This window comes from Ramlibacter sp. bp-362, from assembly GCF_054956735.1.
Map to the genome: position 1 here is coordinate 1 of NZ_JBUDXE010000018.1, position 53,926 is coordinate 53,926.

Sequence of the window (53,926 nt, forward strand, 5' to 3'; positions counted from 1 at the left end):
TGCCCTCATCTTTCTCATCTCGGTCTCCGCAACAGTTCGATTCTGTTGCGTTGACCGGTTGAGACCACCCCCCGCCTCCGCGGGGATGACGTTTCCGGCTTGCCATCGCGTGCTTTGCGCCCGACACTGCGTCCAGCAAGAAAGGGACCAGCATGGCAAACCAGGTGGGATGGATCGGGCTGGGCCGCATGGGCCAGGCGATGGTCACGCGGCTGCTCAAGGCGGGCTTCTCCGCCAGCGTGTGGAACCGCACGCGCGCCAAGGCGGAGCCGCTCGCGGCCTACGGCGCCGAGGTGGTGCGCGAGCGAAGCGAGCTCGCGCGCTGCGACGTGGTCTTCACCATGGTCTCCACGACGGACGACCTGAAGGACGTCCTCTTCGGCGAGGGCGGCCTCGTCGCCGGCACGCACAAGCCGCAGGTCGTGGTGGACAGCTCCTCGATCTCGCAGGAAGGCTCCGCCGAGATCCGCGCACGGCTCGAGGCGATGGGCGTCGCCTACCTGTGCGCGCCCGTGTCGGGCAACGCCAAGGTCGCCAAGGCCGGCAAGCTGCTGATCGTCGCCTCGGGGCCGCGCGCCCTCTACGACAAGGCGCAACCCTACCTGGCCGCGATGGGCCGCAAGGCCATGTGGGTGGGCGAGGGCGAGCTGGCCCGCATCTGGAAGATCGCCCACAACACCATGTTCGGCGTGGTGATCCAGAACCTCTGCGAGATCACGGTGCTGGCCGAGAAGGCCGGCATCCCGCGCCACGTGTTCCTGGAGAGCATCAACGAATCGGTGCTGGGTTCCATGTACACGCGCTACAAGACGCCGATGCTGGCCAACCTGTCCTTCGACCAGGTGACCTTCACGCCGCAGCTGCTGCTGAAGGACATGGACCTCGGCATGGGCGCCGCGAAGGCGCACGGCGTCGCCATGCCGGCCGCGGCGGCCACGCGCGAATCGGTCGCGCGGCTCGTCGGCCGCGGCCACGGCGACATCGACTTCGCCGTGCTGCTGCAGGAGACGGCGCGCGATGCCGGCCTGGAGCTGAAGCCCGAGAACGTCGCGCTGAGCGACGGGCTGGAGGGCTGATGCGCAGCTTCACCTACAACGGCCAGCCCGGGCGCGTCGTGTTCGGCGCCGGCGCGCTCGCCCGCCTGGGCGCCGAGATCGAGGCCCTGGGCGCGCGCCGCGCGCTGGTGCTGTCGACGCCGGAACAGCGCGCATCCGCCGAGCGCGTCGCGGACATGCTGGGCGAGCGCGCGGCCGGCATCTTCGACGGGGCCGCGATGCACGTGCCGATCGAGGTGGCGCGCGAAGCCCGCGAACGCGCCCGCGCGCTGGGCGCCGATTGCGCCGTCGCCGTCGGCGGCGGCTCCACCACCGGGCTGGGCAAGGCGATCGCGCTCGATTCCGGCCTGCCCATCCTGGCCATCCCCACCACCTATGCCGGCAGCGAGATGACGCCGATCTACGGCATCACCGAAGGCGGCCTCAAGAAGACCGGCCGCGACGCGCGGGTGCTGCCGCGCACCGTGATCTACGACCCCGAGCTCACGCTCACGCTGCCGGTCGCGCTCAGCGTCACCAGCGGCATCAACGCGATCGCCCATGCGGCCGAAGGCCTGTACGCCGCCGACGCCAACCCCGTGATGGACCTGATGGCGGAGGAGGGCATCCGGGCGCTGGGCCGCGCCCTGCCGGGCATCCGCGCGAACCCGCAGGACCTGGATGCGCGCGGCGAGGCGCTCTACGGCGCCTGGTTGTGCGGGATCGTCCTCGCCAACGTGGGCATGGCCCTGCACCACAAGCTGTGCCACACGCTGGGCGGCAGCTTCGACCTGCCGCATGCGCAGACGCACACCATCGTGCTGCCGCACGCGCTCGCCTACAACGCCGCCGCCGCGCCGCAGGCGATGGCCCGCATCGCCCGCGCGCTGGAGGGCCGCAGCGCCGCCCAGGCGGTGTACGACCTGGCCCGCCACAACGGTGCGCCCGTGGCCTTGCGCGACGTCGGCATGCCGGCCGACCAGCTCGACCGTGCCTGCGACATCGCCCTGCGGACCCCCTATCCCAACCCGCGCCCGCTGGAGCGCCCGGCGCTGCGGCAGCTGCTGCAGGACGCCTTCGAGGGCCGCCGCCCTCACGCATAAGCCGCGTTTTCCTGTACGCTCGCCTGCCATTCAGGAAAGGGCTGGCGATGGAAGAACGCACCCTGGAATTCGACGGCGTCCGTTACCCCGACGGACTCGCTTCCGACCCGCGCCGCCTCGGGTGGATGGAAGGCGCGCCGCCGCCGGCGGACAAGCTCGTGCGCTTCGCGGACGACCGCTTCCTGGACTTCCCGCAGATCCGCTGGAGCCTCTCGCACATGCGCGAGCTGGTGCCCACCGTGAACGTCTGGCGCGGCGCCGGCCCGCCCAGCCGCTTCGCCGAGGCGCGCAGCATCACCGAGGACGCGATCGACGCGCTGCGCTTCACCGACATGCAGGGGCGCGCGCGCCGCTGGGACGCCTCGCTGCCGGACACCTACACCGACGGCATCCTGGTGCTGTACCGCGGCCGGCGCATCTACGAGCGCTACTTCGGCGCGCTGGAGCAGCACGTCCCGCACAGCTGCTTCTCCATCACCAAGTCCTACGCGGCGACGCTGTGCGCGACGCTGGTGCACGACGGCGTGCTGGACGAGACGCAGCGCATCCCGCACTGGCTGCCGGAGATGAAGGGCACGGCCTACGAGGACGCCACGCTGCGCCAGCTGATGGACATGCAGATCGGCGTGGCCTATTCCGAGGTCTACGCGGACCCGAAGGCGCAGATCTGGGACTACTCGCGCGCCGGCGGCCTGCGGCCGCGGCCGGCCGGCTACGCGGGCCCCGCCAGCTTCTACGACTACCTGCGCACGCTGCGTCCCGAGGGCCGGCACGGCGAGGCCTTCGCGTACAAGACGGTCAACACCGAGCTCATGTGCTGGGTGATGAAGCGCGTGACCGGCGAGCCGCTCGCGCAGATGCTCTCCGAGCGCCTGTGGACGCCGCTCGGCTGCGAGCAGGATGGCTACCTCTCGGTGGATCCGATCGGCGTGCCCATGGGCGGCGGCGGCCTCTGCGCCACCCTGCGCGACCTCGCGCGCTTCGGCGAGCTGATGCGCCGCGATGGCGACTGGAACGGCCGGCAGGTGCTGCCGCCGGCAGTGATCGCGGACATCCGCCGCGGCAGCGACCCGGAGAAGTTCGCCAAGGCGGGCTACACGCTGCTGCCCGGCTATTCCTACCGCAGCATGTGGTGGGTGACGCACAACGAGCTGGGCGCCTTCGAGGCGCGCGGCATCCACGGCCAGCGCCTGTACGTCGCGCCGGACGCGGACCTCGTCATCGCCCGCTTCGCCTCGCACCCCGTCGCGGCGAGCGCGGCCAACGACCCCATCACGCTGCCCGCGTTCCTCGCGCTCGGGCGCATGCTGCGGGACCGCTGACCGATTCCTTTTCCCTTTCCTGAGCTGGAGACGACATGCAAACACGAAGAAGACTCCACCTGCTGGCTGCCGCGTTCGCCGCGGCGGCACTGCTGGCGGCTTGCGGCGGCGGCGGCGGGGCGGACGGCCCGCGCTCGGACATCCGGAAGGTCACCGTCGCGGGCGACAGCCTCGCCGACGTCGGCACCTTCGGCCTGAAGTTCACGGTGCAGAACGCGGCGGATCCCGCCGCGGGCTTCCCGATCTTCCCGCAGATCGTGGCGCGGAACTTCGGCATCGATACGCAGTGCAACTTCTACGTGTTCAACGGCACCACCTTCGTGGCCAACACCACGGCGGGCTGCACCAATTTCGCCGTGGGCGGCGGGCGCATCGTCAACCCGGCATCGAATGGCGGCGCTTCGGCGCCGTTTTCCGTGCCGCTGCAGCTCGCCACGGCGCTGCAGGCCAACGGCGGCGCCTGGAGCGCCACCGACCTGGTGCTGGTCGACGGCGGCGGCAACGACGCGGCGGACCTGGTCGGCGCCTACCTCGGCGCGGCGGCGGGCGGCGCGGGCGTCACCAACTACCAGGCCTTCCTCGCGCAGCAGCTCGACGCGACCACCATCGCCGACACGCTGCCGCAAGCCAACGGCGCGGCCATCCTCGCCGGCATGTACATGCAGGCGCTGGCCGACACCTATTACGAGGCGATCAAGACCAACACGCTGGACGCGGGCGCGACGCACGTGGTCGTGCTCGACATGCCCGACATCACGCTCACGCCGCGCTTCCAGGCCGTGCTCGCCGGCGTGGGACAGGCGCAGGGCGCCGCCGCGGCGGCCGCCCTGCAAGGCGCCATCCAGCAGTGGATCAGCGCCTTCAACGCGCGCCTGGAAGCGCGCATCGGCGGCGACGAGCGGGTCGCGCTGGTCCCCTTCCACGACGACTTCACCGACGAGGTCGCGCATCCGGCGGCCTACGGCCTGAGCAACGCGACGCAGGCGGCCTGCCCGGTCACCGGCACGGACACTTCCGGCCTGCCGACCTACGACTTCCAGACCTGCACCTCCGCGGCGCTGGATGCGGCGCCACCGACCGGCCTCGCCGCCGGCTGGTGGCAGACCTGGGCCTTCTCCGACGGCTTCCACCCGACGCCCTTCGGCCACCGGCTGCTCGCCGCCTCCGTCAGCCGCGCGATCGCGCGGGCCGGCTGGCTCTGACCGCACCACGAACAAAGGAAACGCCATGCACAAGAAGAACGTCGCGACGGCCGCTGCGGCCGCCCTGCTGCTCGCCGCGGGCGGCGCCGCGCAGGCCCAGGTGGCCGGCACCTGGTACGGTGGCGTGGGCGTCACGCGCATCGCGCCCAACACCGACAGCGGCAACCTCTCGCCGCCGTCGGCGCCCGGGACGCGCGTGGAGGTCGATGCCGACACGCAGCCGACGCTGTTCATCGGCCGCATGCTCACCGACCACTGGTCCGTGGAAGTGCCCATCGGCTTCGGCTTCGAGCACGACATCGAGGGCGCCGGGGCGATCCGCGGCGTCGGCCGCATCGGCTCCACGCGCGTGCTGCCGGTCAGCGTGTTCGGGCAGTACCGCTTCCTGGAGCCGACGGCGCGCATCCGGCCGTACGCGCTCGCGGGCATCACCTACGCCTACTTCTACGGCGAGCGCGGCAGCGCGACGCTGAACGCGGTGAACCCGATCAGCCCGGCGGGCGGCACGCAGCTGGACGTGGACTCGCGCTTCGGCTGGTCGATCGGGCTGGGCGTGACGGCGATGCTGACCGACCGCTTCTTCGTGGACCTGCACTACGCGCGCACCTTCCTGAAGACGACGGCCACGCTCAACTCGGGCCAGAAGATCGATACGCGGCTGGATCCGGACGTGTATACGCTCAGCGTGGGGATGCGGTTCTAGCCCTTCGTCAGCACCGCGTGCAGCGCGGCCTCCGTGCCCACGTGCTCGCTGCAGCGGAAGCCCAGGGCCGGCAGGTCGATGCCGGCCAGCAGCGATTCGCCCCCGCCCAGGACGGTCGGCGAGATCGCCAGGTGCATCTCGTCCACCAGGCCGGCCTGCAGGTACTGCCGCACGGTGGACACGCCGCCGCCGATGCGCACGTCCTTGCCTTGCGCCGCGGCGCGGGCTTGCTCCAGCGCCTCGTGGATGCCGCCGGTCACGAAGTGGAAGACCGTGCCGCCCTGCATGGCCAGCGAAGCGCGCGGGTGGTGCGTCAGCACGAACACCGGCACGTGGTAGGGCGGGGTGTCGCCCCACCAGCCCTTCCATTCCTCGTCCGGCCACGGGCCGCGCACCGGCCCGAACATGTTGCGGCCCAGGATCCAGGCGCCGACGTTGTCGAAGCTGCGGCGCGCGAAGTCGTCGTCCACGCCGGTGCTGCCGCCCTCGGCGCCCATCATGGTGCGGAAGGTGCGGGTCGGGAGCATCCACCGGTGCAGCGTCTCGCCGCGGACGCCCATGGGCTCCTGCGGGGTCTGGCGCGGGCCGGCGCCGTAGCCGTCGAGGGACAGGGTGAAGGCCAGGACGCGGACGCGGGACATCGGGGGCTCCTCCTCGGGAAGATGCTGGGGTTCGCTGCGCTCACCGCCAGCCTACGCGATTCCGTTCGCAATGCGAAGGATGCCTTGGGCATCGCGCGCATGCTGGCCGCGCCACGCCACCACCTGGTCGGGCCGGACCAGCGCCAGCGGCGCCTCGTACAGCGCGCGCAGCGCCGGGTCGCCATGGTGCACCACGCGCAGGTCCAGCGCCAGTTCCCGCGCGGCCTGCTCGAAACCGGCGGTGTCGGGCGGCTGCGGCCCCAGCGCGAGCAGCGTCCACTCCGGATGGAAGCTGTCGTACAGCGAGCGTCCGTCGGCCAGCCAGGCATGCGGCGGGCGCCCGCCCGGGCAGGCGGTCGGCACGTAGTTGTTGGCCGTGTCGGGCGGCGGTGACGTGCCGTCGTGCACGATCACGGGCGAGCCGTCGTAGCGACCGCCGAAGGTGACGCCGGGGATGTTGAACTCCATGCGCACGTGCGCGTCCAGGTGCGCGCTCGCCTCGCGCCGCGCGGCCTCGCCCTCGGGGCCTTCCATCTCCAGCTCGGGGCGCGCCGGGAACAGGCCCACCGAGTCGGCGAAGCGCTGCGCATACGCGGTGTTGCGCAGCGCGAGCGGCCGGCGTTCGCGCTCGTAGCTGTCCAGCAGCCCCGACGGGCTGGCGCCGCGCACCACCTGCGCCAGCTTCCAGCCGAGGTTCACCGCGTCTTCCACCGCCGTGTTGTAGCCCAGCCCGCCCGTGGGCGTGAACAGGTGCGCGGCGTCGCCGGCGATGAACACGCGGCCGCGGCCGAAGGACTGCGCGACCAGCGAGTGCCCGGCCGTCCAGGTGCCGCAGGACAGCACCTCGATGGGGATCTCGCGCCCCAGCGCCTGCGCGAACACGCGGCGCGCATCGTCCTCGCCCCAGGCCTCCGCGTCCTCGCCTTGGTGCACGGCGGCGTGGAAGGCGAATTCGGACTGCCCGTCCACCGAGGCCATGAAGGCGCGCCGCTGCGCATTCACCGAGACGTACATCCAGGCGCGCGCGTGCGGGAAGACGTCGTAGAAGCCCGGGGCGCGCAGGTACACGGCGAACATCTGCCCGCCCATGAAGTCGCGCCGCACGCCGCTGGCGCCGCCCCAGGCGATGCCCAGCGCATTGCGCACCGGGCTGCGCGGCCCGTCGGCGCCCACGAGGAAGCGCGCGCACACGCGCTGCGCCGCGCCGCCCGCCGCGGGCTGCACCAGCGCCTCGACGTGTTCGCCCGTGTCGCGGAACTCCAGCAGCTTCCAGCCGTAGCGGATCGAGTTCGCCGCGTGCGCCTCGGCGTGCCGGCGCAGCACCTGCTCCACGAATTTCTGCGACACGCGATGCGGCAGTTCCGCCGCGCTCCAGGAGCCGCCCATCGTGCGCACGTTGCGCACGGCCTGCGCCGCGGTGGGCAGCGACAGGCGCGCCAGCTCGTGCCCCGTGTAGCGGGTGAAGTAGGCGATGTCGGTCGGATGGTCCGCGGGCAGGCCCAGCGCGCGCACCTCCTGCGCGAAGCCGAGCCGGCGGAAGTGCTCCATGGTGCGCGCCTGCGTGGCGTTCGCCTGCGGGTTGAAGGCCGTCGAGGGCTTCGCATCCACCAGCAGCGTCGCGATGCCGCGCCGCCCCAGCTCGTTGGCGAGCATCAGCCCGCAAGGGCCGCCGCCCGCGACCAGGACCTCGGTGTCCAGGGTGTCCGCCATCCGCCACGCTCCTCCGGTGCTTGGCCAAATCATAGGCTGGCCCTACAGTGGGGGCCGGGCCGGGCTCGCACCCGCGCCGACGGAGGAGCCATGTCCAACACCCTGATCCGCGGCGCCGCCATCGTCACGATGGACAGGCAGGGCGACCTGCCGCAAGGCGACCTGCTGGTGCGCGGCGACCGCATCGCCGCGATCGCGCCGGCCATCGAGGCCGAAGACGCGGAACCGGTGGACGCCAGCGGCTTCATCCTGATCCCCGGCCTCGTCAACGCGCACATGCACACCTGGCAGACGGCGCTGCGCGGCGTGGCGGCGAACTGGACCCTGCTGGAGTACTTCCGCAAGATGCACGCCGGCCTGGCCGCGGCCTTCGCGCCCGAGGACCTGTTCATCGCCACGCGCATGGGCGCGCTCAACCAGCTGAATTGCGGCACCACCACGCTGGTCGACTGGTGCCACAACAACCCCACGCCGGACCACGACGACGCGGCCATCGAGGGCCTGCTGTCCACCGGCATCCGCGCCGCCTTCTTCCACGGCACGCCCAAGCCGGACCCGAAGCCGGGCGAGGCGCCGTTCTGGGAAGTGCCGCACCCGCGGCGCGCGCTGGAACGCCTGCTGAAGGCGCACCAGGGCCACGCGCTCCTGTCGGTGCATGCCGCCGTGCTCGGGCCGCACTATTCGACGCTGGACGTCGCGCTGCACGATTTCCGCATGGCCCGGGAGCTCGGCGTCATCGCCTCGCTGCACCAGGGCGGCGGACCGGCCCGCTCGCCCGACGGCTGGCAGCGGCTGGAGGCCGAGGGGCTGCTCGGGCCGCACGTGAACATCGTGCACGGCCATGCGCTCGACGACGCGCAGCTGCGGCGCTTCTGCGAGCTGGGCATGAGCTTTTCCGCCGCCGCGGAAAGCGAGATGTCGCAAGGCCACGGCCATCCGCTCACCGGCCGCCTGCGCGGCTTCGGGCGCGCGCCCTCGCTGGGCGTGGACCTGGAGAGCGTGCTGTCGGGCGACATGCTGACGCAGGCGCGCATCGCGCTGGGCATCCAGCGCAGCCTGGACAACGTGGCGCACCGCGAGCAGCACGGCAGCATCCCGCCCACGTCGACGATCACCACGCGCGAAGCGCTGGCCTGGGTGACGGTGGAGGGCGCGCGCATGCTGCAGCAGCTGGACCGCATCGGCACGCTGGCGCCGGGCAAGCAGGCGGACCTCGTGCTCGTCCGCGCGAGCGACCTCAACATGCAGCCCGTGCACGACCCGGTCAGCAGCGTGGTGTTCCAGGCTTCGCTTGCCAACATCGACAGCGTGATGGTGGCCGGCCGCTGGCGCAAGCGCCACGGCCAGCTGCTGGCGGGCGACCTGGGGTCCGACCTGCGGCGGCTGCGCGCCTCGGGGGAGAAGATCACTCGGGCGATGGGGTTGGGAAACTGAACACCGGCGGTGGGGTTCGCTGCGCTCACCGCCACCCTGCGAATGCAGCGCGACTGTGGCGGCGTATGCTTTCGCTTGCATCGCGCCGGCGGCGCACCATACTGGCAGGAGCGAGGACCCAGGACCTCGCGCGAAGGAGCCTGCCATGTGCCACCTCGTACGTGATGCCTCCGCCGCCGGCGAGCCCGGCGGCGCCACGCAGCATGCGCCACCGCTGCGCGTGCCGCCGCGCTGGGCCGGCGCCCTCGGCGCGGCCCTGGTCGGCGGGCTGGCGCTCGCCGCGCTGGTGACGCCGGCGCCGGTGCCGCAGGAAGCGGCCGCGCAGCCGCCGAAGGCAGCCGTCGTCCCCGTGGTCCTGAAGACCGAGGCGATCTCGACGGCCACCAGCGGCGCGGGTCCCGCGCTGGGCGTCGACGACGGCGTGCCCACCAGCCCGGACGTGCGCAAGGCCGCCGGCCTCGGCGGCTGCCACCACGACCTGTAGGGGTCCTGCAGCGGGGCGCAGAATCCTTCCTTCATCGCGAAGGAAGGAGGCCCCATGCTTTCACCCGAGGAAGTGTCCGCGCGCCGGCAGGCGTTCCGGCGCATGCATGCGTCCGGCTGCTTCGTGATCCCGAATCCGTGGGATGCCGGCAGCGCCTGCTACCTGCAGAAGCTGGGCTTCCGCGCGCTCGCCACCACCAGCTCCGGCGCAGCATGGCGCCATGCGAAGGCCGACGGGCAGATGTCGGTCGACGAGGTCCTGGTGCACCTGCGCGAGATCGTCGACGCCACGCCGCTGCCCGTGAATGCGGACTTCGAGGCCGGCTTCGCGCCCGATGCCGCCGGCGTCGCACGCAACGTGCGGCGCGCGCTCGACACCGGCATCGCCGCCATCTCGATCGAGGACTCCACCGGCGACCCCGGCGCGCCGCTGCGCGACATCGCCGAGGCCGTCGAGCGCATGCGCGCGGCCCGCGCCGCCGTCGACGAATGGGGCGGCGAGGCCTTGCTGGTCGGCCGCGCCGAGAACTTCTTCGTCGGCCGTCCCGACCTCGACGATGCGATCCGCCGCCTGCAGGCCTACGCCGAAGCCGGCGCCGACTGCCTCTACGCGCCGGGCATCCGCACGCGCGAGCAGATCGCCGCCGTCGTCGCCGCGGTCGCGCCCAAGCCCGTCAACCTGCTGGTCGGCTTCGCCACCGACCTCACCCTGCGCGACATCGAGGCGCTGGGCGTGCGGCGCGTGAGCGTCGGTGGCGCGATGGCGCGCTCGGCCTGGGGCGGGTTCATGCGGGCGGCGCAGGCGATCGCGAGCGAAGGCCGCTTCGACGGCTTCGCCGCCGCCGCGTCCGGCGCGGAACTGAACGCGCTGTTCGCTCCCGGCCGCTGAACCGCGCGCTTCGCCCACTTCGGTTTTTCCTGAACGAGCTGCAGCTTTTCTCTGCTTTTTCCTCGGGCCTGCCGCCGCTATTTTGGTGGCTCGCATCACGAACTCAGGAGAATCGAATGAAGAAGGCAGCGGCACTGTTCGCCGTGGTACTCGCCGTGGGCATGGGCGTGGCGCTGGACGCCGAGGCCCGGCGCCTGGGCGGCGTGCGCTCCAGCGGCATCCAGCGCCAGGCCGTCACCCCGCCGTCCACCCCGCCCGCGGGCGTGCAGCGTGCGCCGACGCAGGCGGCACCGGCCACGGCCCCCGCAGCGGCAGGCACCGCGGCCGCCGCGCCCCGCCGCAGCTGGATGGGCCCGATCGCCGGCCTCGCCGCCGGCCTGGGCATCGCCGCGCTCGCGTCGCACCTCGGCTTCGGCGAGGGGCTGGCCAACGTGCTGACGATCGTGCTGATCGGGATGGCCGTGCTCGCGGTGATCGGGATGGTGATGCGCAAGCGCGCCGCGGCGCAGGGCACGCCCTTCGGCGGCGCCGCCGCCGGCGCGCCCCCGGGCCTGTTCCGCGCGAGCGAGACGCAGCCGCAGTCGCAGGCCGGATCGCTGATCGGCTCGCGCATCGGCTCCGGCCTCGCGGCGCCGGCCGTGGGCGGCCCCGTGCCGGCCGGCTTCGACGTGGAAGGCTTCGTGCGCAAGGCGAAGACGCAGTTCCTGATGCTGCAGGCGGCCAACGACGCCGGGGACCTGCAGCGCCTGCGCGACTACCTGACGCCGGAGATGTACGACGTGGTGCGCGACGAGGTCGAATCGCGTCCCGCGGGCAGCACGCAGCGCACCGAGGTGTTCGGCCTCGAGGCGCAGGTGCTGGAAGCCGTGGAGGAACCGGCGCAGTACGTCGTCAGCGTGCGCTTCACCGGCAGCGTGCGCGAGCAGCCGGGCGCCGAGCCCGAGGACCTCGACGAGGTGTGGCACCTCACCAAGCCGCGCACCGGCGCCGGCGGCTGGGTGATCGCGGGCATCCAGCAGGCGCAGTAGGCGCTCAGCGCCTGGCGGCCTGGACGAGCAGGCGCTGCACCAGCGGATGCTGGATGCGGCGCTCCGCCGTGATCAGGTAGAAGTGCTCCACCAGCTCGGGGCAGTTCCCGAGCAGGCGGATGCCCGGATCCTTCAGCAGCTCCGCGTGCGACCAGCGCGAGGCGGGGAACGCGCCCATGCCGCTGCGGCCGAAGGCCGCGAGCAGGGCGCTGTCCTCGAATTCGCCGGCGATGCGCGGACGCCATCCCTGCCGCTCGAACCACTGGTCCAGCCGCGGGCGCACCGCGGAATGGCCGGTGGGCAGCAGCAGCGGCAGCTCGGACAGCAGGTCGGGAAAGCGCCGCGCGCGCCTGGGCAGCAGCGACACCGGCGCGAACCATGCGAGCGGCGCCTCGCCCAGCGCGTGGCTGTACAGCCGCAGGTTCGGGTTCGGCGGCGCCGCGCGGTCGGACAGCACGATGTCCAGACGGTGCAGGGCGAGGTCGCCGAGCAGGCGGTCGAATTCGTCCTCGTGGCACAGCAGGCGCACGCGCGGGTCTTCCACCGCGGGCTCCAGCAGGTGGCGCACCACCAGCTTCGGCAGGGCGTCGGGAATGCCCACCGCGAGCCGCAGTCCCTGGCCCGTCGCCGCATCGCGCACGGCAGCCGGCAGCTGTTCGCCCAGCTGGAAGATCTGGTCGGCATGCGCCATGGCCGCCACGCCGGCCTCGGTGAGGGCGACGCCGCGTCCCGCCGGCTTGAACAATGCGTAGCCGAGGTCCTGCTCCAGCGCGCGCACCTGCGCGCTGACGGTCTGCACCGCGACACCGAGCCGCGCCGCGCCGCGCGCCATGCCGCCTTCCTTGGCGACGACCCAGAAGTAGTGGAGATGCCGGTAGTTGAACGGGGCTGCCATGTGCGCGAAGTGTGCCTTGCTTCACGGTCCGCGGCCGCCGTGCCGTCATCCTCGGGGCGCGATCTTGGGCTGCGGCCTACGCCGGCCCCGCGCGGCCGGTCCTAACTTGGGCCCATGGCACGACGGCACAACGACGGGCCCGGCGACAAGAGGCCCCCGCAGCAGCAACCCTATCCGGCCACGTGGCTCGACTCCCTGCCCGTCCCGGAGGTGCGGGAAGGCGGCGACTCGACGTGGGAACTCTGGCACGAGGCGAAGCGCGAGCTCGATGCGGCGTTCGCGCCGACCGAACCGTCGGCGCCCGCGCCGCTCTCCACCGGCGCGCGCAGCGTCGAGCCGCCGCCGGCCCGCACGCCCCTGGGGCCGCTGGGCGCCGATACCCTGATGGTCGTCGCGCGCCGCAACAACCGTGTCTGCCCGCAACCGGCGCTGTGGACGCAGCTCTATCACGAGCTCGGCGGACCGGGTGCGGACGACCTGCCGCCGCCGCCGGTCGAACGGTGGCTCTGGAGCAAGCTGTCCTCGCTGCAGAAGCGCCTGTTCTTCCGCGAGTACCTCGAGTGGGCCGAGCGGCACGGCAAGCTGGGCCGGGTCGCCGCCTTCATGGAGCGGCTCGGCGAGGCGGACTGGCTGCACATGGGCGAGCGGTGACGCCGCTGTGTCGACGCCGCCCGACAGGCGCGCGTCGCCCGCATCCGGCAGACCGGCCGCGCGATGCGCGCTGCAATGGGTCTTCACGAACAGCATGAAACAGGAGCGAACGATGCAGACCGAACAACTCCAGCAGCGGATCAACCGGATCGAGGAATGCGCCGACGAGGCGATGAAGTGCGTGCAGCAGGGCTCGGTGCCCGGCGAGCTGCGCCAGCAGGTCGATTCCCTGCACCAGCAGGCCAGGCAGGTGAAGCAGGAAGCCGGCAGCCAGCAGCAGATGGGCCAGGACGGCATCAAGCAGAAGGTGATGCAGATGGAGCAGACCGGCGACCGCGCCATGCAGGCCTGCCGCAGCGCCGGCAGCAGCGTCGACCAGCGCACGCAGCAGGCGGTGCAGCGCGCGCACGACGAGATCTCCAGCCTGAAGAAGGAAATGCAGATGGGTTGATCCCGTCGCCGCGGGCCTGGGCGCGGTGGGGGCTCAGCGCCGCAGCGCGGCCAGCCAGGAGTCGTACTCCAGCGCGCCGGCATCCGGCGCGTCGCGGGGCGGGGCCGCGGCCTCGCGCAGGCAGTGCAAGGCCTGCGCGAGCATGTCCTCGACCATGGCGAGCGTCTCCGGCGGCAGCGGCCGTGCGGGAAGCGCCCCGGCAGGGCGCGACATCGTTGGCTGGTGGGCGGTCATGGCTTCTCCTTGCTGCGAGGTGCGAATGCACCTGCCGCACCCAGCATGGCGCCGGGGCGTTCCCGGAACGTTCCCGGTCAGCGCAGCTCGCGCGCCGCCGCCGCGTTGCAGCGCTGCGCGTCCAGCGGCTGGCCGGCCGCGCGGAAGCCCTGCGCGGCCCGCGCGAATCCCTCGCCCGCCGAGGCGGTGTCGCCCCGCGCGAGCGCCACGTGCGCGCGCGCCTCGTGCAGCGCCGCGTGCCAGGCCGGCAGCTTCATCACCACGTTGGCCAGGTATTCCGACGCGCGCAGGTGGCCGTCGGCGAGTTCGGTCTCGCGCGCCCGCGCCGAGGCGATCGTCGCCGGGATCGCGAACGTGATGCGGCAGCCCGGACAGGTTTCCAGCGGGCCGCGCACGGCCGCATCGGCTTCCTCCACCACGCCCAGCGCCGCCTCGGTGTCGCGGGCGATCGCGATGCGCGTGCCGTAGATCCGGTCCAGCAGGTGGAAGCCGACGTCGGAGGCGCGCGCCACGTCCAGCGCCTCGTCCAGCAGCGCGCGCGCCTGCTCCCGCTGCCCCCGGTAGAACGCGAGCTCGGAGCGGCGCTGCAGCGCCAGGGCCTCGCCGGTGGCGCCGCCGATCGCGTGGTGGAGGCGGCCGCCGGCGAGCAGGTCCTCCTCCGCCGCCTCGAGCTGGCCGTGCAGCAGCCGGGCCTCGCCGCGCAGCGTCACCGCGAACGCGTGGCCGCGGTCCGCGCCCAGGCGCCGCGCCTCGGCCGCGAGCGCGTCGGCGAAGGCGATCACCTCCGGATAGGGACGCGAGCCGTAGAGGAAGCGCTGCGTCATGCACAGGTGGCCGTCGAACACGCGCACGGCGAGCTGCGGCAGCTGGCTGGTCTCGCGCAGGTCGGCCCAGACGCTGCCGTGCAGGTCGCCGCGCGCGTGCGCCGCCGCGGCCTGCGCCCAGGAGGCGATCACCAGCGTGCCCTCGTCGCCCGTTTCCAGCGCGAGGCGGCGCACCTCGCGCGCGAGTCGCGTGCCTTCGAGCGCGTCGCCGAAGCCCAGGGCGGCGGCGCCGCTGTACGCGAGCGCCGCGGCCAGCCGCCCGCCGACGGTCGTGGGATGCACGTCGCGCAGGTAGGCCAGGGCGCCCGCGGGATCGCTGGCCTTCACCTGCGCGAGCGCCCGCTTGGCACGCAGTTCCTGCGCCTGTTCGCCCGATGCGGCGGCGGCCGCGGCGTCGTAGGCGGCCAGCGTGCCGGGGCGGCCGAGCGCGTCCATCGCTTCGGCGCGCAGCGCCAGCGCCTCGGCCTCGTGCGGGCGCCGTGCGAGCAGCGGCTCGAGGTGGCGCAGCACGTCCTGCCAGGCGCCCAGGCGGAAGGCCGTGCGCGCCGCGGCCAGGACGAAGGGCTGCGCGGGATCGACTTCGCCGGCGGCGAGCCAGTGCTGCCCCACCAGTCCCGGCGCCGCGCCCGCTGCCGCGAGCCGCGCCGCGACCTCGCGGTGCAGCGGCTTGCGGCGATGCGGCGGCACGGCGTCCACCAGCGCCTGCCGCAGCAGCGCGTGGCCGAAGCGGTAGCGGCCCTCGCGCACCGCCAGCACGCCGGCCGCGAGCCCGCGGTCCAGCCGCGCGCCCGCGTCGGCGCCGGGATCGGCGGCCAGCGCCAGCGCCGTGTCCACGTCGAACTCCTCCGCCGCGAGCGCGAGGCGGCGCAGCGCTTCCTGCGCGCCTTGTTCCACGTCGGCCAGGCGCTGCGCGATGGCGGACGCGAGGTCGCGCGGCAGCGGCGCGCCGGCGCCCGGCCTTTCGCCGGCGGCACGCGCCAGTTCCACCACCGCGAAGGGCAGGCCTTCGGCGGACCGGGCGATCGCCGCCGCGCCTTCCGGCGCCAGCGCGTCGCCGGCGGCGCGCGCGGCGAGCAGCGCCGCCTCCTGCGGCGCCAGCGGCGGCAGCGCGAGCGCCGCCATCGTGCCGGCGCGCAGCATGCGATCGACCTGCCGCTGCAGCAGTTCCGGCAGCGCGGGCCGGGCGGCGAGCAGCACGAAGAGCGGCGGCCCGCTGGCCGCGAGCTGCACCAGCAGTTCCATGCTGCCCGCGTCCGCCGCATGCGCGTCGTCCACCAGCAGCAGCACGGGGCGGCCGCCCGACGTGGCGAGCAGCAGGCGCCGCACGGCGCCCGCGACCTGGTGTCGCCCGAGCGGCAGCGCGAGCGGCGGCGCCGGCTGCGCCGCGGCGGTGAGCGCCGCCAGCACGGCCTGCCCATGCGCGCCGACGGCCTGCCGCGCGGCCTCGCCGCCTTCCTGCAGCAAGGGCTCGACGAGGTCCGTGGCGAGGCCATAGGGGCGCGTCCAGTCGTCCGCCTGCAGGGCGCGGACCTGCCAGCCCAGCCCGCGCGCTTCGTGCGCGAGGCGCCGGCAGAACGCCGTCTTGCCCATGCCCGCAGGCGCGCGCAGCACCGCTGAGGCGGGACCGCCGGCCGCCGCGCCCTGCAGCAGCGCGAGCGCGGCCGTGAGCTCCAGCGCCCGGCCCACGAAGGCGGGCGCATGCCCGGGCAGGCCTTCGCTGCATTCGCGCTGCAGCGCCTGCGCTTCCGGCCCGGGCTGCAGCCCCAGCTGCTGCAGCTGGTCGCGCAGGTGCCCGTACCAGCGCAGCGCGGCCGAACGGCGCCCCGCGCGCAGCTCCGCGCGCATCAGCGCCAGGTGCGCGGGTTCGTCGGCGGGCTCCGCCTGCAGCACGCGCTCGAAGTCGCCGGCTTCGCGCAGCAGCCGCAGGTACTTGGCGCGCAGGCGCTGGCGCGGCGCCTCGCTCCAGGGCTCGTAGCGCGCCAGCGGCAGCAGGTCGCCGGCATAGAGGGCCGCGGCCGCGCGGCAGGCCTGCGCATCGCCGGCGGCGAGCGCCGCGTCGGCCGCCTGCTCGAAGCGCAGCGCGTCGCAGTCGACGCTGCGCCCGGGCAGCAGGAAGACGCGCCCGCCGCGCAGCACCAGCGCATCCGGCTGGCCGACGAACTGGCGCGCGTGGTGCGCCGCCTTGCGCAGGTTGGCGCCGCCGGCGTGCGGATCCAGGTGCGGCCAGAGCGTGTCCACCACCTGTTCGCTGGGCAGGCTCCGCTGGGGCTGCAGGCACAGCAGCTGCAGCAACTCGCGGGCGCGGCGCGCCAGCGCGGCCGCGTCGGCGGGCGGCGCGCCTTCCACCTGCACGCCGAAACCGCCGAGCAGCCGGACGCTGACGCGGCCGGGCGGCGGGGTGGCGGACTGCGGAGCGGCCATGGCACTTCCTCCTGCCTGCGCGCGCCGGGAACGTTCCGGGAACGCGCGCCCTGGAGCATGCCTCCTCCCATCCCCCATCGACAAGGAGGTTCACCATGAGCACCGCGGACACCGTTTCCCTGTACGACCGCCTCGGCCGCGCCGAAGGCATCACCCGCATCGTGCACGACGTGATCGACGCGCACCTGGCCAACCCGGTGGTCGGCCCGCGCTTCCGGACCGCCAAGGACCTGGACCACACGCGCAAGCTGGCCGTGCAGTTCTTCTGCGCCGGCTGCGGCGGCCCCGAGGCCTACACCGGCCGTGACCTGCTGAGCGCGCACAAGGGCATGAACATCAGCGAGCAGGAATACGTCGCCGTGATGGACGACATCCTCGGCGCGCTCGACAAGAACGGCATCGACCCCGGCACGCGCGGGGAGGTGACGGCCATCCTGTACTCCATGAAGGACCAGGTGATCCGCGTCTGATGGTTTCCAGCGAAAGGAGAAAGCCATGAACCCGAACCAGGCCCTCTGGGAAAAAGGCGACTTCACGCGCATCGCCGCGACCATGCGCGCCAGCGGCGAGGCGCTGGTGCGCAAGGCCGGCGTCGCGCCCGGCATGAAGGTGCTGGACCTCGGCTGCGGCGACGGCACGACGGCCCTGCCGGCCGCGCAGCTCGGCGCCGAGGTGCTGGGCATCGACATCTCGACGCCGCTCGTGGCGGCGGCCAACCGGCGCGCGCGGGAGGCGGGCCTCGCCGACCGCCTGCACGTGCTGCACGGCGACGCCTGCGACCTGTCCGGCGTCGAGAACGGGAGCTTCGACCGCGTGCTGAGCATCTTCGGCGCGATGTTCGCGCCGCGGCCTCTCGACGTCGCCCGCGAAATGGTGCGCGTGGCGCGGCCCGGCGGCCGCATCGTCATGGGCAACTGGATCCCCGACGACCCGACGATGGTGGCGCAGCTGCTGAAGATCAGCAGCGCGTACGCGCCGCCGCCGCCGGCGGGCTTCGTGAGCCCGATGCGCTGGGGCGTGCCCGCGGACGTGGAGGAGCGCTTCGGCGCGGCGGGCGTGCCGAAGGAGGCGATCGCCTGCGAGAAGGACAGCTTCGTCTTCGACTTCGCCGGTTCGCCGGCCGAGTTCGTCGACGCCTTCCGCCTGTACTACGGCCCGACGATGAACGCCTTCGAGGCGGCGCAGAAGCAGGGCAAGGACGGCCGGCTGCGCGACGAACTGGTCGCGCTGTTCGAGCGCGAGAACCAGAGCCAGTACCCGAACACCACCGTCATCGCGGCGAACTACCTGCGCGTGACGGTCGTGAAGCCGGGCGGCTGAGGTTCAGGAGAAGCGGTCGGCGCGGTAGGGCGCGAGGTCGATCGCCGCGCGGCCGGTGCAGACCAGGTCCGCCAGCGCGGCCCCGCCCGGCGCGGCCGCCGTCAGGCCCACGTGCCCGTGGCCGAACGCGAAGTACGCGTTCGGCACGCGCGGCGCGCGGCCCAGCACGGGCAGCGAGTCGGGCATGGAGGGGCGGCGCCCCATCCACGTCGACTGCACCGTCGCGTCGATCCGCGGCAGCATGCGCTTCGCCTGGCCGGCGAGCAGGTGCGCGCGCGCCATGTCGGGCGGCGCGTGCAGGCCCGCCAGTTCCACCGTGCCGGCGACGCGCAGCCCGTCTTCCATGGGCGTGACGAAGAACTTGCCTTCGCCCGAGCAGACCGGCACACGGGGCGCCGCGCCCGAGCGCGGCAGCATCACGTGGTAGCCGCGTTCGGTGTCCAGCGGCACGCGCGACTTCAGCCGCGCCGCGAGTGCGCGCGAATGCGCGCCGGCGGCGAGCACGACGCCGTCGACGTCGATCGCGCCGGCCTCGGTCAGCACGCGCGCGACCCGGCCGTCGCGGAAGGCGAAGTCCGTGGCCGCCGCCCCGTGGAAGGCCGCGCCCGCGGCGCGCAGCGTGTCGGCCAGCGCCTTCGACAGCCGCGGCGGATTCGGCACGTGGCCCTGTTCCGGCAGCCAGGTCATGTGCGTGATCGCCGGCGACAGCGCCGGGTCGAGTTCCCGGACCTGCCCGCCCGTGAGGATCTCCATCCGCACGCCGTGCGCCTGGCGCAGCTCGCGCCCGAGCCGGTCGCGCAGGAAGGCCTGCTCGCTCTCGTACACGAAGCCGTAGCCCTCCTGCCGCACCAGCTCCGGCACGCCGGCCCATTCCGCGAGCGGCCGCCATTCGCGGATGGAGGCGTCCAGCAGCGGATGCAGCGCGGCGGCGATCGCCTGCACGCGCGCGAGCTTGCTGGCCATCTGCAGCCGCACCAGCCAGGGCGCGATGCGGTGCGCGTAGCGCCAGTCGATGCGGAAGGGCCCGGCCGGATCGAGCAGGTAGCCGGGCACGTTCTTCCACAGGCCCGGCAGGCCGACCGGCACGATGGAGGCGCGGCTCAGGCAGCCGGCGTTGCCCCAGGAACAGCCAGCGCCCGGCTCGGAGGGATCGACGAGGGTGAGGCGCACGCCGCGCCGCACGAGTTGGGCCGCGCAGGCGAGGCCCACGACCCCGGCCCCGATCACGGCGATGTGTTGCTGCATGCCCGCGATGCTAGGCCATCGCGGCAGGCTCCTAGGGCGCGACCAGGTCCTGCGCCGCGAGGACGGGCGCTTCCACGCTCCCGGCGAGCTCGGTGTCCGCCGGCTGGTACACGCAGGCGAAGTCCGGCTGCTGCGCGAACTCGCGCACGATCGCGCAGTGCTCCCAGAAGCGGCGCTCGCGCTCGCTGTCGTTCCAGGTCTTCATGCCCCAGGCCACGCCGGCGGCGACGCATGCCGGCAGGAAGGCGCCGCCCGTGAGCACGGCGGCCGTCATGCACACGTTGTTGACGGCCGTGCCCTGCCACACGGCGGCCGCAGTGGCATAGGCCGCGGGACGCTCCGTTTCCGGCAGCCTGCTGGTGTACTCGAAGGTCACCGCCTTCATCCCCAGCATGAGCACCGGCACGACCGGGTTCACGTCCGCGACCCCGGCCGCGAAGCCGACCGCCATGGACACGCCGTCGGTGACGGCGCCCGTGCGCGCCTGGTGCTCGGCGTCCTGGGCGTGGGCGGAGCACCAGCCTGCGGAGAGGGCGGCGGCCAGGAGAAGCTTGCGGGACGCGCTTGCCTTGGACATCTGGAACTCCCGAACGACTGTTTGTGCTCAGGAGTAGAGCAGCCCGCGCGCGGGCGGAGGAGGGCGCCGGTCGTGCCGGACGCGCCGGTCGTCCTGCCCGGATTGTTCGCGCTTGTAACCGCGCTCAGGCCGCCGTGCCCGCCGCGCGCCGGATGATCTCCGCGAAGTGCTTCAGCACGGGCGAGCGCGTCGCGCCCTTGGGCCACAGCATCCCCGGCGTGCGGATCGGCGTCGGGTCTTCCAGCGGGATCACGCGCAGGTCGGCCGACGACGACACGGCCGTCTCCGTGATGATGCCCGCCAGGTCCGTCTGGCGGATCAGCTCGATCATGGGGGCCACCGAATTCAGCTGCGCCGCGACCAGCGGCTTCGCGCCCGCCTGCTGGAAGCATTCGTCCAGCAGCTTGCGGGTGAGGAACTGCGCCGGCAGCAGCACGAGGCGCACGTTGTGCAGTTCCACCATGCGCACGCGCCGCCGGCGCGCGAGCGGATGGCCGATGCCGACCACCAGCCGCAGCTCCTCGCGGTACAGCGGCTCGAACCACAGCTCGCTGCCTTCCTCGGGCGGGTAGGCCACGGCGATGTCCAGGTGGCCCGAGCGCAGGCGCTTGAGGATCTGTCCCGCCGCGAGTTCCTCCACCGACACGGCGATGCCGGGATAGTGGTTGAGCAGCGTCGCCACGCATTGCGGGACCATGCGCGTGTTGAAGCTGGAGGTGGTGCCCAGGCGGATGCTGCCGGTGATCGCCTGTGCCGGCGCGCGCAGGGCCTGCAGGCCCAGGTCGATCTGCTCCAGCGCCGGCGTCATGTGGCTGCGCAGGATCTCGCCGGCCTCCGTCATGCGCACGTGCTTGCCGCTGCGGTCGAACAGGGGCGTGCCCAGCTCCTCCTCCAGCTGCTTCACCTGGTGCGACAGCGTCGACTGCGTCACGTGCAGGCGCTCCGCGGCGCGGGTGAAGTTCAGGGTTTCGGCGACGGCATCGAAGTAGCGGAGGTGGCGCAGTTCCATCCTAGGGTTCGTCCGGTTGCGATCGATGGCATCGATCATAACGGTCGAAATTCATCACTTTCCATGCTGGTCAGCGCGGGCCATCATCCGGCCGAAAAGGAGACGAGCCATGGCCCAACTGGAAGTGAGCGATTTCGCGCAGGCGGTGATCGACCGCATGGGCGAGTGCAAGGATCCGCGCTTCAAGCAGATCATGACGGCACTGGTGAAGCACGCCCACGCGTTCGCGCGCGAGGTGGACCTGACGCCGGACGAGTGGATGGCCGGCATCCAGTTCCTCACGGCCACCGGCCAGAAGTGCGACGAGAAGCGCCAGGAGTTCATCCTGCTGTCGGACACGCTGGGGCTCTCGATGCTCGTCGTGGCGCTGGACCAGGCGCGCGGCGCGAAGGCGCTGGCGGACCGGCCCGGCGAGCAGCCGACCGAGGCCACCGTGCAGGGCCCCTTCTTCTGGCCCGGCGCGCCGAAGCGCGAACTCGGCGAGGACATCGGCGAAGGCCTGGGCGAGCCGACGCTGTACCACGGCCGCGTGACCGACACCGCCGGCCGACCGGTCGCGGGCTGCCAGATGGACGTGTGGTCCGGCGACGAGGGCGGCCTCTACGACATGCAGAAGGGCGACCAGATGATGCTGCGCGCCCAGTTCCGCACCGACGCCGACGGCAACTACCGCTTCTGGTCGATCAAGCCGACCTACTACCCGGTGCCGGGCGACGGGCCGGTGGGCGCGATGCTGGAGAAGATGGGCCGGCACCTCAACCGCCCCGGCCACATGCACATGATGCTGGAGGCGCCCGGCCACGAGAAGCTGGTGACGCACATCTTCGTGAAGGACAGCCCCTACCTCGATTCGGATGCGGTGTTCGGGGTGCGCAACAGCCTGATCGTGGAGTTTCCGAAGCACCAGCCGGGGAAGGCGCCGGACGGGAGGCTGATGGGCAAGCCTTATTACACGGCGAAGTACGACTTCAGGCTGGTGCCGTCGGGGCGCTGAGGGAGAAGCATTTGAAAATCGGCAAGGCCACGGTGCCGCGCTCGGCCATCTGCACGTCCGACGAGGACACCATCGTCGTGCGGGGCAACGACCTGGCGCGCGACCTGATCGGGCAGGTCAACTTCGGCGACTACTTCTACCTGCTGCTCACCGGGCGCAGGCCCGATGCGGCGGCGAGCGCGGTGCTCAACGCGACGCTGGTCGCGATCGCGGAGCACGGGCTGGTGCCCAGCGTGCAGGCCGCGCGGATGACGCTCGCGGCGGCGCCCGACGCGATGCAGGGCGCGGTGGCGGCCGGCATCCTCGGTTCCGGCTCGGTGATCCTCGGCGCCTCGGAAACGGCGGGGCGCCTGTACGTCGAGATCGAGGAAGAGGCGGGCAAGCGCGGCGGCGACCTGCGCGCGGCGGCGACGGCGGTGGTCGCGGCGCGCCGCGAGAAGAGGCAGGCCATCGCCGGCTACGGCCATCCGGAACACAAGCGGCGCGACCCCCGCGTCGACGCCCTGTTCGGCGTGTCCGCCAAGGCGGGCGGGGGCCAGCGCTTCGTCGAGATCGCGAAGCTGGTGGAGGAAGTCATCCCCGGCATCGTCGGCAAGGACCTCAAGCTCAACGTCTCCGGGGCGATCCCGGCGGTGCTGCTGGGCGTGGGCTTCCCGGTCGCGGCGCTCAAGGGCGTGCCCATGCTGGCGCGCACGGCCAGCCTCATCGCGCACCTCAACGAGGAACTGAACGACCCGATCGGCTTCGCGCTCTCCTACCAGGCCACGCGCGAGTTCGAGTACACGGGCGGCCAGCCGGAGGGCCGGCGGTGATCAAGGTCCTGGACGGCGTGCGCGTGCTGGAGCACGGCACCTTCATCACCGGGCCCGCGGCCTCGATGCTGCTCGCCGACCTCGGCGCCGACGTGGTGAAGGTGGAACTGCCCGGCACCGGCGACCCGTTCCGCGCCTTCAAGGGCGGGCTCTATTCGCCGCACTACCAGACCGTCAACCGCAACAAGCGCAGCGTCACGCTCAACACCAAGCAGCCGGCCGACCTGGACAAGTTCGACACGCTGGTGAAGGACGCCGACGTCTACATCCAGAACTTCCGGCCCGGCTTCGCCGAGCAGATCGGCGCCGGCTTCGAGCGCCTGCGCGGCATCAACGACAAGCTGATCTACTGCGCCATCAGCGGCTTCGGTTCCACGGGCCCCGCCGCGCACCGCCCCACCTACGACAGCGTCGCGCAGGCCGCCAGCGGCTACCTGCGCCTGCTGGTGAACCCGGCCAACCCGCGCGTCGTGGGCCCGGCCATCGCCGACCTGGTCACCGGCTTCTACGCGGCCTACGGCATCCTGGGCGCGCTCTACGACCGCGAGAAGCACGGACAGGCGCGCAAGGTCGAGCTGTCGATGTTCGAGGCCATGACGCACTTCAACCTCGACGCCTTCCAGCACCTGTTCTCGGCCAACGAGGTGATGGGCCCGTTCAGCCGGCCCAGCGTCTCGCAGTCCTACGTGCTGGAGTGCGCGGACGGCAAGTGGGTCGCGCTGCACATGTCCTCGCCGGAGAAGTTCTGGCAGGGCCTGGCCACCGCCATGGAGCGGCCCGACATCTTCCAGGACGAGCGCTTCGCCAGCCGGCAGGGCCGCATCGAGAACCAGGAGGCGCTGATCGAGGTGCTGCGGCCGATCTTCCGCCGCCACGACCGCGCCGAATGGTGCCGCCGGCTGGAAGCCAACGACGTCCCGCATTCCCCTATGTACACGACGGCGGAAGTGCCGGAGGATGCCCAGGCGAAGCACCTGCAGCTGTTCGTCGAGACCGAGCACCCGGTGGTGGGCAGCTTCCGCACGGTGCGCTCGCCGGTCTCCTTCGACGGCGAGCGGCCGCTGGAGGTGACCGCGCCGCCGGTGCTCGGCGAACACAACGAGGAACTGGCCCGCGGCTGGAAGCCGCGCGGGACCCAACGCAAGGAGACAGGCAAGTGATGATGCGCCGTACCGTCCTGGCCAGCCTGGCCGCCACCCTCGCGCTGCCGCTGCTGGCCGCGGCCCAGGCGTATCCGGACCATCCGGTCAAGCTGGTCGTGCCCTTCGGGCCGGGGACCACCACCGACATCGTCTCGCGCGTCTACGCCGACGCGCTGGGCCGGGCGCTGGGCCAGGCCATCGTGGTCGAGAACAAGGCCGGCGCGGGCGGCAACATCGGCGCCGACCTGGTCGCGAAGTCGCCGGCCGACGGCTACACGATCGTGATGGGCACGGTCGGCACGCACGCGATCAACCCGGGGCTGTACCGCCACATGCCCTACGACGCGCTGAAGGACTTCGCGCCGATCGGCTTCGCCGGCTACACGCCGACGCTGCTGGTGGTGGCCGCCAACTCGCCGTTCAAGACGCTGAAGGACCTGCAGGCGCAGGCGGCCAAGGGCCCGGGCGTGAGCTTCGCCTCCGCCGGCAACGGCACCTCGGGCCACCTCGCCGGCGAGCTGCTCAAGGCGCGGCTGGGCGGGCAGATGGTGCACGTGCCCTACAAGCAGGGCGGGCTCGCGATGTCCGACGTGATGTCCGGGCAGGCCCAGTTCATGTTCTACCACCCGGCCGCGGTGATGCCGCACATCAAGGCGGGCAAGCTGCGCGCGCTGGGCGTGTCGAGCGCGAAGCGCTCGGCCGCGGCGCCGGACGTGCCGACCATCACCGAGCAGGGCTTCGGCGACTTCGACCTGGTCGCCTGGTTCATGCTCTACGCGCCGGCCGCCACGCCGGAGCCGGTGCTCGCGAAGCTGCGCGGCGCCGTCGCGCAGGTGGTGGCCGATCCGGAGCTGAAGGCCAAGCTCGCCGCGCAGGGGCTGGAAGTGCCGCTGCTGCAGGGGCCCGAGCTCGCCGCCTTCGGCCGCAGGGAGATCGCGAAATGGTCCGAGCTGGTCAAGCGCTCGGGCGCGCAAGTGGATTGAGGTTCCGGGGTTTCTGCCAGCAAGCCAACGACAGGAGACAAGCATGACCTTCACCCGCCGCCGCATCCTTTCCGCGACCGGCGCCGCCGGCGCGGCGCTCGCCCTGCCCGTGCTGGCGCAAGCGCCCTCGGGCGCGCCGATCCGCATCGGCAGCACGCTGGCCCTCACGGGGCCGCTGTCGGCCACCGCGCTCACGCACAAGCTGGTGGGCGAGATCTACATCGAGCAGCTGAACAAGCGCGGCGGCCTGCTGGGGCGCCCCGTGCAGTGGATCGTCAAGGACGACCAGTCCAAGGCGGACCTCGCCCGCACGCTCTACGAGCAGCTGGTGACCAGCGACAAGGTGGACCTGCTGATGGGGCCGTACGCCACCGGCGCCATCCTGTCGGCCATGGGCGTGGCCCAGCGCTACAACAAGGTGCTGGTGCACCACACCTTCGGCATGCCCTCGATGGCCAAGTACAGCATGCAGTTCCCCGCCTGGTCGCTCGGGCCGGATCCGCAGAAGACGGTGTCGAACTCGCTGTTCGACATGCTGGCGCAGTCGAAGAAGCCGCCGAAGACGATCGCGATCGTCACCAGCAAGTTCCCCTCCATCCACTTCATGTCGCTGGGCGGGCGCGAGGTCGCCAAGCAGCGCGGGCTGAAGGAGGTGCTGTTCCTCGAGTGGGACTTCGGCAACCGCGACTTCGGCCCGATCGCCGCGCGCGTGAAGGACGCGAACCCCGACATGGTGTGGATCGGCGACATCGGCCTGGAAGGCAACATGCTGCTGGATGCCATGAAGAAGATCGACTACACGCCGCCGATCCACTTCCACATGTATCCCGCGCCGGGGCCCATGCTCAAGTCGCCCGAGGGCGACAAGGCGCTGTCGGTGACGATCTTCGAGGAGCACCCGCCCTTCACCAACCAGGGCGTCGCCGCGGAGTTCGTGAAGGTCTTCAACGAGCGCGCCGCCGCCGCCGGCCTGCCGGACACGCACGTGGAGGTGCAGGCGGCCGCCTCGTATTCGGCGTGGCAGATCCTGGAGGCGGGCGTGCGCGGCGCCAACTCGCTGGACGACAAGAAGATCGCCGACTACCTGAAGACGCACAAGATCGACACCATCCAGGGCCGGCTGCGCTTCGACGGCCCCAACAACTACGGCGACGACCTCATGAAGATCAAGCAGGTGCAGGGCGGCACCTGGAAGGTCGTGTGGCCGCAGTCGTGGGCGGCGCCGGGCGCATCGCTGCAGATGCGCTGAGCGCGGGCGCCGCATGACGCTCCCCAGCCTGAACCTGCTGCTGCAGGCGATCCTCTCCGGGATCTTCATCGGCGCGCTGTACGGGTTGATCGGGCTGGGGCTGGGGCTCACCTGGGGGCTGCTGCGCCAGATCAACCTGGCGCATTTCGGCCTGGTCTTCCTGGGCGGCTACCTCAGCTACCAGATGGCGACGGCCTGGCAGCTCGACCCGCTGCTCGCGCTGCTGGTCGTGCCGCCGCTGTTCTTCGCGATCGGGGCGGGCATGCAGTGGCTGCTGTCGCGCTTCGCGATCACGCCGTTCAACTCGCTGCTGGTCACCTTCGGCATCACGGTGATGATCGAGAGCGGCATCCAGGGCATCTGGACGGCCGACTACCGCCGGCTCGAGTCGCACTACAACGCGCTGAAGTTCACCATCGGGTCGCTGTACGTCCCCGTGCCGGAGCTGCTCACGCTGTTGCTGGCGCTGGCCATCTCCTTCGGCATCTGGGCCGCGATGCGCTACACCGACCTCGGCAAGGCGATGCGCGCGATGGCGGAGGACGGCCCGATCGCCGCCGCCTTCGGCATCGACGCGAAGATGCTGGCGCTGCTGCTGGCGGGCGGCTGCGCGGCGCTGGCCGGCGTGGCGGGCGTGTGCCTGGCGCTCACCTTCACGCTGACGCCTTCGCAGATCTTCGCCTGGGTGGGCGTGGTGTTCGCGGCCGTGATGCTGGGCGGCCTGGGCAGCGCGCTCGGCCCCCTCGCGGCCGGCGTGATCATCGGCGTGAGCGAGGCCATCACCATGGCCGTCGCCTCGCCGTCGTGGGCGCCCATCGTGTCCTTCTCGCTGCTGATCTTCATGCTGCTGCTGCGGCCGGAGAAGGTCGCATGAAGCGCGGCGCCTGGACGATCCTCGTGGCGGGGCTGCTGCTGGCGAGCATCCCCTGGCTGGGGCTGCCGTCCTTCTACGAGTCCATCCTGTACCTGGTGTGCCACTGGCTGGTGCTGGCCGTGTCGTGGAACATCCTGTCCGGCTATTCGGGCTACTTCTCCTTCGGCCACGGGGCCTTCTTCGGCGTGGGCATGTACGCGACGGCGGTGCTGGCCGGCAAGTGGGACTGGCCTTTCGCGGCGACGCTGCCCTTCGCGGCGCTGCTGCCGGCGCTGCTGGCGCTGGGCATCGGCTTCGTCGTGTTCCGCGTGAAGGCGGTGCGCGGCGAGCTGTTCGCGCTGCTGACGCTCGCCGTGACCTTCGTGGTCGCCACCATCATCCTCAACACGCCGATCGACGGCGGGCCCGGCGTGTACCTGAACGCGGTGCAGGTGCCGGCGCTGGCGCCCTCGCCGTCGTCTTCGATCTACCTGATGATCCTCGGCGTCGCCGTGCTCACGCTGCTGGTGGCCCATGGCGTGCAGTTCTCGAAGCTGGGCACCGGCCTGTTCGCGATCCACGACGACGAGGACGTGGCGGAGGTGATGGGCGTGCCGACCTTCCGCTACAAGCTCGCGGCCTTCGCGCTGTCCTGCGCGCTGGCGGGGCTGGCCGGCGGAATCCATGCGCTGTTCGTGCAATACGTGACGGCGGGCGAGACCTTCAATATCACCGTTCCGCTGACGGTGGTGCTCATGAGCGTGCTGGGCGGCACGCGGCACTGGGCCGGGCCGGCGGTGGGGGCGGCGGCGATCACGGGGCTGCTGTACGTGTTCACGGCGGGCGACCATGCGGTGATGGGGCGCGCGGCGGTGGGGGGGATCCTGGTGCTGGTGATCCTGTTCATGCCGAACGGGATCCTGGGGTTCTTCCTGCGCAAGAGGAAGGTGCCGGCGGAGGCCCTCGCCCCCGGCCCGGCCCTCACCCCTGCCCCTCTCCCGCAAGCGGGAGAGGGAAGGAAGGTGGTGATCGGCAAGCCGCTGCTGGAGGTGCGCAACCTGTCGAAGTCCTTCAAGGGGCTGCAGGCGCTGGATGGCGTGAACCTGCAGGTGCGGCAGGGGGAGATCCTGGGGCTGCTGGGGCCGAACGGGTCGGGCAAGTCGACCTTCATCAACGTGGTGAGCGGCCATTACCCCCTCACGGCCGGCGAGATCCTGTTCGACGGACGCAACCTCACGGGCGCGCCCGCGCACCGCATGGCGCACGCGGGCATCGCCCGCACCTACCAGATCCCGCGGCCCTTCGCGCACATGACGGTGCTGCAGAACGTGTCGATGGTCGCGATGTTCGGCTGCGCCTCGCTCGACGCGAAGGCGGCGACGCGCGAGGCCTGGAAGTGGCTGGAGTTCACCGGCCTGCAGGCGCGCGCGCACGCGCTGCCCGAGGACCTGAACCTGCACCAGCGCAAGTTCCTGGAGCTGGCCCGCGCCCTGGCGGCGCGCCCGCGCCTGGTGCTGCTGGACGAGGTGCTGTCGGGGCTCACGCCCGGCGAGATCAACGAGGCGATCGAGCTGATCCGCCGCATCCGCGACCAGGGCGCCACCATCGTGTTCGTCGAGCACGTGATGCGCGCCGTGATGGCGCTGACGGACCGCATCGTCGTGCTGAACCACGGCAAGCTGATCGCGCAGGGCGAGGCGAGCGAGGTGATGCAGGACGCGGAAGTGGTCGATGCCTACCTCGGGACGGCGGCCTATGCTTGAAGCGGCGCAGCTCCAGGTCTCCTACGGCGCGGCGCCGGCGCTGTGGGACGTGTCGGTGCGCGTGGACCGCGGCGAGCTGGTGTGCGTCGTCGGGCCCAACGGCGCCGGCAAGAGCACCCTGATCAACGTCATCGCCGGCCTGCACCGCGCGCGCGGCGGGCGGCTGCGCTTCGACGGCCGCGACATCACGCGGCTGCCCGCCCACCGCTTCTGCGCCGAGGGCATCGCCATCGTGCCGGAAGGCCGCCGCCTGTTCACCGGGATGAGCGTGCAGGACAACCTGGAGCTGGGCAGCTACCGGTCCGAGGCGAAGGCGAGGCGGGCGGAGGCGCTGGCGCAGGTGCTGGCGCTGTTCCCGGCGCTGGAGGAGAAGCTGCGCAGCCCCGCCGGCGCGCTCTCCGGTGGCCAGCAGCAGATGGTGGCCATCGGCCGCGCGCTCATGAGCCGGCCGCAGCTGCTGCTGCTGGACGAACCCTCGCTGGGCCTGGCTCCGCTGATCGTCCACCACATGTTCGACGCCATCCGGGCCATCAACGCGCAGGGCACCTCGGTGCTGCTGGTCGAACAGAACGTGGCGATGGCCATGCGCCTGGCGCACCGCGCCTACGTGCTGGAAGAGGGCCGCATCGCCGCCGAGGGCCCCGCGAGCGAACTGATGGACCGGCCGGAGATCCAGAAGGCCTACCTCGGCGTCGGCTGAGCGGCGGCGCGACAATGCGGGCTTGACCTTCCCGTTCATCACCGACTGGCACTTCTACGCCGCCGCCATCCCCGCCGTCCTGCTCCTGGGCATCAGCAAGAGCGGCTTCGGCACCGGTTTCGGATCGCTCGCCGTCCCCATCATGGCGCTCAGCGTGACCGTGCCGCAGGCCGCGGCGATCCTGATGCCCATCCTGTTCGTCATGGACGTGATGGGCCTCGCGGCCTACCGCGGCAAGTGGGACGCGAAGCTGCTGCGCTTCCTCGTCCCCGCCGGCCTGGTCGGCACCGTCGTCGGCACGCTGTCCTTCCGGCGGCTCGATGCGCGCATGGTGGCCGGCCTCGTGGGCATCTTCACGCTGCTGTTCCTCGCGCAGCAGCTGCTGTTCCGCCCGCGCGCCGACAAGCCGCCGCCGCCCCGCTGGCTGGGCGCGGTCCTCACCGCCACCTCGGGCTTCACCAGCTTCGTCGCCCACGCGGGCGGCCCGCCGATCAGCGCCTACGTGCTGCCGCTGCGGCTGCCGCCCGTGACCTTCGCGGCGACGATGGCCGTGTTCTTCTTCATCATCAACCTGAGCAAGTGGGTGCCCTACGGCTGGCTCGGGCTGCTGGACCTGCGCAACATGGCGACTTCCGTGGCCCTGCTGCCGCTCGCGCCCATCGGCGTGATCGTGGGCGTGCGCATGGCGCACCGGATCGACCCGAAGCTGTTCTACCGGCTCGTGTACCTCGGGATGCTGCTCACCGGCGTGAAGCTGGTGTGGGACGCATATTTTTGATCAGAGGTCCGCGTCCCACCCGGGCAGGCGCTCCTCCCCGCGGGCGCGGCGTTCCGCGGTCTCGGCGCGTTCGCGCGCCATCTGCTCCTCCAGCTGCTGCCGCCCCTGCTTGACGACGGCGATCATGCGCGCGCGGTCGCGGTGGTGCGGGTACATCTTCTCGAACAGGGCCAGGTTGTGCCGGCGGAAGCGCATGGCCTGGCGGCGCGCCTCGTAGGGCGTGTGCCCCAGCACCTCCAGCACCGTGCGGCCGCTGCGGAGACTCGATTCGAACAGCTCGCGCTCCACGCGCATGACGCCGCGGTCGCGCAGCGCGTTCCAGTGGGTCACGTCGCGCGCGCGCACCACCAGCTCCAGCTGCGGGAAGTGCTGGCGCGCGAGGTCCACGATGCGCAGGCTCTGCTCCACGTCGTCCACCGCCACGACCAGCACGCGCGCCTCGCCGGCGCCCGCCGTGCGCAGCAGGTCCAGCCGCGTCGCGTCGCCGTAGTGCACCTGATAGCCGAAGGAGCGCGCCGCCTCCACCATGTCCGCGTCGTGGTCCAGCACCGTGGATGCGATGCCCTGCGTGTTGAGCAGGCGGCCGACGATCTGGCCGTAGCGGCCGAAGCCCGCGATGATCACCGGCGCCGATTGCGGCTCGCTGATCTCGGGCAGCCGCCGGGCGCTGCCGTTGGCGAAGCGCGGCAGCACCGTGCGGTCGACCAGCACCAGCAGCAGCGGCGTGAGCAGCATCGACACGGCGACCGCGCCGACCAGCAGCGAGGCCGTCTCGCGCGAGAGCACGCCCGCGCCCGACGCCGCCTGGAACACGACGAAGGCGAACTCGCCGCCCTGCGCCAGCAGCAGCGTGAAGACCGGCCGCTCCGCGAGCGGGATGCCCATGGGCCGCGCGATCGCCCAGATCACGGCGCCCTTGAGCACCATCAGCACGGCCACGATGGCGACCATGGCCAACGGCGAGCGCCCCAGCACGCCGAAGTCCACGCTCATGCCCACGGCGATGAAGAACAGGCCCAGCAGCAGCCCCTTGAAGGGCTCCAGGTCCGTTTCCAGCTCGCGCTTGTATTCGCTCTCCGCCAGCAGGACGCCGGCGAGGAAGGCGCCGAGCGCCATCGACAGGCCCACCAGCTGCATCAGCGCCGCGATGGCCACGACCAGCAGCAGCGCCGCCGCCGTGAAGATCTCCGGCGTGCGGCTGCGCGCGATCCAGCGCAGCAGCGGCCGCAGCAGCAGGCGCCCGCCCAGCACGATCCCGCCGATCACGAGCACGATGCGCGCCGCCTCGGCCCAGCGCGGGCCTTCCTGCGCCGCCTGCGCGTCGGCGCCGCCCAGCAGCGGCAGCAGGGCCAGGATGGGGATGGCCGCGACGTCCTGGAACAGCAGGATGGAAAAGCCCGCCTGGCCGCTGCTGGTGGGCAGCAGGTTGCGCTCGCCCAGGGACTGCAGCGCGATCGCGGTGGACGACAGCGCCAGGCCCAGGCCGCCGGCGAGCGCCACGCGCCAGGGCGCGCCGGCCAGCAGGCCGGCCGCGAACAGCAGCGCCGCGCAACCGAGCACCTGCACGCCGCCCCAGCCGAAGATCGGCCGGCGCAGGCTCCACAGGCGCCGCGGCTCCAGTTCCAGGCCGATCAGGAACAGCATCAGCACCACGCCGAATTCCGCGAAGTGAAGGATGTCCTCCACGTTGCGCACGAGCCCCAGGCCCCAGGGCCCGATCGCGACGCCCGCGGCCAGGTAGCCGAGGATGCTGCCCAGGCCGACGGCCCGCGACAGCGGCACGACGAACACGGCCGCCGCGAGGTAGACCAGGCTGTTGGTGAGCCAGGCCGGTGCGTGTTCCATCAGTCCTCCCCTTCCGGCAAGGCCTCGGGCCGGTCGGTGGCCGGCACGTCGGCGATGGGGCAGGCGCCCATCTCCTCCAGCTCGGGCCAGTCCGGATAGCTGGCGAGCCGCTCGCGGAACACCTGCACGTGCGCCTGCACTTCCTGCGGGCTGGCCCGGTGCGCGCCGTGCAGCAGCAGCGGCGGCAGGAAGCGCAGGCCGCAGAGGGCCGCCGTCTGTTCGTAGGGCGGCAGGAAGGCGTCGAAGAAGTAGCGGTTGTAGCCCTGCGGGTGGTAGGAGGCCTCGGGGCCGCCGGTGGTGGCCACCAGCCACAGGTCCTTCCCGTGCAGGGCGGTGCCGGATCGGCCGTAGGCCCAGCCGTAGCGCAGCACCTCGTCCAGCCACAGCTTCATGAGCGCCGGCATCGAATACCACTGGATCGGGTGCAGCAGCACCAGCAGCTGCGCCGCCTGGGCGGCGGCCTGCTCGCGCGAGACGTCGATGTCGTAGTCGGGATAGCGGCCGTAGAGGTCCTGGACCTCCACCCCGGGGACGGCCCGCGCCTCCTCCAGCAGCAGGCGGTTGACCCGGGAGTCCCGCCAGTTCGGGTGCGCGGCGAGCACGTAGATACCCGGACGGCGGTTTGCGAACTCATCCATGCCCTGTAACATAGCTCAAGCGGCCCCCTTGCCGCGCAGCACAGGAGCCCGTCGATGCCGGTCGTTGTGGTTGCGAATCCCAAGGGCGGGGTCGGCAAGACGACCGTCGCCACCAATGTCGCTGGCTACTGGGCCAGCCAGGGCCACCAGGTGATGCTGGGCGACGCGGATCGCCAGCAGTCCTCGCGCCTGTGGCTGCGCCTGCGGCCCGCCGAAGCCCGCCCCATCAGCAGCTGGGACGTCGGCGAGGGCCTGGTCGCCCGGCCGCCCAAGGGCACGACGCACGTGGTGCTGGACACGCCCGCGGGCATGCAGGGCAAGATGCTCCAGGAAACCATGCGCCTGGCCGACAAGGTGATCGTGCCGCTGCAGCCCAGCATCTTCGACATCTACGCCACGCGGGCCTTCCTCGACGAGCTGGCGCAGCACCGCAAGGCGGGACGCATGCAGGTGGGCATCGTCGGGACGCGCGTCGACGCGCGCACCATCGCCGCCGACAAGCTGCGGGACTTCGTGGCCAGCCTCGGCCTGCCCGTGCTGGGCTTCCTGCGGCCCACGCAGAACTACGTGCACCTCGCGGCGCGCGGGCTGACGTTGTCCGACCTGTCCCCGGCCAAGGTGGAGCGCGACCTCGAGCAGTGGCAGGGCATCTGGCGCTGGCTCGACGGCTGAGCGCCGCGGCCGCGCGCGCCGCGCTACATTGCGCGGCATGAGAGTCTTCGAGCACCTCGCCGAACTTCCCGCCCTGGTGGGCCAGGAGGTCGCCACCAGCGACTGGATCACCGTCACCCAGCAGCAGGTGGACCTGTTCGCCGAGGCCACGGGCGACCACCAGTGGATCCACGTGGACGTGGAGCGCGCCCGGGCCGGCCCGTTCGGGGCGCCCATCGCGCACGGCTTCCTCACGCTGTCGCTGCTGCCGAAGTTCTTCGAATCTGCGATGGTGGTGAAGGACACGCGCATGGGCGTCAACTATGGCCTGAATCGGGTCCGGTTCACGGCTCCGGTGCCGGTCGGCAGCCGGCTGCGGGCGCGCATGAAGCTGCTCGAATGCAAGTCCATCGCCGAGGATGGCTGGCAGATGACCTGGGAGGTCACGGTCGAGCGCGAAGGCAGCGACAAGCCCGTCTGCGTCGCCGAATCGCTGACCCGGCGCTACGCCTGAGCCGCTGCATCCGGTTACATGGCGCAAAAAAGAGCCCGCGCGAGGCGGGCTCAAGAAAGGAGTCTGGGTTGCCTGGCCTACCCTGGTCGGGCCGGTTAGAGGGCAGATGCAGGACCCCTCCGCCACTTTCAAACCCAGCCGTGTGCAACGGAGTATTGCTTGTGTGCCCTGGGGCAAGCGCGGTCAGGCTGCGCCCGCGAAACCCTGCTGGCGCCAGGCCTCGAACACCGTCACGGCCACGGCGTTCGACAGGTTGAGGCTCCGCTGCCCGGGCCGCATCGGCAGGCGCAGGCGCTGCGCCGGCGCGAAGCTCTCCAGCAGCGCCTTGTCCAGCCCGCGCGTCTCGGAGCCGAAGACGAGCCAGTCGCCGGGCGCGAAGGCCACGTCGTGCACGGCGCGCGTGCCGCGGGTGCTGAGCGCGAACAGGCGCGAGGCCTCCGGCCGTTCCGCCGCGAGGAAGGCGTTCCAGTCCGCGTGCCGGCGCACCGGCGCGTACTCGTGGTAGTCGAGCCCGGCGCGGCGCAGCTGCCGGTCGTCCATCGAGAAGCCCAGGGGTTCGACCAGGTGCAGGGCGCACCCTGTGTTGGCGGCCAGCCGGATCACGTTGCCGGTGTTGGGCGGGATCTCGGGCGTGACCAGGACGATGTGGAACATCCCCTCAATTCTCCTCGGTGCGCGCGAGCACCACGGCCGCCACGCGCCGCGCGCCCGCCTGGCGCAGCGCCCGCGCGGCGGCGTGAAGAGAAGCTCCACTGGTCATCACGTCGTCCACCAGCAGCACTGCCTTCGCGCGCACCTCCTGCGCGCGCAGCGGCTCGAGCCCGAAGGCGCCGGCGACGTTGGCCTGGCGTCCGCGCCGGTCCAGCGCGGCCTGCGCGCCCGTTTCGCGCAGCCTCAGCAGCAGCTGCGTTTCCACCTTGTCGGGCGCGAGCGCGCGTGCGAGCAGCAGCGCCTGGTTGAAGCCGCGTTCGGCGAGCCGCCGCGGCGCGAGCGGCAATGGCAGCACCAGGTCCGCCTGCGCGATCTCCTCGCGCACGCCCGGCACGGCCGCCATGCGCTGCGCGAACGCCCGCGCCCAGCCCGGCTCGCCGCCGAACTTGAAGCGGGCCACCAGCCCGGACCAGGGATAGGCATACGCGACGGCGGCGAAGCAGGCGTCGAGCGGCGGCGGCTCGCGCAGGCAGGCGCCGCATACGGCGGCGCCCGCGGCGAGCGGCAGGGCGCAGAGGCTGCACCGATGGCCGGGCGCGGCGAACGCCTGCACGCAGCCGTCGCACACGGCCTGCGCGGGCCACGCGCCGCACACCGCGCAGCGGCTGGGCGGGCCCTCGGCGAAGCGCTGCAGCCAGGCGGTGCGCATGGGCTCAATATACTGGCAGCCCCTTTCCCATGGCCTCCGATCTTCCCCCGACCATCGACCCGGCGGCGGCCGCCCGCTGGCAGCACGCCGCGCCCGCCGGAAGCCCGTGGCTGCACGAGGAAGTGGGGCAGCGCATGCAGGACCGCCTGCAGTGGATCAAGCGCTCCCCCGCCGCGTGGGCCGACTGGGAGCCGGTGCGCGGCGGCCTCGCCGCGCACGCGAGCGTCGCGCGCCGCTATCCGCAGGCGCGCGTGCACGTCGTCGAGCCCGAAGCCGCGCGCGCCGCCGTCGCGCGCGAGCGCCTGGTGCCGCAGGGCTGGCGCCGCTACCTTCCCGCCCCGCTGGGCGAGGGCCGGGGAGGGGGCCCGCAGTTCGGCCCGCTGCAGGCGGGCGCCGTCCAGCTCCTGTGGTCCAACATGCACCTGCACATGGTGGCCGACCCCGAGGCGCTGCTGCGCACCTGGTACGACGCGCTGGCCGTCGACGGCTTCCTGATGTTCTCCTGCCTGGGGCCCGACACCTTGCGCGAGCTGCGCACGCTCTACGCCGCGCTCGGCTGGCCGCCGCCCGCGCACGAATTCACCGACATGCACGACTGGGGCGACCTGCTCGTGAACACCGGCTTCGCCGAGCCCGTGATGGACATGGAACGCATCACGCTCGCCTTCGACACGCCCGGGCGCCTGCTGCAGGAGCTGCGCGAGCTCGGGGCCAACCTGCATCGCGCGCGTTTCCCCGCGCTGCGGGGGCGGGGCTGGCGCGCGGCGCTGGAGCAGGCGCTCTCCGGACTCCGCGCGGCCGACGGCAGGCTCGCGCTCACCTTCGAGATCGTCTACGGCCACGCCTTCAAGCCGCTGCCGCGCATCCGGCCGGGCGAAGCCACCTCGGTTTCCATGGCCGACATGCGCGCGATGCTGAAGAAGGACCGCGCCGCCCGCTGAACGAGTCCTTTGGACCTGCATCAAGCGCGCACGCGCGGGCGCTTGCGCGGCATCAAACCCACTGTGGCGGAAAAGTGGCACATGGGCAGGGCTACAATGCACGGTTGATTTTGGTGCGTCGCCCGTGTCGGAACCTCTCTTCCGCTTCGCCACCGTCCAGGGCCAGGCCATCCACTGGTTCCTGGGGCGCAATTGCTCGGTGACGCCGGCCCAGCTGGGCCGGCTCTACGCCTCGCTGTGCGTGGTGACGCTCGGAATCGGGACGTTCCTGTGGTTCCAGGGTGCGGTGATGGTCCTCCCCTTCGCGTGGCTCGAGCTGGCGGCCGTCGGCATCGCCTTCCTGGCCTACGCGCGGCACGCGGCCGACCGCGAGCACATCTCCCTGTCGGGGCGGCGCCTCGTGGTGGAGCTGGAGAACGCAGGTCGGACCGAAAGGGCGGAATTCAACCGCGACTGGGTCCGCGTGGAGCCGGCCGTGGACGACCGGTCCCTGATCGAGGTGTCGGGGCAGGGCCGTCGGGTGAACGTGGGGCGCTACGTGCGGCCGGAGCTGCGGCCGGCGCTGGCGCGGGAGATCCGCAGGGCGCTGCGCGAGGCGTAGCGGCCGTGGTCGCGGGACGGGTTTTTTGAAGGCTTGAGGCTGAAAACGATGAAGAGTATTTCGAAGATCGCGGCGCTGCTCACGCTCGCCGGCGCGCTGGCCGGCACGGCAGCGGCGGCGGTGCAGGACCTCCCGGGCGGCCCGGCCGTGCGCCAGATGAACCTCGACCCGGGCGTCACGCGCATCGCCCACGAGCTGTCCTGGCTCAACTGGTTCATGATGATCACCTGCACGGTGATCTTCGTGCTCGTGTTCGGCGTGATGTTCTATTCCATCTGGAAGCACCGCAAGTCGGTCGGCCACAAGCCCGCCAACTTCCACGAGTCGGTGACGGTGGAACTGGTCTGGACGGTCATTCCCTTCGTCATCGTGATCCTGATGGCGCTGCCGGCCACCAAGGTGCTGGTCGCCTCCAAGGACACCAGCAACGCCGACCTCACCATCAAGGCCACCGGCTACCAGTGGAAGTGGGGCTACGACTACCTGACCGGCGACGCGCAGGGCGTGAGCTTCCTGGCCACGCTGGACCCGACGCACCGCGAGATGTCGAACAACCCGTCCGCCGGCCAGCAGCCGAACGACTACCTGCTGAAGGTCGACAACCCGATGGTGGTGCCGGTCAACAAGAAGGTCCGCATCATCACCACGGCCAACGACGTGGTGCACTCCTGGAGCGTGCCGCAGTTCGGCGTCAAGCAGGACGCCATCCCCGGCTTCGTGCGCGACACCTGGTTCCGCGCCGAGAAGGTGGGCGACTACTACGGCCAGTGCTATGAGCTGTGCGGCAAGGAGCACGCCTACATGCCGATCCACGTGAAGGTCGTGAGCCAGGAAGACTTCGTGAAGTGGGCCGGCGACCAGAAGAAGATCATGGCCGCCAAGGCCGACGACCCGTCCAAGGTCTGGACGCTGCCCGACCTGGTCGCCCGCGGCGAGAAGGTCTATACCGCCAACTGCGCCGCCTGCCACCAGCCCAACGGCAAGGGCGCGGGCCCCATCCTGCCGCTGGACGGCTCGCCCATCGTGCTGGACGCCGACAAGGCCAAGCAGATCCACGTGGTGCTGAACGGCCGCAACGCCATGCCCGCCTGGAAGCAGCTGTCCGACACGGACATCGCCGCCGTGATCACCTACACGAAGAACCACTGGTCCAACAAGACGGGCCAGGTCGTGCAGCCGGCCGAAGTGCTGGCCCAGCGCGGCAAGTAATCCGGGGCAGAGGAAAAAGAGGAAACCATGAGCGCAGTTCTCGACCCGCACGGCCACGTCGGCCACCATGACGACCACCACGACCACGCGCCCACCGGCTGGCGGCGCTGGGTCTTCGCGACCAACCACAAGGACATCGGGACGCTGTACCTGCTGTTCTCGTTCACCATGCTGATATTCGGCGGCCTGCTGGCCATGGGCATCCGCGCCGAGCTGTTCGAGCCCGGCCTGCAGCTGGTGAACCCCGAGCTGTTCAACCAGTTCACCACCATGCACGGCCTGATCATGGTGTTCGGCGCGATCATGCCGGCCTTCGTGGGCTTCGCGAACTGGATGATCCCGCTGCAGATCGGCGCGCCCGACATGGCCTTCGCGCGGATGAACAACTTCAGCTTCTGGCTGCTGATCCCCGCGGGCATCATGCTGGCGATGACGTTCTTCATCCCCGGCGGCGCGCCCGCCGCCGGCTGGACGCTGTACGCGCCGCTGTCGCTGCAGATGGGCTCGTCGCTCGACTACGCGATCTTCGCCCTGCACATCATGGGCGCCAGCTCGATCATGGGCGCGATCAACATCATCGTGACCATCCTGAACATGCGCGCTCCCGGCATGACGCTGATGAAGATGCCGCTGTTCTGCTGGACCTGGCTGATCACGGCCTACCTGCTGATCGCCGTGATGCCCGTGTTCGCCGGCGCCATCACGATGACGCTGACCGACCGCCACTTCGGCACGACCTTCTTCAACCCGGCCGGCGGCGGCGACCCGGTGATGTACCAGCACATCTTCTGGTTCTTCGGCCACCCCGAGGTCTACATCATGATCCTGCCGGCCTTCGGCATCATCAGCCAGGTCGTGCCCGCCTTCTCGCGCAAGCGCCTGTTCGGCTACGCCTCCATGGTGTACGCCGTCGCCGCCATCGCGATCCTGTCGTTCATCGTCTGGGCGCACCACATGTTCACCACCGGCATGCCGGTGACCGGGCAGCTGTTCTTCATGTACGCGACGATGCTGATCTCGGTGCCGACGGCCGTGAAGGTGTTCAACTGGACGGCCACCATGTGGCAGGGCTCGCTCACCTTCGAGACGCCGATGCTGTTCGCGGTGGGCTTCATCTTCGTGTTCACGATGGGCGGCTTCACCGGCCTGATCGTGGCCATGGCCCCGATCGACCTGCTGCTGCAGGACACCTACTACATCGTGGCGCACTTCCACTACGTGCTGGTGGCCGGCTCGCTGTACGCCCTGTTCGCCGGCTTCTACTACTGGTCGCCCAAGTGGTCGGGCGTGATGTACAACGAGACGCGCGGCAAGATCCACTTCTGGTGGTCGCTGATCTCGTTCAACGTCGCCTTCTTCCCGATGCACTTCCTGGGCCTGGCCGGCATGCCGCGCCGCTACGCCGACTACCCGATGCAGTTCGCCGACTTCAACGCGATCTCGTCGATCGGCGCGTTCGCCTTCGGCCTGGCGCAGGTGTACTTCTTCTTCTGGATCGTGCTGCCGGTGCTGCGCGGCCGCGGCGAGCCCGCGCCCCAGCGCCCCTGGAACGACCCCGACGGCAAGGGCGCCGAGGGCCTGGAGTGGGAAGTGCCGTCGCCGGCGCCCTTCCACACCTTCGCGGTGCCCCCGCGCCTGGACGCCACGGCCACCCGCGTGCTGGACGCCCGCGTGCAGCCGGAGCACCCCGGCGGCGTGCACTGAACCCCTGAAGCGAGCAGTGATGGCCGACGACGACCGCAAGAAGAGCAACCTGCGCCTGGCGCTGATCCTGGCGTCGGTCGCGCTGGTCCTGTTCCTGGGCTTCATCGCCAAGATGGCCCTGCTGGGGAAGTAGTGTCGCGCGCGTCCGAGAACCGGAAGATGGTGGGCAAGCTGGCCGTCGTGGCGGCCGGCATGTTCGTGTTCGGCTACGCGCTGATCCCGCTGTACAAGCACATCTGCGAGCTCACGGGCATCAACATCCTGGCGCTCAGCGAGCGCCAGGTGCCCGGCAACTCGGTCGCGCGGGCCAACAGCCAGGTCGACACCAGCCGCACGATCACGGTGGAGTTCGACGCCAACGCCCGCGGTCCCTGGAGCTTCAAGCCGGAGCGCAGCTCGCTGCAGGTGCATCCGGGCGAGCTGGCGACCGTGATGTACGAGTTCCAGAACGTGCAGGACCGCACGATGTCCGCGCAGGCCATCCCCAGCTACGCGCCGCGCCAGGCCGGGCCGCACTTCAACAAGCTGGAGTGCTTCTGCTTCAACCAGTACACGCTGGCGCCGGGCGAGAAGAAGCAGTGGCCGGTGGCCTTCGTCATCGACCCCAAGCTGCCGAAGGACGTGACCACGATCACGCTGTCCTACACCTTCTTCGAGGTGGGCGCGAAGACGCCGGGAGCGCCGGGATGAGCGCCATGCGCAGCCTGAAGACGGTGCTGTGGGCGATGCTCGGCATCCGCAAGAAAAGTGAATACGAGGAGGACCTGGGCCGGGTCAGCCCCTTCCACGTGGTGGCCGTGGGGCTCTTCGTCCTGGCCGTGTTCGTGGGCGGGCTGGTCGCCGTCGTCCATTGGGTCGTCAAGAATTAGGAAAGAGGATCAGGAGTCGACATGAGCTCTAGCGCACCGGGGACCACGCCCCATTACTTCGTGCCCCAGCCCTCCAGCCACCCGGCGCTGGCGGCCCTCGGGCTGTTCTTCGTCATCTTCGGCGCGGCCAACTGGATCAACGGCCACGGCTGGGGCAAGTACTCCCTGCTGGGCGGCCTGCTGTGGCTGTTCTGGGTGCTGTTCCACTGGTTCCGCGACTCCGCGCGGGAGAGCGAGAGCGGCCAGTACGGCCGCAAGATCGACATCTCCTACCGTTGGAGCATGAGCTGGTTCATCTTCTCGGAGGTGATGTTCTTCGGCGCCTTCTTCACCGCGCTGTGGTGGATGCGCGCGCACTCGGTGCCGGCCCTCGGCAGCGTCGACAACGCCCTGCTGTGGCCCGGCTTCCAGGGCGTCTGGCCCACCCACGCGCCGGGCGTGACCGCCTCGCCGGCCGGCATCATCGAGCCCTTCGAGACGATGACGCCGTTCTGGCTGCCGACGATCAACACGGCGCTCCTGCTCACCTCGGGCGTGACGCTGACCATCGCGCACCACCTGCTGCGCGACGGCAAGCGCGGCGCCACCGTGCTGTGGATGTGGGTCACCGTGCTGCTGGGCCTGGCCTTCGCGATCGTGCAGGGCTACGAGTACTTCCACGCCTACACCGAGATGAACCTCAAGCTCAGCTCGGGCGCCTACGGCTCCACCTTCTTCATGCTGACCGGCTTCCACGGCTTCCACGTGATCGTCGGCATGCTGATGCTGCTGTTCATCACCATCCGCCTGATGAAGGGCCACTTCACCCCGGAACGCCACTTCGGCTTCGAAGGCGCGGCCTGGTACTGGCACTTCGTGGACGTGGTGTGGCTGTTCCTGTACACCCTGGTGTACTGGCTCTGAATGCCCTGGGTCCCCGCCTTCGCGGGGATGACGAAACCGCAAGGGCCGCGCGAGCGGCCCTTTCTCACTTGCGCAGGGGAATTCCCGAGGGCTGGATGTATCCCAGCTTCCAGGCCACCAGGATGCACACGAACAGCAGGATCGAGAAGCCGACGCGGAACGCCAGCGCGCGGGCCATGTTGTTCGTCTTCGGCTTGCCGTCCCGGCCGTCGCGCATCATGAAGAAGAGGGCCGAGCCGAGGCTGGCGATGATGGCGAGGAAGGCCAGGATCACGAAGTACTTCATGCCGGGAATTATGGTCGCCGGCCGTCCCGCATGCTGAAGCGCCTGGTCATCGCATTCGCCGCCGTCGCGGGCATCGCCCTCACCACGAGCCTGGGCTTCTGGCAATGGGGCCGCGGGGCGCAGCGCAGCGCCCTGCAGGAGGCCATCGAGCAGCGCGAGCGCGCCGGCCCCGTCGACGCGGCGCAACTGCTGGCCGCCAAGGCGCCCGAGACGCAACTGCTGCACCGGACCGTGCTGCTGCACGGCGAGTGGCTGCCCCAGTACACCGTCTTCCTGGACAACCGGCAGATGAACGCCGTGCCGGGCTTCTACGTCGTCACGCCGCTGCGCATCGCGGGCAGCCAGTCGGTCGTGCTGGTGCAGCGCGGCTGGGTGCAGCGCAATTTCGAGCGGCGCGAGGCCCTGCCGCAGGTGGCCACGCCCGCCGGCCCCGTGGAGGTCCGCGGGCGCTTGGCCCCGCCCCCCGCCAAGCTATACGCCTTCGACAAGGAAGAGAAGGGCGCCATCCGGCAGAATCTCGACCTGGCCCGTTTTCGCGCGGAGACGGGCCTGCCCCTGCTCCCGCTGTCGGTGCAGCAGACCGGCGCCGCCTCCGAAGGCCTGCTGCGGCAGTGGCCCCAGGCCGGCAGCGGCGCCGGGAAGAATTACGGCTACGCCTTCCAGTGGTGGGCCATGGCCGCGCTGATCGCCATCCTGTATGTCTGGTTCCAACTCGTCCTCCCCCGCCGCCAAGCCCGGCGCCCTTGACCAGCCCCTGGGCCTGACGGTGCATTCGCTGCCGCAGCCGCAGGACGCCGCGCTGGCCGACGCCCGGCGCACGCGCAGCGGCCGCTGGAAGATGCTGCTGGTCCTGCTGGTGTGCGCGGCGCCCGTGATCGCCTCGTACTTCATGTACTACGTCGTGCGCCCGCAGGCGCGCACCAGCCACGGCGAGCTGATCGAGCCGCAGCGGCCCATCCCGTCGCTGACGGGCACCGACCTGCAGGGCGGCAAGGTGAGCCTGCCGACGCTGCAGGGCCAGTGGCTGCTGGTGAGCGTGGCGGGCGGCGCCTGCCCGCAGGTCTGCGAGGAGCACCTCTACCTGCAGCGGCAGCTGCGCGAGAGCCTGGGCAAGGACAAGGACCGGCTGGACTGGGTCTGGCTGGTGGACGACGACGCGCCGGTGCGCCCGGAGCTGCTGCCGGCGCTGAAGCAGGCGACCGTGCTGCGCGTGGACGCGAAGCAGCTGGCGGACTGGCTGTCGCCGGCCGCCGGCCGGCAACTGGCCGACCACCTGTACGTGGTCGATCCCATGGGCCACTGGATGATGCGCTTTCCGCCGGCGCACACGCCCGAGGAGGCGACCCGCGTCCGCCAGGACCTGCAGCGCCTGATGCGCGCTTCCGCCGGCTGGGACCAGCCGGGCCGGCCGGGATCCTGAGCATGGGCGAGCTGTACGACCTCGCCCCGGCGCTGCGCGTCGCGCTGCTGGGCATCGCCGTGGCCTCGGGCCCGCTCGCGTGGGTGTGGCTGCGCAACAAGCGCGCGGCGCCGGCGCAGCGGCTCGCCGCGCTCACCGTGCTCACGCTGTTCCTCACCTTCGACCTCGTCCTGTTCGGCGCCTTCACGCGCCTGACCGATTCCGGCCTGGGCTGCCCCGACTGGCCGGGCTGCTACGGCAACGCCAGCCCCACCGGCGCGCTGGCGGAGATCCGCGCCGAGGAGGCGCGCCTGCCCAGCGGCCCCGTCACGCACGGCAAGGCCTGGGTGGAGATGATCCACCGCTACCTCGCCACCGGCGTGGGCGTGCTGATCACGACGCTGGCCGCCGCCACCTGGCTGCAGCGCAAGCGGGGCGTGCCCGTGCAGCCACGCTGGCCCCTGTTCACGCTGGTGTGGGTGTGCGTGCAGGGCGCCTTCGGCGCCCTCACGGTCACCATGAAGCTGTTCCCCGCCATCGTCACGCTGCACCTGCTGGGCGGCATGGTGCTGCTCGCGCTGCTGGCGATGCAGGCGGTGGCGTACCGGCAGGCGCAGCGCGGCAGCGGCGCCTTCGTGATCCCCGCTTCGGCGCGGCGCTGGCTGGTGGGCGCCTATGCGCTGCTGTGGCTGCAGGTCGCGCTGGGCGGCTGGGTGAGCACCAATTACGCCGTGCTCGCCTGCAGCACCTTCCCGACCTGCCAGGGCAGCTGGTGGCCCGTCATGAACTTCCACCAGGGCTTCGAGCTGTGGCGCCATCTCGGCATGACGGGCGCGGGCGAGCACATCACCTTCGCCGCGCTCACCGCGATCCACTACACGCACCGGCTCGTTGCCTATGCGCTGTTCGTCGTGCTGGGCGTGCTCGCGTGGCGGCTGCGCGGCGGGGCGCTGCATCGCACCAGCCGCATCGTCGCCGGCCTGGCGCTGTGGCAGTTCGCGAGCGGCCTGTCGAACGTGGTGCTGGGCTGGCCGCTGGTGGCCGCCGTGGCGCACACGGGCGGCGCCGCCGCGCTCGTCGTGGCGCTCACCTGGGCGCTGCGCGAAAGCCGCGCCGAGCGCGTGGACAGCGTGGCCACCGTGCACGCGCGCGAGGTGTCGGCATGAGCCGCCGGGCCGCCCCAAGGCGAATGCCGCAGCGCGCAGCGCGGAGGCTAGCCCAATGACCGGATCGATCGCGCGCCAGTACTACCACCTGACCAAGCCGCGGGTGGTGCAGCTGATCGTCTTCTGCGCCCTGATCGGCATGGTGCTCGCCGTGCCGGGCCTGCCTTCGTGGGGCGACGTGCGCCTGGCCCTGATCGCCTGCGCCGGCATCTGGCTCGTCGCCGGCGCGGCGGCGGCCTTCAACTGCCTGGTGGAGAAGGGCATCGACGCGAAGATGCGCCGCACGGCCTGGCGGCCCACGGCCAAGGGCGAGCTGGGCGACAACCAGACGCTGCTGTTCTCCGTCGGCCTGTGCACGCTGGGCTCCTGGATCCTGTTCGAGTTCGTCAACCCGCTCACGATGTGGCTGACGCTCGCCACCTTCATCGGTTACGCCGTGATCTACACCGTAGTGCTCAAGCCGCTGACGCCGCAGAACATCGTGATCGGCGGCGCTTCCGGCGCGATGCCGCCGGTGCTGGGCTGGGCGGCGCTGCGCGGCGACGTCGGCCCGGAGGCGCTGATCCTGTTCCTGATCATCTTCCTGTGGACGCCGCCGCACTTCTGGGCGCTGGCGCTGTACCGCGTGGAGGACTACCGCAAGTCCGGCCTGCCGATGCTGCCGGTGACGCACGGCAACGAGTTCACCCGGCTGCAGATCCTGCTGTACACGATCGTGCTGTTCGCCGCCTGCCTGATGCCCTTCGCCTACGGCATGAGCTCCTGGATCTACCTGGCCGCCGCGCTCGTGCTCAGCGCGGGCTTCACCTGGTACGGCTTCCGGCTGTGGCGCGAGTATTCCGACGCGCTGGCGCGCAAGACCTTCCGCTTCTCGCTGATCCACCTGAGCGCGCTGTTCGCGGCGCTGCTCGTCGACCACTACCTGCTGTGACCACCATGCTGCGACGCACCGCCCTCCTCAGTCTCGCCGCCCTGCTGGCGCTCGCCGGCTGCGCGCCCCAGGACAAGCCGCAATTCAAGGCCGTGGACATCACGGGCGCCGACTACGCGCGCGACTTCGCGCTGCCCGACGCGGACGGCCGCATGCGCAGCATCAAGGACTTCGCGGGCAAGGCCGTCGTGGTCTTCTTCGGCTACACGCAGTGCCCCGACGTTTGCCCCACCACGCTGCAGGAGATCGCCGAGGCCAAGAAGCTGCTGGGCCCCGACGGCGACAAGGTGCAGGGCATCTTCATCACCGTGGACCCGGCGCGCGACAAGCCCGAACTGCTCAAGGCCTACGTCGCCAACTTCGGCCCCGACTTCGTCGCCCTGCGCGGCAACGACGACCAGACCGCCGCCGTCGCCAAGGACTTCAAGGTCTACTACAAGCGCGTGGACGGCAAGGCGCCCGGCAGCTACTTCATGGAGCACACCGCGGCCAGCTACGTCTACGACCCGCAAGGCAAGCTGCGCCTCTACGTGCGCTATGGCGCCGGCGCGCAGGCGCTGGCCGACGACCTCAAGCTGCTCCTCTAATTGGGGTCAGATTCCAATTTCATCGGCCGCAAGGGCGCAGCGCGCATCGCGCTGATCCCGCCCGAGGTGCTGGACGCGCTCAACGCGGGACGCATTCCCACCGTCAACCTCAACGAATTCCTCGCGCTCGACCTGCCGCTGCTCGCGCGCAACGTCGCGCGCGACGTCGGCCTGGACCCGCAGGCCGAGCGCCTGCAGGACACGCTGGCGATGCTCGGCGCCTTCGCGCCGGTGAAGCGCCACCTGCACGTCGCGCGCGCCTTCTACGACCTCACCGAGCCGCTGCCGGAGCGCGACCGCATCGCCCATGCGCTCGCCACGCACCCGAGCGACGTCGCGCGCTCGTGGGCGGCGCAGTGGATCGCGTTCAGCCGCCTGCCCCTGCCGGACAAGCTGGCGTCGGCCTGGCGCTTCGCGGCCGACCCGCACTTCGGCGTGCGCGAGATGGCCTGGATGGCCGTGCGCGACGAGATCGCGGGCGATGTCGACACTGCCCTGCGCCTGCTGCAGGCCTGGGCCACGCACCCCGATGCGAACATCCGCCGCTTCGCCAGCGAAGCGACGCGTCCGCGCGGCGTCTGGTGCGCGCAGATCGACGCGCTGAAGAAGGAACCCTGGCGCGGCCTGCCGCTGCTGCAGCCGCTGCGCGCGGACCCGAGCCGCTACGTGCAGAACTCGGTGGCGAACTGGCTGAACGATGCGGCGAAGACGCAGCCGCAGTGGGTGCAGGACGTCTGCGCGGAGTGGGGCCGCGGCGCCGTTCCTCCGGCGACCGCCTACATCGTGCGCCGCGCGCAGCGCAGTCTCGGGTGAATGCTGGGGTTCGCTGCGCTCACCGCCAGCCTACGAAAACCGGCGAACCGGTAGGCTGGTGGTGAGCGCCAGCGAACCCCAGCAAGGTCAGAAATTCAACGGCCGGATCAGCTTCCGCTCCCCCTGCGTCATCCCGTCCAGCCCGTCCAGCACCCACTGCAGGCTGCCTTCCCCGTCGAGCTGCGGCAAGGGCAGCATCGCCGCCGTGACGTGGAACTTCAGCGTGAGCGCCGCCGGCAGCGCCTCGACCTGCCGCAGCCCGCTCGCCACCACCTGCTGCGCCCGCGAGCTCACCTTCTCCGGCGTCACCGGCGCTTCCAGCAGCACGGCGAACTCGCGGTCACCCACGCGCGCGGCCATGTCGAAGTCGACGATCGCGCGGCGCAGGTGCGAGGCCGCGACCACCAGCGCCTTCTCCGCCGCTTCCTTGCCGAACTCCTCGGCGATCGCCTCCAGGTTGGAGATGCGCACGCCCAGCAGCGCGCACTGCTGCTTCTGCCCGCGCGCGTGGGCGAGGCTGGAATCGAGCCGCTCCACCAGCCCGCGGCGGTGCGGCAGGCCGGTCAGCGCATCGGTGCGCGACAGGGCGCTCGCCCGCAGTTCGCTTTCGCGGCGCGCCATCAGCCGGCGGTGCAGCGCATAGAACAGGATCGGCAGCTCCAGCGCCGCGCCGTAGAACAGGCCGGCGCGCGTCAGCACGCTGCTGGGCACCAGGCCGAAGCCGCGCGCCAGCGGGAACAGCGCCATCACCAGCACCGGCACGAAGCCCAGCGCCACCAGCCGCAGGTGCGGATCGTGGCCATCGAGCCAGCCCCAAAGCACCATGCTCAGGATGGCCACCAGCGACAGGCCGGTGAGCGACAGCACCAGGGTCATGCTCAGGCTGCTGGCCACCACGATGTCGAGGGCGACGGCCGCCAGGAGCGAGGCGATCAGCGCCGCCACGCCCAGGTCCAGCGCGCGCGACAGGCGCTTGGGTTCGGTCACGACCTTCACGAACCACAGCGCGGCCGCGGTCGCCGCGCCCGGCCACAGGCCCAGGGCCGTGCCGTTCCAGATCGCCCAGTCCGGCCACAGGTGCTGGGCGCCGACGCCGGCGCGACCCAGCATGCCGGCGCCGAGCAGCAGGATGTAGAGCCCGAAGGTGAGGAAGGCGCGGTCGCGGTACAGCACGCCGTTGCCGAACGCCGCGACGGTCACCAGCAGCGTGAGCACGGAGAAGCCGCCGAACAGGAACTGCTCGCGCTCGCGGCTCGCCTGCAGCGCGTCGGAGCGGAACAGCGAGATGGGCGACGCGAAGTCGGCGCGGTCGTCCTGCACCCGCACCCAGTAGCGCATCGGCCGGCCGTCGCCCGGCGCGAGGGCGAAGGTGGGCAGGCGGCCGGGGATCGTCCAGTCCGACACCGCCAGGGTGCTGCCCGCTTCCTGCGCGACCCAGGCGCCGCGGCGGTCCTGGAAGAAGAACTGCACCTGGTCGTACACGGCGCCGCCGACCTCGGCGAACCAGCGCTCGCCGGGCGCCGCCAGGACGTCGAAGCGGACCCAGACGGCCCCGCCCTGCAGGCGCTCGTGGTCGTCGCGCTGGCGCAGGCGCCAGGGGAGGGTGTCGACGGCCCGGGAGACCGTCTCGATGGTGCTGCCGCCGCTGCGGTCGAACCAGAACACGCTCTGGCTGTTGAGGGCGGCGACCGGGCGGGCGCCGGACAGCGAGACCAGGGGCGCGGGCGCCGGGTCCGCCGGCTCGAGGGCGCGGGCCTCCTGCACCATCCCGAAGGAGGCGCACCACAAAAGGATCGCGCCGAATGCGCGCAGGGCCGTCCCCCTCATGGCCGGGATTGTTGCAGTGCAGCCGATGAGCTGCCACCTTCCGGGCGCGAAAACTGCGCGCGCGGGGCGCGGATACAACAAAAAGCCCGGCGGGGGCCGGGCTTTCGGGAACGGGCGGGAGACGCTCAGGCGTAGGCGGCCAGCGCCTTCTTCATCTTCTTCATCGCCGCCACCTCGATCTGGCGGATCCGCTCGGCCGACACGCCGTATTCCGCGGCCAGCTCGTGCAGCGTCATGCCGCCGGAACCGTCGTCGTTGACCTTCAGCCAGCGCTCCTCCACGATCCGGCGGCTGCGCGGATCGAGCTGCTCCAGCGCCGCGGCGATGCCCGCCGTGGCCATGGTGTCGCGCTCGCGGTTCTCCAGTTCCGCCGTGGGCTCGTGGCTCGCGTCCGCCAGGTAGGCGATCGGGCCGAAGGCTTCCTCGCCGTCATCGCTGGGCGCGGGGTCCAGCACCACGTCGCCACCCGACATGCGGGTCTCCATCTCGATCACTTCCTCGCGCTTCACGTTCAGCTCGCGCGCCATCACGTCGATCTGGGCGTCGGTCAGCGTCTCGCGGTGCGTCTCGGCGTCCGCTTCGTCCTTGAAGCCCTGCTTCATCGAGCGCAGGTTGAAGAACAGCTTGCGCTGCGCCTTGGTGGTGGCCACCTTGACCATGCGCCAGTTCTTCAGGATGTACTCGTGGATCTCCGCCTTGATCCAGTGCAGCGCGTAGCTCACGAGGCGCACGCCCTGGTTCGGGTCGAAGCGCTTCACGGCCTTCATCAGGCCGATGTTGCCTTCCTGGATCAGGTCGCCATGGGGCAGGCCGTAGCCCAGGTACTTGCGCGAGACCGAGACGACCAGGCGCAGGTGCGACAGCACCAGCTTCCCGGCGGCTTCCAGGTCGTTGTCTTCCCTGAACTTGCGCGCGTATTCGTATTCTTCCTCCGCCGTCAGCATGGGCAGGCGGTTCACGGCCGAGATGTACGCGTCCAGGTTGCCCAGCGACGGAACGACGGCCCAGGGATTGGCGACTGCCAATGCCGTGGTGCCTGCGGTTCCTGCGGTTGTGGACATGCGGGGATCTCCTTGTGCTTGTAAAAAATATTAGCACTCTGTTAGACAGAGTGCCAAGCCAAGGGTTCCGTAGGCACGGGTGCCGAATGGCAGTCGGTGGGGCCTGCCAGGAAGGGGCGCTGCCCCGGGAAGGCCCGCTACCAGCGGATGCCGAGCTTCAGGAACAGCTTGCTCAGCACGAAGATGGGACCGACCCACAGGTATTGCAAGTCCTCGAAGAAGCTGGGCTTCTTGCCCTCGATCTGGTGGCCCACGAACTGGGCGATCCAGGCGCCCACGAAGATGGCCACCGAAATAGTGAGCACATGCTCACCCATCGCGTGCACCAGCGCGAGCCCGATCACCGACAGCGCCGCCATGGCCAGCAGGAACACGGTGGAGAGCCTGGCGTAGTAGACCATGCTGGCCGCCACGAAGGCGTAGGCCACCCACGGGTGGAGCGTGTAGAGCAGCCCGATGAGGCTGAGCATGATCAGGGGGATGGCCACGAAGTGGATCCGCTCGTTGCGCGGGTTGCGGTGGCTTTCCTCGTAATGCGCCAGCAGCTGGTCGACCTTGCGGGCGGCGGGCGGGGCGGAATCGGTCAGCGTGGACATGGGTCGCTCCTGGCGGCGGACAATGCGCGCATTGTGGAGGGCAGGGCCATGGAGGATTGTAAAGAGCGCGACATCCTGGCGGTCACGACCACGGTGGCGACGCGGGCAGCCGCCGAAGCCCTCGCCCGCGCGCTGATCGAGCGGCGCCTGGCCGCCTGCGTGCAGGTGGAAGAGGGCCTGACCTCTTTCTATGGCTGGGAGGGCCGCACCTGCGAGGACCCGGAAGTCCGCCTGACCCTCAAGACCCTGCCGTCCCTGGAACCCGCCCTGCAGGCCTTCTTCGCCGAAGCCCACCCCTACGACGTCCCGCAGTTCCTGTCCGTGCGGATGCAGGCCAGCGCTTCCTATTTCGAGTGGCTATGCAATGAAGTGACTTCGTAGGCTGGCGGTGAGCCGCAGGCGAACCCCAGCAATCACCCGAGCAAAGCCAACGCGAACTCCCGCGCCCTGAACGTCTCCAGGTCCTCCAGCTTCTCCCCCACCCCGATGAAATACACCGGCACGGGCTTGTCCTGCGCGATCGCCGCCAGCACCCCACCCTTGGCCGTCCCATCGAGCTTGGTCACCACCAGCCCGGTCAGCTGAAGCGCCGCATCGAAGGCCTTCACCTGGGTGAGCGCGTTCTGCCCGGTGTTCCCGTCGATCACCAGCAGCACCTCGTGCGGCGCCGTCGCGTCCGCCTTGGTCACCACGCGCTTGATCTTGCGCAGCTCCTCCATCAGGTGCAGCTGCGTCGGCAGCCGCCCCGCGGTGTCGACGATCACGACGTCCTTGCCGCGCGCCTTGCCGGCGCTCACCGCGTCGAAGCTCACCGCCGCCGGGTCGCCGCCTTCCTGGCTGACGATCTCCACCTTGTTGCGGTCCGCCCAGACGGCCAGCTGCTCGCGCGCCGCCGCGCGGAAGGTGTCCGCCGCCGCGAGCAGCACCGTCTCGCCGCTGTCCGCCAGGTGCTTGGTCAGCTTGCCGATCGAGGTCGTCTTGCCCGCGCCGTTGACGCCGGCCACCATGATCACGGTGGGCTGGTGCTCGCCGATCGTGAGCTGCCGCTCCAGCGGCCGCAGCAAGGCCGTGAGCGCGTCCACCAGGATGTTCTTCGCCTGCACGGGCCGCGTCGCGCCCGTCGCCGCGACCTTGCGCTTCACTTCTTCCAGCAGGAAGGTCGTGGCGGCCACGCCCGTGTCGGCCATCAGCAGCGCGGTTTCCAGCTCTTCATAGAGCGCGTCGTCGATCTGCGCGCCCGTGAAGACTTGCGAAATGCTGGCGCCCGTCTTGCGCAGGCCGGCGCTCAGCCGCGTCATCCAGCCCTGCCGTTCCGCCGGCACCGCCTCGACCGTGGGGATCTCCAGCGGGGCGACGAGCTGGCTGCCGATCAGTCCACCGCCCGCTCCAGGGGCCGGTTCGGGTGCGAGCGCCGGAGCCGGCGGCGGCGCGGCCTGCGGCGCCGCGACGGGCTCGGGCGTGCTCGTCGGCGCGGGTGCGGGCGTGGGCGGGGGCTTTTTCCGGAAGAAGCTGAACATCAGGGAGGTTTCTAGAATCACACGATTCTATGAAACAGCCCCTCCGCGCGCTCCTTCCCCTCCTCGCCCTTTCGCTCTCGCTGCTGTCGTCCGCGCCCGCCACCGGCCAGATCACCGGGCCGGCGCCCGCGCAGGAAAAGCCGGTGCAGTACCGGCTCGCCAACGGGCTCACGCTGATCGTCAAGCCGGACCGGCGCGCGCCGACCGCGGTGCACATGCTGTACGTGCGCGTCGGCGCGATGGACGAAGTCGACGGCACCACGGGCGTCGCGCACGTGCTGGAACACATGATGTTCAAGGGCACGCCCACCACCGGCCCCGGCGAGTTCTCGCGCAAGGTCGCCGCGCTGGGCGGCCGCGAGAACGCCTTCACCACGCGCGACAACACCGGCTTCTACCAGCAGATCCCGGCGGGCAAGCTGGAGGACGTGATCCGGCTGGAGTCCGACCGCTTCGCGCACAACCAGTGGCCCGACGACGAGTTCAAGCGCGAGCTGGAGGTGGTGAAGGAGGAGCGGCGCATGCGCACCGAGGAGAGCCCGCGCGCGCAGCTGCACGAGCAGTTGAACGGCATCATCTTCCAGGCCTCGCCCTACGGCCGGCCGGTGGTGGGCTGGATGAGCGACCTGCAGGCGATGACCCCGCAGGACGCGCGCGAGTTCTACCGCCGCTGGTACGTGCCGGCCAATGCGGCCGTCGTCGTCGCGGGCGACGTCGATCCCAAGGAGGTGCTGCACCTCGTGCAGAAGTACTACGGCGCGATTCCGGCGAAGGCCGTGCCCGCGCGCAAGCCGCGCGAGGAACCGGAGCAGAAGGGCATCCGCCGCATGGAGTTCAAGGCGCCGGCCGACCAGTCCTACGTCACGCTCGCATTCAAGGTGCCGCAGCTGACGTCCTTCGAGCACACGCCGGCCAACGACGACGCGCTGGCGCTCACGGTGCTGGCCGCCGTGCTCGACGGCTACGACGGCGCCCGGCTGGACCGCGCGCTCACGCAGGGGCCCGACCGCGTCGCCGATGGCGTCGACGCCGGCTACGGCCTGTGGGGCCGCGGCCCGCAGCTCTTCTCGCTCTCGGGCGTGCCCGCGGCCGGCAAGACGCCGGAGCAGGTGGAGGCGGCGCTGCGCGAGCAGGTCGCGCGCGTCGCCCGCGAAGGCGTGACCGAGGCGGAACTGCAGCGCGTGAAGACGCGCTGGATCGCCGGCGAGATCTACAAGCTCGACTCCCTGATGAACCAGGCGCGCGAACTGGGATCCGACTGGATCCTCGGGCTGCCGCTGGACGCCGACGATCGCCTGATGGCGCGCCTGCGCGAGGTGACGGCCGACCAGGTGCAGTCCGTCGCCGCCCGCTACTTCGGCGACGACCAGCTCTCGGTCGGCATCCTGCGCCCGCTGCCCGTCGACCCCAACCGCAAGCCCCGCCAGCCGGCCGTGCCGGTGCGTCATTGAAAGAAACGCCGTGATGTCCCAGCACCTCCTCGCGCGCTGCGCCGCGGCCGCCGCGCTCGCCTTCTGCGCCTTCCCGTCCTGGGCCGCGCTGCCGATCCAGAAATGGCAGCAGCCCAGCGGCGCCCAGGTCTACCTGGTCGAGAGTCCCAGCCTGCCCATGGTGGACGTGGAGATCGACTTCGACGCCGGCGACCGCCGCGACCCGGCCGACAAGGCGGGCCTCGCCGGCGTGACGGCGGGCATGACGTCCAAGGGCATCGCCGCTCGCGACGGCGAGCCGGCCCTGGACGAGAACCAGCTGGGCGAGGCCTGGGCCGACCTGGGCGCCGGCTTCGGCGCCAGCTCCGGCCTCGACCGCATGAGCTTTTCGCTGCGCTCGCTCACGTATCCGGACCTGCTGGAAAAAGCCGTGAAGCTGGGCGCGCGGCAACTGGGCGAGCCGTCCTTCCCGGAGAACGTCTGGGAGCGCGAGCGCCAGCAGATGATCGCGGCCATCCGCGAGGCCAACACGCGGCCCGCCACCATCGCCGGGCGCGCGTTCAACGCCGCGGTGTACGGCAGCCATCCCTACGGCTACGACACCACCGAGGAATCGCTGAACCGCATC

The 53,926-nt window shown here is 71.4% G+C and carries 58 protein-coding genes (1 of these 58 cut by a window edge); 41 read left to right on the top strand and 17 right to left on the bottom strand.

Annotation, left to right across the window (positions count from 1 at the left end):
* Positions 1-104 precede the first annotated feature (104 nt).
* Genes ACY0MJ_RS19435 through ACY0MJ_RS19455 form a run of 5 tightly spaced genes read left to right on the top strand, consistent with a single transcriptional unit; the run spans position 105 to position 5,364 of the window.
* The gene (locus ACY0MJ_RS19435; protein ID WP_462640264.1) at positions 105-1,076 is read left to right on the top strand and encodes an NAD(P)-dependent oxidoreductase; all 972 of its coding nucleotides are present in this window, start codon (positions 105-107) and stop codon (positions 1,074-1,076) included.
* Positions 1,076-2,137, top strand: coding sequence for a maleylacetate reductase (locus tag ACY0MJ_RS19440; RefSeq protein WP_462640192.1), 1,062 nt, complete (start codon positions 1,076-1,078; stop codon positions 2,135-2,137). The genes ACY0MJ_RS19435 and ACY0MJ_RS19440 overlap by 1 nt, the downstream gene beginning before the upstream one ends.
* 47 nt (positions 2,138-2,184) lie before the next feature.
* Complete coding sequence (locus ACY0MJ_RS19445; protein WP_462640193.1) at positions 2,185-3,459, top strand: serine hydrolase domain-containing protein; 1,275 nt, start codon at positions 2,185-2,187, stop codon at positions 3,457-3,459.
* A 35-nt stretch (positions 3,460-3,494) separates the two neighbouring features.
* A complete protein-coding gene (locus ACY0MJ_RS19450) occupies positions 3,495-4,661 on the top strand; it encodes an SGNH/GDSL hydrolase family protein (protein ID WP_462640194.1) in 1,167 nt (388 codons plus the stop codon).
* A 25-nt stretch (positions 4,662-4,686) separates the two neighbouring features.
* The gene (locus ACY0MJ_RS19455; protein WP_462640195.1) at positions 4,687-5,364 is read left to right on the top strand and encodes an OmpW/AlkL family protein; all 678 of its coding nucleotides are present in this window, start codon (positions 4,687-4,689) and stop codon (positions 5,362-5,364) included.
* Here the strand turns inward: ACY0MJ_RS19455 and ACY0MJ_RS19460 are convergent.
* Complete coding sequence (locus ACY0MJ_RS19460) at positions 5,361-6,005, bottom strand: dihydrofolate reductase family protein (protein WP_462640196.1); 645 nt, start codon at positions 6,003-6,005, stop codon at positions 5,361-5,363. The genes ACY0MJ_RS19455 and ACY0MJ_RS19460 overlap by 4 nt on opposite strands.
* Before the next feature lie 51 nt (positions 6,006-6,056).
* Positions 6,057-7,715, bottom strand: coding sequence for an FAD-dependent oxidoreductase (locus ACY0MJ_RS19465; protein ID WP_462640197.1), 1,659 nt, complete (start codon positions 7,713-7,715; stop codon positions 6,057-6,059).
* 90 nt (positions 7,716-7,805) lie between these two features.
* On the opposite strand from ACY0MJ_RS19465, the gene ACY0MJ_RS19470 reads away from it, so the two are divergent.
* The 4 genes from ACY0MJ_RS19470 to ACY0MJ_RS19485 all read left to right on the top strand — a co-directional run bounded on the left by ACY0MJ_RS19470 (position 7,806) and on the right by ACY0MJ_RS19485 (position 11,549).
* Entirely contained in the window at positions 7,806-9,149 is a 1,344-nt protein-coding gene (locus ACY0MJ_RS19470) for an amidohydrolase family protein (protein WP_462640198.1), read from the top strand.
* A 145-nt stretch (positions 9,150-9,294) separates the two neighbouring features.
* A complete protein-coding gene (locus ACY0MJ_RS19475) occupies positions 9,295-9,633 on the top strand; it encodes a hypothetical protein (RefSeq protein ID WP_462640199.1) in 339 nt (112 codons plus the stop codon).
* A gap of 54 nt (positions 9,634-9,687) precedes the next feature.
* Positions 9,688-10,521, top strand: a complete 834-nt coding sequence (locus tag ACY0MJ_RS19480; protein WP_462640200.1) for an isocitrate lyase/PEP mutase family protein — start codon at positions 9,688-9,690, stop codon at positions 10,519-10,521.
* A gap of 116 nt (positions 10,522-10,637) precedes the next feature.
* Entirely contained in the window at positions 10,638-11,549 is a 912-nt protein-coding gene (locus ACY0MJ_RS19485; protein WP_462640201.1) for a Tim44 domain-containing protein, read from the top strand.
* 4 nt (positions 11,550-11,553) lie between these two features.
* Here the strand turns inward: ACY0MJ_RS19485 and ACY0MJ_RS19490 are convergent, their stop codons facing one another.
* Complete coding sequence (locus ACY0MJ_RS19490) at positions 11,554-12,444, bottom strand: LysR family transcriptional regulator (protein ID WP_462640202.1); 891 nt, start codon at positions 12,442-12,444, stop codon at positions 11,554-11,556.
* Positions 12,445-12,558: 114 nt separating this feature from the next.
* Between ACY0MJ_RS19490 and ACY0MJ_RS19495 the strand changes: the two genes are divergently transcribed.
* Together ACY0MJ_RS19495 and ACY0MJ_RS19500 are read left to right on the top strand one after the other, a co-directional pair.
* A complete protein-coding gene (locus tag ACY0MJ_RS19495; RefSeq protein WP_462640203.1) occupies positions 12,559-13,095 on the top strand; it encodes a hypothetical protein in 537 nt (178 codons plus the stop codon).
* Positions 13,096-13,207: 112 nt separating this feature from the next.
* Entirely contained in the window at positions 13,208-13,546 is a 339-nt protein-coding gene (locus ACY0MJ_RS19500; RefSeq protein WP_462640204.1) for a hypothetical protein, read from the top strand.
* Positions 13,547-13,579: 33 nt separating this feature from the next.
* Here ACY0MJ_RS19500 and ACY0MJ_RS19505 read toward each other — a convergent pair whose 3' ends face one another.
* Positions 13,580-13,780 carry a hypothetical protein gene (locus ACY0MJ_RS19505; RefSeq protein WP_462640205.1) on the bottom strand — a complete coding sequence of 67 codons (201 nt, stop codon included), beginning with the start codon at positions 13,778-13,780 and terminating at the stop codon, positions 13,580-13,582.
* 77 nt (positions 13,781-13,857) lie between these two features.
* Positions 13,858-17,025: an AAA family ATPase gene (locus ACY0MJ_RS19510; protein WP_462640206.1), complete on the bottom strand. Its 3,168-nt coding sequence runs from the start codon at positions 17,023-17,025 to the stop codon at positions 13,858-13,860.
* 95 nt (positions 17,026-17,120) lie between these two features.
* Here ACY0MJ_RS19510 and ACY0MJ_RS19515 point away from each other — a divergent pair, with 95 nt between their 5' ends.
* Positions 17,121-17,495, top strand: coding sequence for a group I truncated hemoglobin (locus tag ACY0MJ_RS19515; protein WP_462640207.1), 375 nt, complete (start codon positions 17,121-17,123; stop codon positions 17,493-17,495).
* A 25-nt stretch (positions 17,496-17,520) separates the two neighbouring features.
* Positions 17,521-18,345 carry a class I SAM-dependent methyltransferase gene (locus tag ACY0MJ_RS19520; RefSeq protein WP_462640208.1) on the top strand — a complete coding sequence of 275 codons (825 nt, stop codon included), beginning with the start codon at positions 17,521-17,523 and terminating at the stop codon, positions 18,343-18,345.
* Between the two features lie 3 nt (positions 18,346-18,348).
* Here ACY0MJ_RS19520 and ACY0MJ_RS19525 read toward each other — a convergent pair whose 3' ends face one another.
* From ACY0MJ_RS19525 to ACY0MJ_RS19535, 3 genes are all read right to left on the bottom strand, one after another.
* Positions 18,349-19,590, bottom strand: coding sequence for an NAD(P)/FAD-dependent oxidoreductase (locus ACY0MJ_RS19525; protein WP_462640209.1), 1,242 nt, complete (start codon positions 19,588-19,590; stop codon positions 18,349-18,351).
* 31 nt (positions 19,591-19,621) lie between these two features.
* Positions 19,622-20,167 carry a hypothetical protein gene (locus ACY0MJ_RS19530; RefSeq protein WP_462640210.1) on the bottom strand — a complete coding sequence of 182 codons (546 nt, stop codon included), beginning with the start codon at positions 20,165-20,167 and terminating at the stop codon, positions 19,622-19,624.
* Between the two features lie 124 nt (positions 20,168-20,291).
* Positions 20,292-21,176, bottom strand: a complete 885-nt coding sequence (locus tag ACY0MJ_RS19535; protein ID WP_462640211.1) for a LysR substrate-binding domain-containing protein — start codon at positions 21,174-21,176, stop codon at positions 20,292-20,294.
* 109 nt (positions 21,177-21,285) lie between these two features.
* Between ACY0MJ_RS19535 and ACY0MJ_RS19540 the strand changes: the two genes are divergently transcribed.
* From ACY0MJ_RS19540 to ACY0MJ_RS19580, 9 genes are read left to right on the top strand one after another with little or no spacing between them, the layout of a single operon-like run.
* Positions 21,286-22,170, top strand: coding sequence for a dioxygenase family protein (locus ACY0MJ_RS19540; RefSeq protein WP_462640212.1), 885 nt, complete (start codon positions 21,286-21,288; stop codon positions 22,168-22,170).
* An 11-nt stretch (positions 22,171-22,181) separates the two neighbouring features.
* Positions 22,182-22,982 (top strand): citryl-CoA lyase, encoded by an 801-nt coding sequence (locus ACY0MJ_RS19545; RefSeq protein ID WP_462640213.1) that lies wholly within the window; start codon positions 22,182-22,184, stop codon positions 22,980-22,982.
* Entirely contained in the window at positions 22,979-24,142 is a 1,164-nt protein-coding gene (locus ACY0MJ_RS19550; RefSeq protein ID WP_462640214.1) for a CaiB/BaiF CoA transferase family protein, read from the top strand. Before ACY0MJ_RS19545 ends, ACY0MJ_RS19550 begins: the two co-directional genes overlap by 4 nt.
* Positions 24,142-25,107 carry a Bug family tripartite tricarboxylate transporter substrate binding protein gene (locus ACY0MJ_RS19555; RefSeq protein WP_462640215.1) on the top strand — a complete coding sequence of 322 codons (966 nt, stop codon included), beginning with the start codon at positions 24,142-24,144 and terminating at the stop codon, positions 25,105-25,107. The genes ACY0MJ_RS19550 and ACY0MJ_RS19555 overlap by 1 nt, the downstream gene beginning before the upstream one ends.
* 43 nt (positions 25,108-25,150) lie before the next feature.
* Positions 25,151-26,356 (top strand): amino acid ABC transporter substrate-binding protein, encoded by a 1,206-nt coding sequence (locus ACY0MJ_RS19560; protein ID WP_462640216.1) that lies wholly within the window; start codon positions 25,151-25,153, stop codon positions 26,354-26,356.
* 13 nt (positions 26,357-26,369) lie between these two features.
* Positions 26,370-27,230 carry a branched-chain amino acid ABC transporter permease gene (locus ACY0MJ_RS19565; RefSeq protein ID WP_462640217.1) on the top strand — a complete coding sequence of 287 codons (861 nt, stop codon included), beginning with the start codon at positions 26,370-26,372 and terminating at the stop codon, positions 27,228-27,230.
* Complete coding sequence (locus tag ACY0MJ_RS19570) at positions 27,227-28,972, top strand: branched-chain amino acid ABC transporter ATP-binding protein/permease (RefSeq protein WP_462640218.1); 1,746 nt, start codon at positions 27,227-27,229, stop codon at positions 28,970-28,972. The genes ACY0MJ_RS19565 and ACY0MJ_RS19570 overlap by 4 nt, the downstream gene beginning before the upstream one ends.
* Entirely contained in the window at positions 28,965-29,672 is a 708-nt protein-coding gene (locus ACY0MJ_RS19575; protein ID WP_462640219.1) for an ABC transporter ATP-binding protein, read from the top strand. Before ACY0MJ_RS19570 ends, ACY0MJ_RS19575 begins: the two co-directional genes overlap by 8 nt.
* A gap of 22 nt (positions 29,673-29,694) precedes the next feature.
* Complete coding sequence (locus ACY0MJ_RS19580) at positions 29,695-30,450, top strand: sulfite exporter TauE/SafE family protein (RefSeq protein WP_462640220.1); 756 nt, start codon at positions 29,695-29,697, stop codon at positions 30,448-30,450.
* Here ACY0MJ_RS19580 and kefC read toward each other — a convergent pair whose 3' ends face one another.
* Together kefC and kefF are read right to left on the bottom strand one after the other, a co-directional pair.
* Positions 30,451-32,295, bottom strand: a complete 1,845-nt coding sequence (gene kefC, locus ACY0MJ_RS19585; RefSeq protein WP_462640221.1) for a glutathione-regulated potassium-efflux system protein KefC — start codon at positions 32,293-32,295, stop codon at positions 30,451-30,453.
* Positions 32,295-32,933, bottom strand: coding sequence for a glutathione-regulated potassium-efflux system oxidoreductase KefF (gene kefF, locus ACY0MJ_RS19590; protein ID WP_462640222.1), 639 nt, complete (start codon positions 32,931-32,933; stop codon positions 32,295-32,297). Before kefF ends, kefC begins: the two co-directional genes overlap by 1 nt.
* Before the next feature lie 54 nt (positions 32,934-32,987).
* Between kefF and ACY0MJ_RS19595 the strand changes: the two genes are divergently transcribed.
* Positions 32,988-33,605 carry a ParA family protein gene (locus tag ACY0MJ_RS19595; RefSeq protein ID WP_462640223.1) on the top strand — a complete coding sequence of 206 codons (618 nt, stop codon included), beginning with the start codon at positions 32,988-32,990 and terminating at the stop codon, positions 33,603-33,605.
* A 37-nt stretch (positions 33,606-33,642) separates the two neighbouring features.
* Entirely contained in the window at positions 33,643-34,098 is a 456-nt protein-coding gene (locus ACY0MJ_RS19600) for a MaoC family dehydratase (RefSeq protein WP_462640224.1), read from the top strand.
* 183 nt (positions 34,099-34,281) lie between these two features.
* Here the strand turns inward: ACY0MJ_RS19600 and trmL are convergent, their stop codons facing one another.
* Both trmL and ACY0MJ_RS19610 read right to left on the bottom strand, forming a co-directional pair.
* Entirely contained in the window at positions 34,282-34,752 is a 471-nt protein-coding gene (trmL, locus tag ACY0MJ_RS19605) for a tRNA (uridine(34)/cytosine(34)/5-carboxymethylaminomethyluridine(34)-2'-O)-methyltransferase TrmL (protein ID WP_462640226.1), read from the bottom strand.
* 4 nt (positions 34,753-34,756) lie between these two features.
* Positions 34,757-35,458 (bottom strand): ComF family protein, encoded by a 702-nt coding sequence (locus tag ACY0MJ_RS19610; RefSeq protein WP_462640227.1) that lies wholly within the window; start codon positions 35,456-35,458, stop codon positions 34,757-34,759.
* Between the two features lie 29 nt (positions 35,459-35,487).
* Between ACY0MJ_RS19610 and ACY0MJ_RS19615 the strand changes: the two genes are divergently transcribed.
* The 8 genes from ACY0MJ_RS19615 to ACY0MJ_RS19650 all read left to right on the top strand — a co-directional run bounded on the left by ACY0MJ_RS19615 (position 35,488) and on the right by ACY0MJ_RS19650 (position 41,685).
* The gene (locus ACY0MJ_RS19615; RefSeq protein ID WP_462640228.1) at positions 35,488-36,399 is read left to right on the top strand and encodes a biotin synthase; all 912 of its coding nucleotides are present in this window, start codon (positions 35,488-35,490) and stop codon (positions 36,397-36,399) included.
* Between the two features lie 124 nt (positions 36,400-36,523).
* On the top strand, positions 36,524-37,000 hold the full coding sequence (locus tag ACY0MJ_RS19620; RefSeq protein ID WP_462640229.1) for a DUF2244 domain-containing protein: 477 nt from the start codon (positions 36,524-36,526) through the stop codon (positions 36,998-37,000).
* Positions 37,001-37,048: 48 nt separating this feature from the next.
* Positions 37,049-38,209, top strand: coding sequence for a cytochrome c oxidase subunit II (gene coxB / locus ACY0MJ_RS19625; protein WP_462640230.1), 1,161 nt, complete (start codon positions 37,049-37,051; stop codon positions 38,207-38,209).
* 27 nt (positions 38,210-38,236) lie between these two features.
* Positions 38,237-39,913, top strand: coding sequence for a cytochrome c oxidase subunit I (ctaD, locus tag ACY0MJ_RS19630; RefSeq protein ID WP_462640231.1), 1,677 nt, complete (start codon positions 38,237-38,239; stop codon positions 39,911-39,913).
* Positions 39,914-39,932: 19 nt separating this feature from the next.
* Entirely contained in the window at positions 39,933-40,046 is a 114-nt protein-coding gene (locus tag ACY0MJ_RS19635; RefSeq protein WP_462640232.1) for a cytochrome oxidase small assembly protein, read from the top strand.
* Positions 40,046-40,603: a cytochrome c oxidase assembly protein gene (locus tag ACY0MJ_RS19640; RefSeq protein ID WP_462640233.1), complete on the top strand. Its 558-nt coding sequence runs from the start codon at positions 40,046-40,048 to the stop codon at positions 40,601-40,603. The genes ACY0MJ_RS19635 and ACY0MJ_RS19640 overlap by 1 nt, the downstream gene beginning before the upstream one ends.
* The gene (locus ACY0MJ_RS19645) at positions 40,600-40,782 is read left to right on the top strand and encodes a DUF2970 domain-containing protein (RefSeq protein ID WP_462640234.1); all 183 of its coding nucleotides are present in this window, start codon (positions 40,600-40,602) and stop codon (positions 40,780-40,782) included. The genes ACY0MJ_RS19640 and ACY0MJ_RS19645 overlap by 4 nt, the downstream gene beginning before the upstream one ends.
* A 21-nt stretch (positions 40,783-40,803) precedes the next feature.
* Positions 40,804-41,685 carry a cytochrome c oxidase subunit 3 gene (locus ACY0MJ_RS19650; protein WP_462640235.1) on the top strand — a complete coding sequence of 294 codons (882 nt, stop codon included), beginning with the start codon at positions 40,804-40,806 and terminating at the stop codon, positions 41,683-41,685.
* A gap of 64 nt (positions 41,686-41,749) precedes the next feature.
* Here the strand turns inward: ACY0MJ_RS19650 and ACY0MJ_RS19655 are convergent, their stop codons facing one another.
* On the bottom strand, positions 41,750-41,971 hold the full coding sequence (locus tag ACY0MJ_RS19655) for a twin transmembrane helix small protein (protein ID WP_462640236.1): 222 nt from the start codon (positions 41,969-41,971) through the stop codon (positions 41,750-41,752).
* A 30-nt stretch (positions 41,972-42,001) separates the two neighbouring features.
* On the opposite strand from ACY0MJ_RS19655, the gene ACY0MJ_RS19660 reads away from it, so the two are divergent.
* From ACY0MJ_RS19660 to ACY0MJ_RS19685, 6 genes are read left to right on the top strand one after another with little or no spacing between them, the layout of a single operon-like run.
* Positions 42,002-42,718: an SURF1 family protein gene (locus tag ACY0MJ_RS19660; protein ID WP_462640237.1), complete on the top strand. Its 717-nt coding sequence runs from the start codon at positions 42,002-42,004 to the stop codon at positions 42,716-42,718.
* On the top strand, positions 42,669-43,391 hold the full coding sequence (locus ACY0MJ_RS19665; RefSeq protein ID WP_462640238.1) for an SCO family protein: 723 nt from the start codon (positions 42,669-42,671) through the stop codon (positions 43,389-43,391). The genes ACY0MJ_RS19660 and ACY0MJ_RS19665 overlap by 50 nt, the downstream gene beginning before the upstream one ends.
* A 2-nt stretch (positions 43,392-43,393) precedes the next feature.
* The gene (locus ACY0MJ_RS19670) at positions 43,394-44,536 is read left to right on the top strand and encodes a COX15/CtaA family protein (RefSeq protein WP_462640239.1); all 1,143 of its coding nucleotides are present in this window, start codon (positions 43,394-43,396) and stop codon (positions 44,534-44,536) included.
* Between the two features lie 55 nt (positions 44,537-44,591).
* Positions 44,592-45,467 (top strand): heme o synthase, encoded by an 876-nt coding sequence (cyoE, locus tag ACY0MJ_RS19675; protein WP_462640240.1) that lies wholly within the window; start codon positions 44,592-44,594, stop codon positions 45,465-45,467.
* Between the two features lie 5 nt (positions 45,468-45,472).
* Positions 45,473-46,054, top strand: a complete 582-nt coding sequence (locus ACY0MJ_RS19680) for an SCO family protein (protein WP_462640241.1) — start codon at positions 45,473-45,475, stop codon at positions 46,052-46,054.
* Complete coding sequence (locus ACY0MJ_RS19685) at positions 46,055-46,867, top strand: DNA alkylation repair protein (RefSeq protein WP_462640242.1); 813 nt, start codon at positions 46,055-46,057, stop codon at positions 46,865-46,867.
* A gap of 87 nt (positions 46,868-46,954) precedes the next feature.
* On the opposite strand, the gene ACY0MJ_RS19690 is transcribed toward ACY0MJ_RS19685, so the two are convergent.
* The 3 genes from ACY0MJ_RS19690 to ACY0MJ_RS19700 form a co-directional block, all read right to left on the bottom strand.
* Positions 46,955-48,694, bottom strand: coding sequence for a sensor domain-containing diguanylate cyclase (locus ACY0MJ_RS19690; protein ID WP_462640243.1), 1,740 nt, complete (start codon positions 48,692-48,694; stop codon positions 46,955-46,957).
* Positions 48,695-48,819: 125 nt separating this feature from the next.
* Positions 48,820-49,755 carry an RNA polymerase sigma factor RpoH gene (rpoH, locus tag ACY0MJ_RS19695; protein WP_462640244.1) on the bottom strand — a complete coding sequence of 312 codons (936 nt, stop codon included), beginning with the start codon at positions 49,753-49,755 and terminating at the stop codon, positions 48,820-48,822.
* 137 nt (positions 49,756-49,892) lie between these two features.
* Entirely contained in the window at positions 49,893-50,351 is a 459-nt protein-coding gene (locus tag ACY0MJ_RS19700) for an Mpo1 family 2-hydroxy fatty acid dioxygenase (RefSeq protein WP_462640245.1), read from the bottom strand.
* Between the two features lie 48 nt (positions 50,352-50,399).
* On the opposite strand from ACY0MJ_RS19700, the gene cutA reads away from it, so the two are divergent.
* On the top strand, positions 50,400-50,732 hold the full coding sequence (gene cutA / locus ACY0MJ_RS19705; RefSeq protein ID WP_462640246.1) for a divalent-cation tolerance protein CutA: 333 nt from the start codon (positions 50,400-50,402) through the stop codon (positions 50,730-50,732).
* Positions 50,733-50,764: 32 nt separating this feature from the next.
* Here the strand turns inward: cutA and ftsY are convergent, their stop codons facing one another.
* Positions 50,765-51,868 (bottom strand): signal recognition particle-docking protein FtsY, encoded by a 1,104-nt coding sequence (ftsY, locus tag ACY0MJ_RS19710; protein ID WP_462640247.1) that lies wholly within the window; start codon positions 51,866-51,868, stop codon positions 50,765-50,767.
* A gap of 29 nt (positions 51,869-51,897) precedes the next feature.
* Here ftsY and ACY0MJ_RS19715 point away from each other — a divergent pair, with 29 nt between their 5' ends.
* Together ACY0MJ_RS19715 and ACY0MJ_RS19720 are read left to right on the top strand one after the other, a co-directional pair.
* Entirely contained in the window at positions 51,898-53,319 is a 1,422-nt protein-coding gene (locus tag ACY0MJ_RS19715) for a M16 family metallopeptidase (protein ID WP_462640248.1), read from the top strand.
* Between the two features lie 13 nt (positions 53,320-53,332).
* A protein-coding gene (locus ACY0MJ_RS19720; RefSeq protein ID WP_462640249.1) for a M16 family metallopeptidase crosses the window boundary here: on the top strand, positions 53,333-53,926 show its 5' end (the start). It continues 753 nt past the right edge of the window; the window shows 594 of its 1,347 coding nt (coding positions 1-594); the start codon lies at positions 53,333-53,335; its stop codon lies off the right edge, out of view.

Bases quoted from the DNA above. Each gene is read 5' to 3' on its own strand.
- ACY0MJ_RS19440 (WP_462640192.1), top strand. From the start codon at position 1,076: ATGCGCAGCTTCACCTACAACGGCCAGCCCGGGCGCGTCGTGTTCGGC.
- ACY0MJ_RS19445 (WP_462640193.1), top strand. From the start codon at position 2,185: ATGGAAGAACGCACCCTGGAATTCGACGGCGTCCGTTACCCCGACGGA.
- ACY0MJ_RS19450 (WP_462640194.1), top strand. From the start codon at position 3,495: ATGCAAACACGAAGAAGACTCCACCTGCTGGCTGCCGCGTTCGCCGCG.
- ACY0MJ_RS19455 (WP_462640195.1), top strand. From the start codon at position 4,687: ATGCACAAGAAGAACGTCGCGACGGCCGCTGCGGCCGCCCTGCTGCTC.
- ACY0MJ_RS19460 (WP_462640196.1), bottom strand. From the start codon at position 6,005: ATGTCCCGCGTCCGCGTCCTGGCCTTCACCCTGTCCCTCGACGGCTAC.
- ACY0MJ_RS19465 (WP_462640197.1), bottom strand. From the start codon at position 7,715: ATGGCGGACACCCTGGACACCGAGGTCCTGGTCGCGGGCGGCGGCCCT.
- ACY0MJ_RS19470 (WP_462640198.1), top strand. From the start codon at position 7,806: ATGTCCAACACCCTGATCCGCGGCGCCGCCATCGTCACGATGGACAGG.
- ACY0MJ_RS19475 (WP_462640199.1), top strand. From the start codon at position 9,295: ATGTGCCACCTCGTACGTGATGCCTCCGCCGCCGGCGAGCCCGGCGGC.
- ACY0MJ_RS19480 (WP_462640200.1), top strand. From the start codon at position 9,688: ATGCTTTCACCCGAGGAAGTGTCCGCGCGCCGGCAGGCGTTCCGGCGC.
- ACY0MJ_RS19485 (WP_462640201.1), top strand. From the start codon at position 10,638: ATGAAGAAGGCAGCGGCACTGTTCGCCGTGGTACTCGCCGTGGGCATG.
- ACY0MJ_RS19490 (WP_462640202.1), bottom strand. From the start codon at position 12,444: ATGGCAGCCCCGTTCAACTACCGGCATCTCCACTACTTCTGGGTCGTC.
- ACY0MJ_RS19495 (WP_462640203.1), top strand. From the start codon at position 12,559: ATGGCACGACGGCACAACGACGGGCCCGGCGACAAGAGGCCCCCGCAG.
- ACY0MJ_RS19500 (WP_462640204.1), top strand. From the start codon at position 13,208: ATGCAGACCGAACAACTCCAGCAGCGGATCAACCGGATCGAGGAATGC.
- ACY0MJ_RS19505 (WP_462640205.1), bottom strand. From the start codon at position 13,780: ATGACCGCCCACCAGCCAACGATGTCGCGCCCTGCCGGGGCGCTTCCC.
- ACY0MJ_RS19510 (WP_462640206.1), bottom strand. From the start codon at position 17,025: ATGGCCGCTCCGCAGTCCGCCACCCCGCCGCCCGGCCGCGTCAGCGTC.
- ACY0MJ_RS19515 (WP_462640207.1), top strand. From the start codon at position 17,121: ATGAGCACCGCGGACACCGTTTCCCTGTACGACCGCCTCGGCCGCGCC.
- ACY0MJ_RS19520 (WP_462640208.1), top strand. From the start codon at position 17,521: ATGAACCCGAACCAGGCCCTCTGGGAAAAAGGCGACTTCACGCGCATC.
- ACY0MJ_RS19525 (WP_462640209.1), bottom strand. From the start codon at position 19,590: ATGCAGCAACACATCGCCGTGATCGGGGCCGGGGTCGTGGGCCTCGCC.
- ACY0MJ_RS19530 (WP_462640210.1), bottom strand. From the start codon at position 20,167: ATGTCCAAGGCAAGCGCGTCCCGCAAGCTTCTCCTGGCCGCCGCCCTC.
- ACY0MJ_RS19535 (WP_462640211.1), bottom strand. From the start codon at position 21,176: ATGGAACTGCGCCACCTCCGCTACTTCGATGCCGTCGCCGAAACCCTG.
- ACY0MJ_RS19540 (WP_462640212.1), top strand. From the start codon at position 21,286: ATGGCCCAACTGGAAGTGAGCGATTTCGCGCAGGCGGTGATCGACCGC.
- ACY0MJ_RS19555 (WP_462640215.1), top strand. From the start codon at position 24,142: ATGATGCGCCGTACCGTCCTGGCCAGCCTGGCCGCCACCCTCGCGCTG.
- ACY0MJ_RS19560 (WP_462640216.1), top strand. From the start codon at position 25,151: ATGACCTTCACCCGCCGCCGCATCCTTTCCGCGACCGGCGCCGCCGGC.
- ACY0MJ_RS19565 (WP_462640217.1), top strand. From the start codon at position 26,370: ATGACGCTCCCCAGCCTGAACCTGCTGCTGCAGGCGATCCTCTCCGGG.
- ACY0MJ_RS19570 (WP_462640218.1), top strand. From the start codon at position 27,227: ATGAAGCGCGGCGCCTGGACGATCCTCGTGGCGGGGCTGCTGCTGGCG.
- ACY0MJ_RS19575 (WP_462640219.1), top strand. From the start codon at position 28,965: ATGCTTGAAGCGGCGCAGCTCCAGGTCTCCTACGGCGCGGCGCCGGCG.
- kefC (WP_462640221.1), bottom strand. From the start codon at position 32,295: ATGGAACACGCACCGGCCTGGCTCACCAACAGCCTGGTCTACCTCGCG.
- kefF (WP_462640222.1), bottom strand. From the start codon at position 32,933: ATGGATGAGTTCGCAAACCGCCGTCCGGGTATCTACGTGCTCGCCGCG.
- ACY0MJ_RS19595 (WP_462640223.1), top strand. From the start codon at position 32,988: ATGCCGGTCGTTGTGGTTGCGAATCCCAAGGGCGGGGTCGGCAAGACG.
- ACY0MJ_RS19600 (WP_462640224.1), top strand. From the start codon at position 33,643: ATGAGAGTCTTCGAGCACCTCGCCGAACTTCCCGCCCTGGTGGGCCAG.
- trmL (WP_462640226.1), bottom strand. From the start codon at position 34,752: ATGTTCCACATCGTCCTGGTCACGCCCGAGATCCCGCCCAACACCGGC.
- ACY0MJ_RS19610 (WP_462640227.1), bottom strand. From the start codon at position 35,458: ATGCGCACCGCCTGGCTGCAGCGCTTCGCCGAGGGCCCGCCCAGCCGC.
- ACY0MJ_RS19615 (WP_462640228.1), top strand. From the start codon at position 35,488: ATGGCCTCCGATCTTCCCCCGACCATCGACCCGGCGGCGGCCGCCCGC.
- coxB (WP_462640230.1), top strand. From the start codon at position 37,049: ATGAAGAGTATTTCGAAGATCGCGGCGCTGCTCACGCTCGCCGGCGCG.
- ctaD (WP_462640231.1), top strand. From the start codon at position 38,237: ATGAGCGCAGTTCTCGACCCGCACGGCCACGTCGGCCACCATGACGAC.
- ACY0MJ_RS19635 (WP_462640232.1), top strand. From the start codon at position 39,933: ATGGCCGACGACGACCGCAAGAAGAGCAACCTGCGCCTGGCGCTGATC.
- ACY0MJ_RS19645 (WP_462640234.1), top strand. From the start codon at position 40,600: ATGAGCGCCATGCGCAGCCTGAAGACGGTGCTGTGGGCGATGCTCGGC.
- ACY0MJ_RS19650 (WP_462640235.1), top strand. From the start codon at position 40,804: ATGAGCTCTAGCGCACCGGGGACCACGCCCCATTACTTCGTGCCCCAG.
- ACY0MJ_RS19655 (WP_462640236.1), bottom strand. From the start codon at position 41,971: ATGAAGTACTTCGTGATCCTGGCCTTCCTCGCCATCATCGCCAGCCTC.
- ACY0MJ_RS19660 (WP_462640237.1), top strand. From the start codon at position 42,002: ATGCTGAAGCGCCTGGTCATCGCATTCGCCGCCGTCGCGGGCATCGCC.
- ACY0MJ_RS19665 (WP_462640238.1), top strand. From the start codon at position 42,669: ATGTCTGGTTCCAACTCGTCCTCCCCCGCCGCCAAGCCCGGCGCCCTT.
- ACY0MJ_RS19670 (WP_462640239.1), top strand. From the start codon at position 43,394: ATGGGCGAGCTGTACGACCTCGCCCCGGCGCTGCGCGTCGCGCTGCTG.
- cyoE (WP_462640240.1), top strand. From the start codon at position 44,592: ATGACCGGATCGATCGCGCGCCAGTACTACCACCTGACCAAGCCGCGG.
- ACY0MJ_RS19680 (WP_462640241.1), top strand. From the start codon at position 45,473: ATGCTGCGACGCACCGCCCTCCTCAGTCTCGCCGCCCTGCTGGCGCTC.
- ACY0MJ_RS19690 (WP_462640243.1), bottom strand. From the start codon at position 48,694: ATGAGGGGGACGGCCCTGCGCGCATTCGGCGCGATCCTTTTGTGGTGC.
- rpoH (WP_462640244.1), bottom strand. From the start codon at position 49,755: ATGTCCACAACCGCAGGAACCGCAGGCACCACGGCATTGGCAGTCGCC.
- ACY0MJ_RS19700 (WP_462640245.1), bottom strand. From the start codon at position 50,351: ATGTCCACGCTGACCGATTCCGCCCCGCCCGCCGCCCGCAAGGTCGAC.
- cutA (WP_462640246.1), top strand. From the start codon at position 50,400: ATGGAGGATTGTAAAGAGCGCGACATCCTGGCGGTCACGACCACGGTG.
- ftsY (WP_462640247.1), bottom strand. From the start codon at position 51,868: ATGTTCAGCTTCTTCCGGAAAAAGCCCCCGCCCACGCCCGCACCCGCG.
- ACY0MJ_RS19715 (WP_462640248.1), top strand. From the start codon at position 51,898: ATGAAACAGCCCCTCCGCGCGCTCCTTCCCCTCCTCGCCCTTTCGCTC.